Raw genomic sequence first — 55,863 nt, forward strand, 5'->3', positions numbered from 1 at the left:
TCACCTTTCTCTTCACCGACGACGACCAGGCTTACGTCGAGCGGATGGAAGCGCTGAGCAAGGAATTCGAGACGGCGCATCCCGACATCAAGGTGAATTTCGTCTCGTCGGGCTATGATGCCGTCGCCAAGCAGCTGCCGGTGCAGCTTGCCATCGGCGAAGGCCCCGACGTTGCCAAGATCACCGACTGGCAGCTGGCGCCCTATTACCTCGACATGCGCCCGCTGATGAAGGATCCGGACGGCTTCGCCAAGCTGCATGGCGACAGCCTGAACACGCTTCGCTTCCCCGGCGTCAACGATCCGAACTCGATCAACGGCTATGTCGCGTCGCAGACCTTCAACCTGCCCTTCGTCAACAAGACGCTGTTCGAACAGGCGAAGGAACCGCTTCCGAAGCCGACCGCCACGCTGAAGGACATTGTCGAAGCCTCGGCGCGCGTCGCCAAGGCGACCGGCGCCCAGATCCCCTTCACCATGGACCGCTCGGGCCATCGCTTCTCGGGCGCTGCCTTCTCCTACGGCTCGAACTACGTCAAGGACGGCAAGTTCTCGTTCCCCGACGATGCGGCCAAGCACTACATCACCGATCTCTACAACTGGACGAAAGACGGCTCTTTCCCGAAGGAAATGTGGGGCGCGGCCGGCGGAACCCAGTACAAGAACATGGGTGACGAGTTCGTCAACGGCAATGTCGTGACCTATCTCGCCGGCAACTGGATGGTCAATCCGTTCCAGAAGAAGATCGGCGACGCCTTCGACTGGACGGCGATCAGCGCACCCTGCGGCGATGCCGGTTGCTATGCGATGCCGGGCGGCACCGCCATCGTCGGCTTCAAGCGCACCAAGTACCCGCAGGCCGTCGCTTCGTTCATCGAGTTCCTCGGCTCTGAAAAGGTCCAGCGTGAAATCGCCGAAAACTACGTCATCCTGACCGGCGCCGACATCAAGGACCCGCAGTACAAGCTCGAGAGCAAGAACGCCAAGGAGGCCATGGCCGTCTTCCTCGCAAGCCGCAACAGCGCACCGAAGGCAGCACGCGACCTGGAACGTCTCAAGGGATCCTCCGCCATCTATCAGCTCATCGTCCAGAGAATGAGCCAGCTGATCGTCGGCGAGCTTTCCCTCGACGATACGTTCAAGGCGATGAGCGCTGACGTCGACAAGGTCAACGTGGCCCTCGCCGCCAACAAGTAACCGGCCGCGCCTGTCTCCCACAGATTGCGCGCTGCATCAGCCACGACCTCGCAACGGGCCGTGGCTGATCGTTTTTTGGCCCTTGCCATGCCGCCGTTTCCAACACTTCGACCGGTTTCGAATTGTCGATGGCCTGAACACGCTACGTCTCCGCCAAGGTAGCATCATGAATGTCATCGGAAACACCAGGGGCGCGTGGCCGAATGCAGAGACCTTGTGCAGTCCATCGGTCTTCCAGGCGCCATCACTTCGGCAAAAACGGTCCTGCGTTCCGATACAGGATGTAACCCGCGACCATTGAGATGAGCACTGCGAAGAGCCGGTTGAGGACGTTCTTGTACGCGCTCAGACGGGTGGCAAGGAGCATGCCGAACGTTCCTCCTATGATGCCGCCGCCGATGAACTCCGCGGCGAGCCGCCAGTCCACCAGCCCTGAACTGGCATAGTTCAAGGCCGTCGCCAGACCGAACACACCGACAGACAGAAGCGAAGTGCCGATCGCATTGATCATCGGCATGCCCGTGGCCAGCATCAGGCCGGGAACGATCAGGAACCCCCCGCCGATGCCAAAGAACCCGGATGTAGCGCCAGCGGCGAGTGCCACGGCGCCGGTGGCAAGACACATCCTCAAGTCGACCGGGCGACATTCCACCGCCACCGCCTTTTTAGGCTTCAACATCAGGATGCCGACGACCAGCATCAGAATACCGAACAGGAAGATCAGATGGTCTCCATCCATCGCCTTGCCGAGGCTGGAACCAGCGAGAGCACCGACGATGCCGAGTGAGGAGAAGACGACCGCACAGCGCCACCACACGTGCCCCTTGATTGCATGGCTGGCAAAGTTCGCAAAGGCGTTCACCGAAACCGCGAGCGCTCCGGTGCCTATGGCGACATGCGGCTGCGCCACGCCGACGACGTAAAGCAGCAATGGGGTGGCCAGAATGGATCCGCCTCCCCCCAGGAGACCGAGCATGAACCCGACGAGCCCGCCGGAACCGATTGTCGACAAACTCGAATAGCTCACGGACGCCGGTTCCATACTCTGTCATGCAAGATCATCCCGACCAGCATCGCCACGACAAAGGGGACCGTCTGGGGAAGACCGACCGAGAGGGAAGTGACTGCCGGACCGGGACAGAAGCCGCCGATCCCCCAGCCCAGGCCGAACAAGGCGGAACCTACGACCAAAGGCGCATCGATCTCACGTTTCTCCGGCACATGGAAGCTGTCGTCGAAGGCTGGATGCCTCATCCGTTTCATGGCCTGCATGCCGATGAAAGTGACGATCGCCGCACCGCCGAGAACGAATGCCAGGCTTGGATCCCAGGCGCCGAAGATATCGAGGAAGCTTTGAACGCGAACAGGATTCACCATGCCGGATAAGGATAACCCGAAGCCGAAGACGATGCCGGACGCGAGTGCTGCGGAGGATTGGCGGAGATTTCTGTTCATGATCCGAGAGCTCGCAGAACTGCGACGGCGACCACGCCTGCCGTCAGAAAGGTGGCGACCGCCACCATCGATCTCAGCGACATGCGGGCAAGCCCGAGCACACCGTGTCCGCTGGTGCAGCCCGAACCCATTCTTGAGCCGAAACCGACGAGCAATCCGGCAAGGACGATCAGCGGCCAGCCGGCGGTGATCTGCACGGTCGGCAAGTCGCCGAACATCATGAGGTAGAGTAGCGGCCCGAGAAGCAGCCCAAGGACGAAGGCAAGGTTGGTCGTCATACCAGCGCCTTGTATCAGGCGACCGATGATCCCGCTGACCCCGGCAATCCGGCCGTTAAGCAGGAGAAGGATGACCGCAGAGGTGCCGATCAGCATGCCTCCGCCCAATGACGGAAGATACGCACTCATTTTTCTTCCTTTGCGCAGAAAATGTCGTACAGCGCGCCAACCAGTTGTGCGGCCTTCTCCTCTGTCAGCCGGTAGAAGATCTGCTTGCCTTCCCGCCGGGTTTCGACGATGCCCGAACCGCGCAGAACCGTCAGATGCTGCGACAGATGCGGTTGATGGACTTCAACCTTCTCTTCCAGCTCGCCGACCGAATACTCCCCCTGCGCAAGCGTGCAGACGATCATCAGGCGCGCCGCATGAGACAATGTCTTCAGCAGGTCGGCGACCTCGCCGGCACGCGACAACAGTTCGGCGGGAGATGGCCCCGCTTTCATCATCTCTTTCGGATCGGAACTCATGCCCATGCGGCTCCCTGCAGCGCGTTCAACGGAAACTTGAGATAGCGCGTTCCGTTGGCTTCGGGTTCCGGCAGCCGCCCGCCGCGTATGTTCACCTGCAAGGCATGCAGGATCAGCTTCGGCATCGGCAACGTCTTATCGCGCTTGGTTCGCAGCGCCACGAACTCTTCTTCCGTCGCGCCGGCAAGATGCGGATTGGACTTTTTCTGATCCGCGACCGTCCTTTCCCAGCGAGGCGCGCGACCGTCGGGCTGATAATCGTGGCCCGTAAAGATCCGAGTATCGTCCGACTGCGCCAGAATGTCCTGGATCGACCTCCAGAGAATGCGGGCATCGCCGCCGGGGAAATCGGCGCGCGCCGTGCCGCTATCGGGCATGAAGAGCGTGTCGTGCACAAAGGCGGCATCGCCAATCACATAAGTGACAGAGGCAAGCGTATGCCCCGGCGAGAACAGCACCTTCGCGTCGATCGAACCGATCCTGAAGGTTTCGCCATCAGCGAACAGCCGGTCCCATTGCGAACCATCGGTCGCGAAATCCGGCCAATTATAGATGCCCTTCCATAGCTTCTGGACGTCGACGACGCGCTCGCCGATGGCTGTGCGAGCACCGGTCTTCTCCTTCAGATACTGGGCCGCCGAGAAGTGGTCGGCATGCGGATGGGTATCGAGAATCCATTCAACGATGAGGTCGTGATCACTGATATAGTCGAGAATGGCATCGGCATTGACGGTCGCCGTTGCTCCGGCCTTCTCGTCGAAATCGAGAACCGGATCGATGATGGCACATTTGCGCGTGGCCGGATCGGATACCACATACTGGACGCTCCAAGTGCGTTTGTCGAATAAGCCCTTCACCTGCGGCCTGCGCGCTGCATGCTTATCAAGCCAGGCTGCGACGGAAGCTGTGTCGAAACCGCGGCTGCGGCCGAACTCGACGACCTCACCGATAGACATGCGACCATCCAGAACCTCACCGATGAGGTAAAGGCTCAAAGAGCGTTTGCCTGTCTGGCAATGCGCAACGACGGCCCCCTCCCCCTCATTGACGGCCCGCTGGAAAGCACGCACGTCCGCTTCGGTGACCGTATCGGCCGTGACCGGAATGAACCTGTAGGACAGGCCACAGCGTTTCGCCTCCTGCGCTTGTGCGCGCGTCCCCGGCTGGACGGAGTCTTCGTGGTCCGGCCTGTTGTTGATGAGGGTCCGGAACCCGCTATCCCTCAGCAACCGGATGTCCTCGATACTCGGCTGCGGCGAGACCGAGAGTTTCTCCGAAATTGCGGTGACAGGCATGATTGGCTCCGTGGCAAAAACATTATACATTCTAATATAATATATATATTTTTAATTTTTGCGAGTCAAGCGGCAGCCGATACAGTCTCCACATCCGATGGCGAAGCCGTCGTGACACGAGCCTCGGGAGAGGCTATAGGCGTCGTGGTCAATTCAAAACGCCGGCAACGCCGGTCACGTCAGCCGTCGATCCGTCTACGATACAGAGGTGCATTTCCATGCCGATCGGTTCCGAGCATCCGCTGCGCAGGGAGTTGCATGACGAGCTGCATGCGCGGCCGTCGCTTTACTTCGATGGCGACACCGATGTCTGGCATGTCGCCATCGTCGGCGACAACGGCTCGCCTCGGCTGCCGGTTTCCCTGCCGGGATTGGAGGACGTCTCGACCACTCTCGGAGGCAACCACGGCATCGGCCGCTTCGGCGACGGCCGGCTGAAATGGGAGGCGCATACCGAGTTCCTGACCCTCACCTTCGTCACACCGGCAGCGTCTGCGCCCGGCAGCCATCCGCCCGAGGCTTTCCAGGCCTGCTGCGACAGGATCGACGGAAAGGTGATCGCAGCCGTCCGGGTGCTGGTGCGCGACGAGAAGGACGGGCTCGAAAAACCCAGGCTCGACTATGTCGCCTCCAAGGTCGGCGGCGGCGATGCCGAGGTGCATTCGAATTTCCGCCTGAGCGACGGCGGTTTCGTCGAATTTCTGTTCTTCAATCGCAACCTCAACGCCTATCGCACCGGCCGCATGGTCCGGCGCGTCCTCGAAATCGAGACATACAGGATGATGTCGATGCTGGCGATGCCGATGGCGCGCGAGACGATTTCTCAGCTCTCGGCTTTCGACCGGCGCCTCGATCTCCTGATCACGCACATGCAAAGCGCCGTCAAAGTCGACAAGGCGCTGCTTTCCGAAGTGACCAGGCTCTCCTCCGACGTCCTCAACTTCTCTGCGCTCGCGCGCCACCGCTTCGGGGCGACGAAAGCCTATGCCGAGATCGTCGCCAGCCGGGTATCGGAGCTGCGCGAGGAGCGCGTCGAGCAGCGCCAGCGGATCGGCACCTTTATCGGACGGCGCTTCCAGCCGGCCGTCCGTTCCGTGCATGCAGCAGAGCGCCGTCTCGATGAACTCGCCGAACGGGTCAGTCTCGCGGGCGATCTCTTGAGAACCACCGTGCAGGTTCAGCTCGAGGATCAGAACGCTTCGCTGCTGACCTCGATGGAAGAGAGGGCGCGCATCCAGGTGCATATCCAGCAGGCGGTCGAAGGCTTCTCGGTCATCGCCATCACCTATTACACCGTCGGCCTCGCCAAGATCTGTCTCGAAAGCATTGCCGAACTCGGCGTCGATCCGCATATGGCCAAACTCGCCGTGCTCGCCGCCATCCCGCTCGTGCTCTTCGCCGTCTGGACCGCTGTGCGCCATGTTCGCAGAAGCATTGCCGGCGCCCCGCACAGCCCGATATCCGGAAATCACTAACGCAGCGTCGGGCACTCAGCCTGCCGCGAGCCGAGCTCAGGCCTCTTCGCCAACGTCTTCGCTTCCTTCCAGCTTGTGAAGAAGCGCCTTCATGACGCGGTGCGTCGTCTCGATCTCGAGAACATCGAGGCCGTCCGCAAGACCACTCGCCCAGGGAGCCTGGAGGCGCATCGCCGCCTTCTGGGTGTCTCGTCCCTTTTCTGTCAGCACAACGAGCTGCGCCCGCCGGTGATGGGGATTGGCGGCAAAGGCGACGAGCCCCTCCTTCTCCAGATCGTTGACGATGCGCTGCACGTTCTGGCGGTTGGCTCCCATGTCGCGCGCCAGCCAGGCGACCGGTTGCGGACGCTCCGAAGCTGCGACGGTGCCGAGTACATGCCAGCGCGCACTCGTCAGCCCGAGACCGGCGACGAGCTTGTCTCCTGAGGTCAGCATCCGGTTGTTCAGCCTGAACAGATCGAGGACGAGAGCGGTCAATGCGGATCCGGCAGCGGTTCGTTCGGCTTCAGTCATTTGTCACCATGCAATTAAATTGACATTATGATGTCAATTTAATATGTTTCCTTCATGTCGAATTGACACCATGGAACCATATAGAAAGGAGCAAGTCATGTCACACCTTCGTCCGCTGGACCCCGCCTTCCCGATCGACCGGCAAATCGAGCTGGAAGCCTCCCCGGTCGTGCTCATAAACCTTTTCACTCTCGACAAGGCGGATGAGCCGAGATTCCTTGAGGTCTGGCAGGACGACGCCGCCTTCATGAAACGCCAGCCCCGCTTCATCTCCACGCAGCTGCATCGCGCATTGGGCGAAAACCCGACCTACCTCAATTACGCCGCCTGGGAATCCAATGCGCATTTCCGGGCCGCCTTTATCCATCCGGAGTTCAGGGCGAAGACCTCGGCCTATCCATCGTCGGCAATCGCGTCACCGCACCTCTTCCAGAAGGTCGCGGTCGCAGACATCTGCGTCGCCTAGCTTGGCGTTGAGGCCGCTTCACGGACATGACCTCAGGTCAGCCCGCGGTGCCGGAGTTTTAATGTTTCGATGAACGCACCTTTCCCGCCGGCTTGCTCCGGCGGGAAAGGTCAAGCTTTCGTACCAGCGGCGATTAGGACGCCATCGCGTAACGGCGATGGTCCGATGCCCGGGCGCTGCCCGTTTTGAAGCGCCTCAGCAGTTCGGCAAGGCTTTCGGTTTCCTGCGTCAGGCTCTGGGCGGCCGCCGTGGTTTCTTCGACCATTGCGGCGTTCTGCTGCGTCACCTTGTCCATCTGGTCGCCGGCGGCCGAGACCTCGCGCAGGCTTGTCGCCTGCTCGCGGGCGGCGACCGCGATCTCGGCGACGGTCGCGTTCATGGCGGTGACGTGCTCGACGATCTGCTCGAGCGAGACGCCGGATTCACCGACCAGCTCGACGCCTGTCTTAACCTGAGTCGAGGAGGTGGAGATCAGTTCCTTAATCTCCCGCGCCGCATTGGCCGAACGCTGGGCGAGTTCACGGACTTCCTGGGCGACGACGGCGAAGCCCTTGCCCGCTTCACCGGCACGCGCGGCTTCGACACCGGCATTCAGCGCAAGCAGGTTGGTCTGGAAGGCGATTTCGTCGATGACGCTGATGATGTTGCCGATCTTCGACGACGAATTCTGGATTTCCGTCATCGCCGCGATGGCGCGGGAAACGATCTCGCCGCCCTTTTCGGCATTGGTGCGGGCCGTCGCCACGACAGCCTGGGCGCGGCTTGCGCCCTCGGCCGTCCCGTTGACACCGCGGGTGACGTCGCCGAGCGCTGCAACCGTCTCCTCCAGGGAAGCCGCCTGCTGCTCGGTGCGGCGGGCAAGATCGTTGGAGGCCGTCGAGATTTCCGAAAGGCCCGACCGGATCGTGGCGACCGCCCGGATGACGGAGGCGACGGCCTCTTCAAGGCTTGCGACCGAATTGTTGAAATGATCGCGAATCCTGACATAGCGATGATCGACTTCGCCGACGCGGACGGTGAGATCGCCCTTCGAGAGTGCGTCCAGCCCGACGGAGATCTGGCGGAAGGCATGTTCCATTACCTGTGCGTCGGAGAGCCGCTCGGCCTCTTGGCGCAGCCGTTCTTCTTCGGCCGCCAGACGGGCGCGTTCGGCATTGGCTTCGGCGATCAGCTTGGCGCGTCCGGTCTCCTGGAAGACCTTCAGCGAACGGGCCATGGCGCCGAGCTCGTGCCGGTGCTCGACGCCCGTGATCACGATCGCGTCGTCGCCGCGGGCAAGCCGCTCCATGGACTGAGCCATGCCGCGAACGGCGGAGGAAATCAGCCGGCCGACGAAATAGGAGAGCACGAGCCCGATGACGATCAGCAGGCCGCTGATGACGAGCGTGGCGCTGGTCGCGGAGGCAACGGTTGCTTCCACAGAACCGTCGAGGTTCTTCTGCGCGCCGGTGACGGTCGCCTGCAGATCCTTGAACTCGCCCGATATTTTCGGCGCCAGCACGTTGAGCTGCGTCTGGCGGATATTGCCGGATGCCTGCAGCACTTCCTTCATGTCGCCGAGACGGGCCGTGTAGTTCTGCATGAGTTGACCGGCACCCATGAGGCGTTTCTTCTGCAGCTCGTTCTTGGCGGCCTTGGCGGCGGCATCGTTGAGCGCCACCGCTTCGCCGAGCGCTGCCTGCGCCGTGTCATAGGCGGCAAAATCGTCGGAATGGACGAAGCGCTCGGAGAAATAGAGGCTGCGGTTCAGGGCTTCCAGCGTTTCCGCCGTCATGTGCAGCAGGGCCACGTCGTTCTGGCGCCAGGCGCTGCGCATGACGTCATTGAGCGCGATGCTGGTCCAGGGGCCGAATTCGGTGACCTTGGAGATCAGCAGGTCTCGCCGGGCTTGAAGGATGACGATCTGTTCGAAGGCCTTGCCATAGGCGGCAATATCCTGACGGATCGCGGCAAGACCAGCCTGCAGGTCCTTGTTGTCGGCAAAACGCGGATCGTCGGCTTCGAAGGCTTTGACGCCGGCACGGAAACTGTCGACGACGGCCTGCGACGGCGTGGAGCGGAAGGCCTCGGCCGACATCTGGATCTCATGCAGCTGGTCGCTGTAATCCGAGATGGCAAGGCTCTGGCCGGCAGTGGCGCGATAGGAGGCGAAGATGGCGGCGAGCCCGTTCATGCCGGAGATCGCGCTGACGGTGAGAAGGCTCATCAGCAGGATCAGCGGCACGAAGCCCGAGGTGATCTGCGCGCGAATGCCGAATTTATTCCAGAAATGCAACATCATAGGCCTCTTATGCTCACTGGCTCTTCGGCAGGTATTGGGCAATGTTCTCAGGTGTGACGAGTTCGAAGGGAACGTTGTTTTCGCGCGGCACCTTCTCCTTTTTGATGAGCTTCATGGCGGCATCGACCGCAGCTGCGCCCTGCCCGACGGCGCTCTGGAGAACGGTGACATCGAGATCGCCCGCTACCATTGCCGCAAGCGCATCGTCGGTCGCGTCGACGCCGCCGACGACGACGTCCTTCATCGGGATATTGGCTTTCTTCATGGCGCGGATCGCACCGAGCGCCATCTCGTCATTGTTGGCGATAACAGCATCGAACTTGACACCGGCCGCCAGCCATTCCTGCATCTGCTGATCTGCATAATCGCGCGACCAATAGGCCGCTTGCTGCTCGACGATCTCAAGGCCTTTGCATTCCGGCGTCGCGATGACATCTGATATGTCCTGGGTGCGGGTGCGGGCAGCCACATGGAAGACCTCCCCCATCAGCACGACGACACGGCCCTTGCCCTTGAGGAGAGAGCACACTTGCTTCGTCTCAAGCGTACCGGAGTCTTTCTCATCGGAGGCGACAACGACCTGATTGTCCGGCAAGTCCAGAAGATTGGAGGGCGTCGTGTTGATGTAAACAAGCGGAATGCCGGCATCCGCTGCGATCTTGGTCATTTGCGGCCCGAGATCGCCATCAGACAGCATCATGATAATGGCATCGACCTTGTCGGCGACGAACTGCTGAACCTGCTTCTTCTGCAGCTCATTGTCGCCATTGGCATTCTGGGTGACGAGCTTGAGGCCTGATATCGTCTTCCCGTGCGAGACGACGCCGTTCACAAGCATCTCTCTAAACTTGTCGAGATTGGTCATCGAAACCCCGATCGTCTGCGCATTGGCAACAGAGACCGATATCGCCAGAGCGATGGATGCAAGCGTGGCCGTTTTCATGAATTCCCCTGCGCAATTCGGATATGAACGCGTTATTTCAAATCTTGGTTAAATTTTGCTTTTCGGCCGGAAGCAAAAGTTAAGCGCGAGGAATTAACGACCACCGAAGCCGGAACTGACGGTGATGCCCCTGTAGATCACCCTCTGCAGCACGATGGCCAGGATGACGCCGGGCACCATGGAAATCGTCGCACCCGCCATGATGTAGTTCCACGCAGTGCCCTGTTGTGTCTGGAACAAGGTGAGCCCGAGCGGCAACGTGGCTTTTTCGACGCCGCTGGTGGCGATCAGCGGCCAGAGGAAGCTCTTCCATTGCGCGATGAAGGTGAAGAGCGCGAGCAGGCCGATCGCCGGCATGGCGAGCGGAACGATCACCGTCACCAGGATGCGCAGGCGCGAAGCCCCGTCCATCATCGCCGCCTCGTCGAGATCCTTAGGGATGCCGAGGATGAACTGGCGCAGCAGGAAAGTGCCGAAGGACGAAAAGGCGACCGGCAGGATCATGCCGTGATAGGTGTTGATCCAACCGAGTTTGCTGACGACGAGGAAGAGGGGGATGACCAGCATCACCTGCGGGATCATCAGCGTGCTGAGATAGGTGAGCAGCAGCCCTTCCTGCCCCGGAAACCGCAGCCGGGCGAAAGCATAGGCGGAAAGGCAGGATACCACGATGACGATTGCGGTCACGCCGCAGGCGACGACGAGGGAATTCAACAGGAAGATGCCGAAGGGCAGCGAGACCAGGGCTTCGACGAAATTGCCCCACTGGTACTCCTCGGGGAAGATGCGGACCGGCACGGCCATCACCTCTGCATTGGAGCGCACCGCATTCGATACCATCCAGAAGAAGGGAAAGAGGAAGAGCAGTGCGACCAGCGAAAGCCCGGCATAGCTGGCGACGGTGCCGATGCGCCGCAACAGGCGATTCCGGTTCGCCGAGATGGAATGCGGATGCCGTGAGGCCGGGCTATTCGTCATAATGCACCCATTTGCGCTGCATGCGGAACTGCAGGATAGTGAGCGCCATGATCATGACGAACATCACCCAGGCGAGCGCCGAGGCATAACCCATCTGAAAATTGGTGAAGCCCTTCTGATAGATGGCGAAGCCGAGGGTCGCCGTCGCCGAGCCGGGACCGCCGCGCGTCATCGCAAAGATCTCGTCGAAGACCTGCAGCGAGGTGATGGCCGTCATCACGGTGGCGAAGAAGACCGTCGGCGAAATCAGTGGCAGGCGGATGCGCCAGAAGCGCCGCCAGGGACCAGCGCCGTCGATCATCGCCGCTTCGAGATAATGCTTCGGCACCAGATCGAGCGCGGCGTTGAACATCACCACGTTGTAGCCGACATTGGCCCAGAGCGTGACGATCACGACCGCCTGCATCGCCCAGCTCGAACTCAGCAAGAAATTCGGCAGGCCGAGGCCGAGCGAACGGATGACGCTGTCGGCGAGGCCGTCCGGCGTGAAGATCAGCAGCCATACCACGGAAGCCGCAATGGTCGGCGTGAAGGTCGGCAGGAAGAAGATCACCCTGAAGATCGCCTTGCCGTGCTTGAGGCTCGATATCCACACCGCGAGCGTCAGCGAGACGATGATGTTCACGGCCAGATATTCGACGGCGAAGAACAGCGTGTTTCCCAATATGGTGGAGAATGAGGGATCAACGGTGAAGAGTTTGATATAATTCTGAAAACCGACGAAGGACGGCGTCGAGATCAGCTGCCAGTTGGTGAAGGAGAGCGCGAGCGACGCCACGATCGGCAGAGCCATGAAGATCATGAAGCCGAGGAAACTCGGCAGCAAGAACACCATCGCCGTCTGCGTCTCAGGCTTCAGGAAGCGCCGTCGCTGAACGGGCTGCAAGGAAAGTTCGGCGACGGCGCTTTCCGACATGTCTTCCTCCATTCCCGGCAGGTTCCGCCGCGGCGAGAGCTGGCGCATGATCCCCGAAATCGCAGTGGATTTTCCGAGGGATCATGCGCAGATTCGAAGCGATGGCGCCCTATTGCTGCGCGAGGCTCTGGATGGCGTCCATCGTCTGCTTGGCGTCGGCGCTGCCGGCGAAGGCCGGCGGAAAATACTGGTTGAAGAGGTTTTCCACCGCCGCCCAGTTATTGGTGATCACGTAGGGCACCGAATGCGCCAGGGAATAGTCGATGGCCTCGCCGCCGTTGGTAATGTCCTTGGCCGCCACCTTGTACCAGGAGGATTGCGAGGCCGTGCGCGCCGGAAGCGCACGCCCCTGTTCGGCGAGATACTGCAAGGCCTCCGGGCTGGTCAGCACCTGGATCGCCTTCCAGGCCGCGTCCTTGTTCTTGCTCGTCGTGGCAATGCCGAAACCGGAGCCGGCCGTGACGGCCGTAAGCTCTCCTTCTCCGCGCGGCAGGGTGGTGGAACCGACCTTGAACTTGACCTTGTCCTTCATGCCGATGATCGACCATGGACCGTCGACATACATGGCGACGTTGCCCGAGTAGAACCGGCCTTGGATGACCGTGCCGGCATCGGCACTCGACGGCACCAGCGGTGCGATCTTATCCTTGGCGGCAAAGCCGATCACCGTCTCGGCAGCGGCAATGGCGCCTGGATTGGTCAGGTCGAGTTCTCGTGCATCGTTGACATATTTATCGCCCCAGGCCGATGCCAGGACCGAATAGTTTTGCGGGGTGATGCCGAAGCCGTATTTGCCGTCCTTCGTCAGCTTCTTGGCGGCATCGGTGAACTCGGCCAGCGTCCAGCCCGGCTTCGGCAAGGCAATGCCGGCGGCTTCGAAGACATCCTGGTTATAATAGACGACCCACGGACCGACGTCATAGGGCAGGCCGTACAGTTGCTTGTCGATGGACATGCCGCCGATGATCGAGGGGGTGAAGGCGCCGACGTCGAATTTATCGGCCGCGATCCGATCATTCAGAGGCTCGAGCAGCGAATAGAAATTCGGCATGCGCAGCGACTGCATGGACACGATGTCGGCGAGCTGTCCTGATGCCGCCAGCACCGGCAGCCGCGTCCAATAGTCCACCCAGCCGGTCGTCGTCAGCGTCACCTTGATATCGGGGTACTTGGCGGTCACCATGTCGGCCAGGTGTTGCCAGCCCTTGGTGTCGGCATCGGAACCGGTCCACATCTGCCAGGTCAGGTTGACCTGCTCGGCCGATGCGGCTGTGGCAAAGAGGCTGCCGCCGATCGCGGCGAGCAAAAGCGTTTTCTTCAGAACCTTCATGGGTTTCTCCTCCCTCCATGACGCAATGAACACGCGCGTGCGATCGACTACGCCTTGAGGACGATCTCGATCACCGGGACGGTGACGTCAGGTCGCCGGACCGGCAGTTCGAGCGTGATCATGCCTTCCGGCACCATCACGCCGATATTGGAATCCACATCCCTCGTGTGGCTGAGCCAACGCACTTCGCTCGCGTCATGCAGGAACTGCGCATAGGCGATCCTGTCGGCGAGGCCCTCGATATGGATGTGGCGGTAAGGCCAGTTATAGACATGCAGATAGAGGCGGTTGCCGCGCTGGGTGTAGCGGCAGCCGGCCGGCACCGGAAGCTCGGACGGGCCGGCGCCATAGATGGAGCGCCCGTTGACCTCAATCCATTTCTGATAGACCTCGAGCGCCTCGATGGCGCGGGCATCGAAGGTGCCGCGACCGGTCGGGCCGACATTCATCAACAGATTGCCGCCGAGTGCGACGGAATCGATCAAGAGCTGGATGATCTGTTCCGGGCTCTTCCAGCTATCCTCGTCGCGGTGATAGCCCCAGGAGCCGCTGAAGGTGTGGCAGGCTTCCCAGAGCACCCCTTGGCTCGCAATCGCAGGCGCCACGCGCGGCGTATATTGCTCCGGCGTCGTTATGTCGGGCAGCTTGCCCGGCGGCAGATCAAGACGGTTGTTGACGATGATTTCGGGCTGCAGATCACGCACCAGCTCCAGCAGCTTCTCACTCTCCCAGTCGGCACGCCCCTTGCCGGGCAGACCGCGATATTCGCGGCCGGGATAGCTGAAATCGAACCAGATGATGTCGATGCGGCCGAAGCCGGTCAGGAGCTCACGCACCTGTTCGCGCATATAGGCGGCGTAATTGGCGACGTTGCGGCCGGCATTCAGCGCCTCGGCTTGCGGATGGTTGCGCAGCGGGTGATGGACGTCGATCGGAAAATCCGGGTGATGCCAGTCGAGCAGCGAATAGTAAAAGCCGACTTTCAGCCCTTCGGCGCGGAAGGCTTCGACGAACGGCGTCAGCAGATCCCTGCCGCAGGGCGTGTTCGGCGCCTTGTAGTCGGTCACCTTGCTGTCCCAGAGGCAGAAGCCCTCGTGATGCTTGGTCGTCACCACGACATATTTCATGCCGGCAAGACGTGCGCGGCGCGCCCATTCCCTGGGATCGTAGAGATCGGGATCGAAATTGTCGAAATAACGCTGATAGTGATCGTCGCCCAGCTCTTCGCGGTTCTTCAACCACTCGTGCCGCGCTCCAAGCGCATAAAGGCCCCAGTGGATGAACATGCCGAGGCGATCATGGCTGAACCAGGCGTGCTTGCCCGCTCCCGATGCCGGATTTTCCAGCAGGCGTTCCGAACCCGTCACAGGTTTCTCCTCCCTGTTTTCCGGTTCCACATCATATCGAACCGGTTCGGTGACTGAACATCTTCTTTGATCCTGTATCTGTCAAGCCGAAATTCGCGAATGGCAGAACTGCGAGAGATATGCCAGACAACTGACCAATCAAGCAGGATATATTGCGCAGACGAATAAAATCTGACAAAAGAAGGCTTTAGAACCGGTTCGATAAATATGACGACCATACGCGACGTCGCGCGCCTGGCAGGGGTTTCGATCTCGACCGTCTCGCTCGCGCTCAACAGCCCGAAGCGAGTCGGCGCCGAGACGCTCGACCGCATCCAGCAGGCGATACAATCGACCGGCTATCGTATCGATCCGGTGGCCCAGACGTTGGCGCGCGGTCGCAGTTCGCTGATCGGTTTCGTCTCGGCCAATCTCGGCAACATGTTCTTCGGCGACATCCGCCGCGAGATCGAGCATCAGGCACTCGACCACGGCTACTTCGTGCTGATCGCCGACTCCTCCGGCCGGGCCGATCTCGAGCGGGCGCTGCTGGAGCGGCTGCAGGCGCAGAAGATCGCAGGCATTGCGCTGGCGGCAAACGGGCGCGGCGAGGAATACGCAGCCTTCCTGCGCGAGTTCAAGACGCCGATCGTCATGTTCGACCAGAAGGTGGAGGGCGCCGAGCGCGATTTCGTCGGCTCCGACAATCCGCTGACGACGACCATCCTGACCGAGCACCTGCTGCAGCTCGGCCACCGGCGCATCGCCTTCATCTCCGGTCCAAGCGGCCTGCACACCGCCGACGAGCGCCTGAGAGGCTTCATGGACACGATGGCCGGCGCCGGCGTCGGCGTCGACCCCTCGCTGGTTGTCGAGGGCGGCTATACCAGGACCGGCGGCCATGCGCAGGCGATGCGCCTGCTCACCCGCCGCGACCGCCCGACCGCCATCATCGGCGCCAACAACATGACGGGGCTGGCAACCCTGCAGGTGATGCAGGAAATGGGCTTCCGCTGTCCCGACGACGTGTCGCTGGCAATGGTCGACGACGTACCCTGGAGCAACGTCATCACGCCACGCATCACCATGGTCGTGCAGGATGCCCAGAAGCTCGGCGAACTGGCCGCACAGCGCCTGCTGGCAAGAATCGCAAACCCCGAGGTGGCCGCGGAGCCGCCGCAGGATTTCATCCTGACGCCGAGATTCGTGCGCGGGGAGTCAACCAGGCGGCTGTGAGGGCGTGCCTAAACTTCATCACTGGGCAGGAAATGAGGCGCATCGTCATCGAGGCTATCAGCCCAAGCTTAGATCAACCCATGATCGATAGTCTTGGCCTCATCCACGTCGGCCAGTGCTTCGAGAGTTAAAATCCGCTGCTTCTCCTGCGCAAGCAGCCGCGGAACATGGGCAGTCGGGATTCTGGTTTCCATCGAAGCTCTCTTATCGACCATCCCAATGATAGCGAATAACTCAGCTCCTATGCAACAACGCCGCCTTATCAGCAAAGCTGGCGAGCACCTGCAGCCGCTCATCCATTGAAAGGCTGCGAGATTTGTCATACATGTGTGATGAGTCGTAAATTTCGGCACGCCGCAGAATCGAACGGCGTCCGGATCAAAGCCGATGCGGGGGTCGAGGCGTGGCTATGCAAGGGAAGGATCGCAGCAGAGGTTCGGGGTCGCTGGTCTCACAGGTCGGCGAAAGCCTCCGGCAAGCGATCTTGAGCGGCCAGTATGCCGCCGGCGACAAGCTTCCGAGCGAGCATGAGCTGACCGAAACGCACAGCGTCAGCCGAACCGTGGTGCGCGAAGCCGTGGCCGCGCTTCGTTCCGACGGGCTGGTCGAAGTGCGCCAGGGCGCGGGTATTTTCGTGATCAGCCCCGATCCGGCGCTGTCGGGCCGGAAAGTCGACAAGGCCCGCGTCGCTTCCGATCTGGAAGTGCTGGAAATCCGCACACCCGTCGAAATCGAGGCGGCGGGGCTCGCCGCGCTCCGCCGTTCGCCGGCGCAGGAGGAAGCGATTTTCGAATGCCACCGGAAAATCCTCCAGTGCATCGAAGCCGATCAATCCATCCGCGAAGCCGATCTCGATCTCCATGTCGCAATCGCCGAGGCGACGAACAATCCGCTGTTCAAGCACTTCCTGGAATCTCAAGGCTCGGCGATCATCCCGCAGTCGAGGGTCGTCCCGGAAACGCGAACGGCCGAACAGACCGCCTATCGCAAGCTCATTCACCGGGAGCATGAAGCGATCATCGTCGCGATCTCCGACAGGGACGACCAGGCGGCCCGCAACGCCATGCGCGAGCATCTGGTGGGCAGCCAGGCCCGGTATCGCAACCTCCTGAAGGATCTGCGAAGCTTTACAAGCTGAGGCCGACGCAAAGCGCTGCAGCTTCTCGGACATCACCGACCCCACCCCGATCCCGGCCGCTGCAGGCAAATCTGCTGGCCCATCGCGCAGCCGTGTTTATTGTAAGGGACCGGTGCGCAGCCCGTTTGCGGCTGAAAGCTAGTTGAAAGCTTCGGCGTCTTAGGAAAGGGCAGCATCGTGGAGGAGACACGGGTTGAGGTGACGAGACGACGATGCAGGCAAACCATCAGGAGGAGATATCAATGCGTTCTTCACGCAGCCTTTTTCACACCGTCGCTTTTTCCGCGCTTCTCGCCGCAGCCACATTCACGTCAGGCGCCGCCCATGCGGCCGACAAGATCACCATCATGGTCGGCGGCTATGAGAAGCAGATTTATCTGCCCGCCAAGCTCGCCGAATCCCTCGGTTACTTCAAGGACGAGGGCCTCGATGTCGAACTCCTGAACGAAGCGGCCGGCGTCGATGCCGAAAACCAGCTTCTGGCAGGCGCCGTCCAGGGCGTCGTCGGCTTCTATGACCACTGTGTGGACCTCCAGGCCAAGGGCAAGTTCGTCGAATCCGTCGTTCAGTTCAGCCAGGCGCCGGGCGAAGTCGAGATGGTCTCGAGCAAGCATCCCGAAATCAAGTCGCCGGCCGACTTCAAGGGCAAGAACCTCGGCGTCACCGGCCTCGGCTCGTCCACAAACTTCCTGACGCTGTTCATGGCCTCGAAGGCCGGCCTGCAGCCGGGCGACGTCGTCACCATCCCGGTCGGCGCCGGTGGCACCTTCATCGCCGCCATGCAGCAGGATCAGATCCAGGCCGGCATGACGACGGAGCCGACGATCTCGCGCCTGATCAAGACGGGCGAAGCCAGCGTTCTCGTCGACATGCGCACGGTCGATTCGACCCGCAAGGCGCTCGGCGGAACCTATCCCGCCGCCTCGCTCTACATGGAAACCTCCTGGGTCGACGCGCATAAGGAAGAGGCGCAGAAGCTTGCCAACGCCTTCGTCAAGACGCTGAAGTACATCAATACGCATTCCGCCGCCGAGATCGCCGACAAGATGCCGAAGGACTTCTACGTCGGCGACAAGGACGGCTACATCAAGGCTCTCGATGAGGGCAAGGGCATGTTCACGCCCGACGGCGTGATGCCGGAAGATGGCCCGAAGACCGTGCTTGCCGTGCTCTCGGAGTTCTCCAAGAACGTCAAGGGCAAGCAGATCGACCTTTCCAAGACTTACACGACTGAGTTCGTCAAGAACGTCAAGTAAATCAGTCGCGCCGCTTCCTGCCTCAGCCGGGAGCGGCGTCCGTTCGATCATGGGCTTTGCGTGCGCGCCCTCAAGCACGCCTCGGGTATCACCATGCAACAGGACAACAAACAGATCCCGGCGATCGAGCTGATCAATGTCAGCCGGCGCTTCGTCTCGCCGACCGGCAAGTCCCTGACGGCGCTGCGCGATTTCAACATGACGGTCGCCCGCGGCGAATTCGTCGCCGTCGTCGGCCCGACAGGGTGCGGCAAGTCGACGACGCTCAATCTCGTGACGGGCCTCGCACGTCCGAGCGCCGGCGAAGTCCGCCTGATGGGCGGGCAGATCACCGGCATCGACCCGCGTGTCGGCTTCGCCTTCCAGACCGATGCGCTCTTTCCCTGGAAGAACGTCATCGAAAACGTCATGGCCGGGCCGCTGTTCCGCGGCAAGTCGCGCACTGAAGCGGAAAAGAGCGCCCGCGACTGGCTGGCGCGCGTCGGCCTGTCGAAGTTTGTGCATCATTATCCCCATCAACTCTCCGGCGGCATGCGCAAGCGCGTCTCGCTGGCGCAGACCTTCATCAACGAACCCGAAATCCTGCTGATGGACGAGCCCTTCTCGGCGCTCGACGTGCAGACCCGCACGGTCATGCACGAGGAGCTGCTGAAGCTCTGGGCCGAACGCAAGGCCTCGGTGGTGTTCGTCACCCACGATCTCGAAGAGGCCGTGGCACTTGCCGACAAGGTCTATGTGCTCACTGCCGGCCCAGCCACGGTCAAGTCGGTCTACCCGATCGATCTTCCCCGTCCGCGCGTGGTGTCGGAGATCCGCTACGAGCAGAGCTTCATCGATTACTGCAAGACGATCTGGGAGGACCTGCGCGAAGAGGTCGAAACCAGCTACCGCCGCGCAAGCGAAGCGGCCTGACGGGAGGATATCATGGCAAACACCACGTTCGAGGCCGGTTCGGCCACGCTGTTTCGTCCGGGCACGTCGGATGCTGAGATCGAAGCCTCCGCAATGAAGGCGATACGCCGGCGCAACACATTGGTGCGCTTCTGGCAGATCGCCATCCTGGTCTTCGTGATCGGCATGTGGGAGCTTTCCTCCAACATGAACTGGATCGACCCGTTCTTCTATTCGAGCCCGAGCGGCGTCCTTGCGCGGCTCTACGAATGGGCGACCGAAGGCACCACCGAAGGGTCGCTCTGGTATAATCTCTGGGTGACGATGGAAGAGGCTCTGATCGGCTTCTTCGCAGGCTCGATCACCGGCGTCTTCGTCGGCATCGGCCTCGGCCGCAACCGCTTCCTGTCGGATATTTTCTCCGTCTACATCAAGGCGATCAACTCGATCCCGCGTGTGGTTCTTGCCCCGATCTTCATCATGATCATGGGTCTCGGCCTGCCGTCCAAGGTCGCGCTCGCCTTCATCATGGTGTTTTTCGTCGTCTTCGCCAACGCCTTCCAGGGCGTGCGCGAAGCCGACCGCAACATGATCGCCAATGCCCGCATCCTTGGCGCTTCCGACTGGCAGGTGACCCGCACCGTGGTCATTCCTTCGGCGATGAGCTGGATCTTCGCCAGCCTGCACGTCTCCTTCGGCTTTGCGATCATCGGCGCCATCGTCGGCGAATTCGTCGGCGCCCGCTTCGGCATCGGCCAGTTGATCTCGATCGCCAAGGGCACGTTCGACGCGGCCGGCATGTTCGCGGCCATCCTCCTCGTCATGGTCGTCACGCTTGTTGCCGAATACATCATGACATTGATCGAGAACCGTCTGGCCAAGTGGCGTCCGCAGCAGCACCTCGATACGCAGTGATCAAATCGGCCTCCTCCCAAGGCAGATCGAAGCGAAGGCCGGGCTTATTGCCCGGCCTTCTTTCATTCAATGCACCGAGGTTTAAGCGAGCGGAAGCCGCACCGTCACGACGAGCCCACCACCTTCCGCATCATCGAGCGAGACTGAACCTCCCGCCCCTTCGACGACCTCGCGCACGATCGCAAGCCCGAGGCCGCTGCCTTCGCTTTCGGTCCCCATGATCCGGTAGAAACGCTCGAAAACCTGTTCGCGCTCACCTTCGGGAATACCCGGCCCGTTATCCCAGACGGTGACGACGGCGCTGCCGTCCAGCTGGCCGACCGAAACCGTCACCCGTCCGTCCACGCGCGTATAGCGGATCGCGTTGTCGATGAGATTGACCAGCATCTCGCGCAGCATCGTGCCGTCCCCCTCGACGATGACAACCCCGTCCGCTTCCAGCCCGAGATCGATGTTGCGCTTGAGCGCCTCTTCGGCATAGGCCTCCAGAATCTCACGGGCAGCCTTGCTGAGATCGGTCGCATCGCTGCGCGGGCGCCTGCTTCCGGGCTCGGCCCGCGACAAGGTCAACAGCTGGCTGGCGAGACGCGAAATCTGCCGGGTGCTGGTGCGCAGTGCAGCAAGCGCCTCGTCGCGGCGGGCCGCATCGTCTTCGCGGGAGGCCACGCTCGCCTGCGTCGAAATCAGCGCGAGCGGGGTCCTCAACTGATGCGCCGCATTCGATACGAACCGCCGCTGCGCCGCCATCTGGTTCTGGACGCGCTCCATGTAATCGTTCAGCGCGTGCACGAGCGGGCGCAGTTCACTCTGGACCATCTCCGGCGGCAGCGGATCGAGACGGCTGCGCCCACGCCGGCGCACGGCGTCCCGCAGCCGCAGAGCAGGCGTAAGGCCGCGCTGAAGTCCAAGGATGGTCACCAGGCTTGCGACGAAGACGAGCACGAACTGCTTGGAAAAGTCCGAAAACCATAGCTGCCGTCGCATTGCATACTGGCTGTTGTGGGTCACGGCGACGGTCACCGAGATCGTGCCGTCATCGGGAAGGCCGACGACGGGATGGTCGAGCATCATGACGCGCACGTCGGCGCCATGGAACGCACGATCCTCGCCGGACCGCTGGACGGCCGGTCGCGGCAGGTTGGGAAAGCCGCTCACCAGGCTGCCCCAGGCGGTGATGACCTGGTAGGATACGCGGTCGCCGAAACCGGTATCGAACATCTCGAGAGCAGCCGGCGGCACATCCACCTGAACATTGCCGCCCTCATCGACTCGCACCGCCTCGGCGATGACGCGGGCGGAGGCGAGAAGCGTTCGATCCGTCACCAACTTTGCCGTCGCGTCGGCCGACCAGAAACTGTCGTAAAGATTGAAGGCGATCGCACCGAGGAGCGTCAGCAGCACCCAGCAGAGCAGTTGCACCCTCAGGCTCTGGCTGAGCCGCGCGATCGTTCCGCCAGCCTTTGTCACGATGCTATTGGACATGTCTGAGGAGATAGCCGAGCCCGCGCAGCGTCGCGATCTGAACCGAACTGGTTTCGAGCTTCTTGCGCAGCCTGTGGACGTAGATTTCGATGGCGCTCGGATCGGCCTCGTCGTCAAAACCGAAGACGCTTTCGGAGAGAGCGGCTTTAGAAACCGTATTGCCGAGCTTCATGACGAGCTGTTCGAGAACGGCATATTCCCGCGGCGTCAGTTGCAACGGCTCGCCTTCGACGAAGAACTGCCGCGTGCCGCCGGAAAAGCGCAGATTGCCGACGGTGATTTCGGAGGATGCTCGGTCCTGGCCGCGGCGCACCACGGCGCGGATCCTCGCCTCGAGTTCGGCGATTTCGAAGGGCTTGGCGAGATAATCGTCGGCGCCGCTGTCAAGCCCGGCCACGCGACCGTCCAGGCTCGCATTCGCGGTCAGGATGATGACCGGCAGCTTGTTTCCCGATTGCCTCAGCCGCTTCAAAAGCGTCAGCCCATCAAGCTTGGGCAGCGAAAGGTCGAGGATCATCGCCGAATACTCCGCCACCTTGAGCATATGCTCGGCGTCCTCGCCGTCATAAGCAATGTCGATAGCGTATTGCGCCTGCCGCAGGGCTTTGCCCAGCCAGGCCGCCAGATCCTTGTTGTCCTCCACCACAAGCAGTCTCATCCGTCCCCCTTAGCACGTGCAGAGGGCTTGGCGGAAGCGTGCCTATGGCGTTGTATCTCACGTGTCGCTCCAAGTGTTGGACTGCGTCCGGAGGTCATTGGCGCGAATTGTCCGCTATTTGTCCGGCGCGTGCATTTTCCTCTGTCGTGAAGTTGCCGAATATGGCTTCATGATCAACCGCCATGGAGCAGAAAATGTCCGGCCATGAAACCATTCTTCTCGTCATAGACGCCCAGGAGTCCTTCCGGCAGCGCGATTATTGGGATGAAGGTCTCGCTTCCGCCTATATCGAACGCCAGCAGGCACTGATCGACGGCGCCGAGGCCAGCGGGATACCCGTCATCCAGATCTTCCATGTCGATGGAAGCGGACCGTTCTCGGAAGCCTCCGGCTTCGTCAGGACGCTCGCCCCGCTCAGGATCGCTCCCGAAGCGACCTTCAGGAAGGGCCGCCACAGCGCACTCGTCGGTTCCGGGCTCGACGTATGGCTGACTGAAAATGGCGTTCGCCGCATCATCGTCTCCGGCATCCGCACCGAGCAATGCTGCGAGACCACGACGCGCCACGCCTCGGATCTCGGCTATCAGGTCGACTATGCCGGCGAAGCGACCCTGACCTTCCCGATGACCGACGCGGCGGGACGGACATGGAGCGCCGGAGAAATCCGGAGCCGGACGGAACTGGTCCTGTCCGGCCGCTTCGCCCGGATCGCCACTGTCGAACAGGCGCTGGCGGGGAGCGGAGAGCAACTCGCAGCATGACCGACGCAATGCAGCCCTTCGATATTCCGGTCTTCGCAGTCGTGCCGCCGCGCGTGCTGCTGCTCGACGTCGCCGGCCCGATCGAAGTGCTGCGCAAGGCGAACCTCGAACAGGAGGCGGTGCGCTTTACCGTCACCTATATCGGTCCGTCGGCTACAGTCGGCAGCTCGATCGGTCTTGCCGTGACAGGCGTTGCCGCTTTGCCGGAGCGCCTGCCCGATGGTGCGCTTGTCGTCATTGCCGGCAGCGCCGACGCGCCGATGGACAACAATCGTCCGTGGGAGGAAGAGGAGCGTGCCGCCCAGGCCGCCATCGTAGCATGGCTAAAGCGGGCTATCCGCCCAGGAGTTCGGCTGGCCTCGATCTGCTCAGGCGCGCTGCTCGCCGCCGAGGCCGGAATGCTCGACGGCCGCGAATGCACCACCCATCACGGCTGCATGGACGACCTGGCGAGGCTTGCTCCCACCGCGCGCATCCGGGACAACCGGCTTTATGTCGAGGATGGAGAGCGCCTGACGAGCGCCGGCATCACCGCCGGCATCGACCTCATGCTGCACATCGTCGCCGAGGCGGCGGGACATGCCTGCGCGCTTGCGGTGGCGCGCTATCTCGTCGTCTATCTCAGGCGCGGCGGCTCGGATCCGCAGCTTTCGCCATGGCTCGAAGGCCGCAACCATATTCACCCGGTCATTCATCGCGCACAGGATGCCGTCGCCGCCGACCCCTCCCGCGACTGGTCGGTCGCCTCGCTCGCGCGCCTCAGCGGCGCCAGCCCGCGAAACCTCTCACGGCTTTTCAACGAACATACCGGCATGAGCGTCACCGATTTTGTCAACCGCATGCGCGTGGCGCTCGCCCGCGAGATGCTTTCCGGCTCGCGACTGGATATGGAGGCAGTGGCCATGCGCGCCGGCTTCGGTTCGGCCCGGCAGCTGCGCCGCGCCTGGAACCGGCTGCATGACAGCCCGCCAAGCGCTGCGCGGCCTAACCTGACCATCAGCTCATAGAGTGAGGGGAACGGCCGCGCACACCGCCGCCTCTTCGGCGGCAACGGCCGCAGCGCCAGCCACCTCCGTTCCCCAGATTTCGATCTGCGTCAGCGCCGGAAAGGGCGAGCTGTCCTCGGCCTTGATCAGGCCGTGCAGTTCCACCCATTCGATAATGCAGGGCTCTATCGGAAAGCTCTGCGCGGCGCCCGATTTCACCAGCGGGAATGAAAAACTTCTGCCATTCGAGAGCGTGAGACTTGCCTTTTCCCACCAGGAATCATGCGGGAAATCCGCCCGCAGATAAAAAACGATCTCGTCGATCCGCACCGGCCGGCCGAATTCCACCGTCAGCGCGGCTTGAGGATCGCGGTTGATGCCCCAACTCGTATAGGGCCAGAAGCCGTGATTGTCGTTGGCCTTCTCGCCGTCGATGGCGTTGCGCGCGGCGAAGGCCGCCTCGCCGCGGGTTTCCACATTGGCATGCGCATGCGGAAAGAGCGTGCGGTTGGCGTGATCGTCCCAAGGGTTCAGGGCAAGATTGCGCCTTTGAGCGATCTCGTCGGGCCGCGCACGTCTCGCTGAAAGCCGGTGGATATCGCCCTTGAAGGCGTTCGGCGAGTAGGACTTGCGTTTGTCGCCGAAGGGTACGGCAAGCGAATAAGCGCCTTCCCTCATGTAGACCAGGGCGGGATGGACCGCGCTGTCCAGCGCCAGGAAGACATGCCCCGGCTCCGAGGTCTCGACGATGACGCAGTCGCCCTCGCTATAATTCAGACGATAGACCAGAAACGTCTCGTCCTGCCCTGTCGAGCTTGCCAGCACGAACCCATCGGCATCCACGATCTTCAGCGTCAATTCCATGCTCGCCCTCCTACGAGCATGATGCCGAAAAGTGTGAGCGGTTTTCGGACGACATCATGCTCTAACTATTTAATTTAGAACAGGATTCAGATTTAGGCCGACCCGGCCTAAATCTGAATCCTGTTCTAGACGATCCGCAATGTCAGGCGCTTGCCGGCAAGCGGCAGGCGCAGACGGAAGAGTTTCTCGGGCCAGGCCGATCTCAGCCTGGGATCATCCACCTCGATCTCGTCGATTTCGATCATGCCGGCGCCCTCGACGACAATGCTGCCGAGATCGGCAAGATCGATTTTCTCCGATGTGACGGTCGGCGCGAGGCACGTCATCAGCGACAGGACGGCCGGTTTATCCCCATCATGAGCGTCTGTGATTTCGACGTGGCGGCCCCGCATCAGGGAAACGGTCCGCCGATAGCTGCGCAGTTCCGCTTCCGGGGGATAAGCCCCTGCTATATCAAGCGATATGCGCGCACGATCATCGCCGAATTCGACCTCGACATCCCCAGCGCCGAAGTCTTCGCCGGCGGACTGCATGACGCCTTCGAAAGTCGGCAGGTTGTGATAGGCCGACTGCATCGTCCATATTTCGTAGCGGCTCGGCGAGAAGGTCTTGGCCGTATAGGTCTCGACGCCGACATCGATCAGGAACGGGCATCCGTTCTTGTAGAGCGTGACGCTGCCGACATCGTTGTGATTATGGCCTTCGCCATTGTTGCCACCCTTGACCGCCAGGGAAAACTGGCCGTCGCGGGCGACGAAGAGGCCGATGCCGGGATAGAAGATATCGCGCGGATGGGCTGGACGCGGCTCGACTGCGGGAAGCGCTCCCACCAGCAATTCCTGCACGCGATACCAGAGGTTCCACTCCCCGGGCAGGTGCGGATGATCCGCTGTGGCCCTATCAGCTGCGGCGAACTCCGCCAGCATTTCGGAGCCGACCGCCTTGCCGAACAGATATTCCCGCGCGCTGCAGGGCTCGACCACGGCGGAGGAATCCGCGAAGTTGAAGTAGTAACGGCCAGCCACATGCATGTTGGCGATATATTCGGCCATGTTGCGGATCTTTGGGTGCCGCCAGATCTTACCGAACAGGCCGGGTGCGGCGCTATCGAGAACGGTCAGCGCGCCGTGAAGGCAGAGCGCGGCATGGCGGTAGTAGACGACACCCTCCTCGCAGGCCCCGTCCTCGGCATAATCCTTCAGGAAGGCATCGAGGCTGCCGAGCGCCTTTTCGACGACGGCGCGGCGCGTTGGCTGATCGGTTTTCACAGAGAAGGCGGTCAACAGGACGTTCTGACTGATCCAGGCCGTCCAGTTGTTCATCCGCTCGCCGCCGCGGCCCATCCACCAGAAATGCCGGCCGAGATAAGGCGAAAGAATGCGGGCCTCGATCTCGCGCTTCACACGCGCCGCAATCTCCGGGCTGAGGTCATCGATCTTGTCGCCCAACAGGGCGACGATCGTTGCCAGCAGGGCCGCCGTCTCAGCGGCGAAGAGATCGACGACCGGCTGCGAGTTGTCAGGCAACGGCAGGCGCGGGCCGCCGCGTTCATGGGCATTATGGGCCGGAAGCTGCCAGCCGCTCTCCTCAGTGATCAGGAAGATGCCGTCGACGATGCCGGGCAGGAACCGGCCGCTGCCTTCGACGAGTTCGCCGAGCACCAGATCGTTGAGCATCCGCCGCCGTGTGAAATAAAGCTCCTCGAAACGTGCGCGGTTGCCCGTCTCCGTATACGCCCGGTAATCGGAGGCCGTAATGAGCGGCCAACTGCGCGCAAGCGTGATTTCGGCATCGCGAACGACCACATCCCGCGCTGCCTGCGGCACCGCGCTCCATCTCTCGCGATCGACAGAAACTGCTCCGGGTGTGAAGTCGCCCAGCATATCGGGCAACTCCGCTGAAATCTCGCTGAACATGTTCCTCCCCGCATCGGAAAAGCATCGATAAGCGCTTGGTGCTCATGCTCACCTATCATATGTTTTCCGCGCTTTCCATAAAATTTGTATGATCTATTCATAACTTGTTTGACCAGTGCCGGATATGTGCTATGTCCTCGGAAGGAGGAACAGGGATGGCATTTGCCCGCCCGAACATCGCGGGATCGATCCCGCAGGCCGCCAGCCGCAGAATGTCCGCCCAGGAGGAAGCATCGGTGTCCATATCGAATTCGGCCATCGCAACCGATGGTGTTCCGGCAACACCCCGCCGGAAGGTCGCCGTTCTGTCCAAGCGCCAGCGCAAGCTGCGCAACGCGCTCGTCGCCTATTCCTTCATCGCGCCGAACTTTATCGGTTTCGCCGTCTTCACGCTTGGTCCGATCCTTTTCGCCTTCGCGCTCGCCTTCATGCATTGGGACGGCTCGAATGCGATCACATTCGCAGGGCTCGACAATTTCTGGCGGCTCTTCGAAGACAAGGCCTTCATCGCCGCCTTCTGGAATACGGTCATCTATACGGTCGCTTCGGTGCCGGCGACGCTGCTTTGCGCGCTCGGCCTCGCCGTTCTCCTCAACCAGAAGATCGTGGGGCGGAATTTCTTCCGCACGGCCATGTTCTTCCCCTATGTCGCCTCGCTGGTCGCCGTCGCGGTCGTCTGGAACATGATCTTCAATCCTGAGATGGGACCAGTGAACATGATCCTCTATACGCTCGGCCTCGATCCGAAGAACATGCCGGGATGGGCGGCCGACCGCCATTGGGCAATGGTTACCGTGATCCTCTTCGGCATCTGGAAGAACATGGGCTACTACATGGTCATCTATCTGGCCGGCCTGCAGGGCATCAATGCCGAGCTCTATGAGGCAGCCGATCTCGACGGCGCCAATTCCTGGCAGAAATTCATCCACGTCACCGTGCCGCAGCTCGGGCCGACGACCTTCTTCGTCACCGTCATGCTGACCATCCAGTCCTTCAAAGTGTTCGACCAGATCTTCATGATCACCCAGGGCGGACCCGGTACCTCGACGCTGGTCCTCGTCTACCACATCTACAACGAGGCCTTCATCTCCTGGGATCTCGGCTATTCCAGCATGGTTTCGCTGGTGCTGTTCTTCCTCGTGCTCGCCGTCACCGTCTTCCAGTTCCGGCGCCAGAGGGAGGACGAGGCATGAGGATCGCCGGACGCAAAGTCACCCTCAAGACGGTCCTGCTCTATGCCATCGTGATCACGGTGACGCTGGTGATGCTGATGCCCTTTGCCTGGATGCTCTCGGCATCGCTGAAGCTCAGCCGCGACGTCTTCGCCTTCCCGATCGAGTGGATACCGTCTGAGCCGCAATGGCAGAATTACGTGGAGATCTGGACGAAGATCCCGCTTGCGCTTTTCATCTACAACACCTCGAAGCTGACGATCATCGTCACGCTGCTGCAGCTCTTGACCTCCAGTTTTGCGGCCTATGCCTTCGCCAAGCTGAATTTCCCCTACAAGAACACACTGTTCCTCGGCTATATCGCCACGATCGCCATGCCCTGGCAGGTCTATATGGTGCCGCAGTTCCTGCTGATGCGCGAGTTCGGCCTCAACAACACGCATCTGGCGCTAATTTGCCTGCAGGCCTTCACCGCCTTCGGCGTCTTTCTGATGCGGCAGTTCTATATGTCGATCCCGACAGAGCTTTGCGAAGCGGCCCGCATCGACGGCATGAACGAATACCAGATCTGGGCGCGCATCATGCTGCCGCTATCGAAGCCCGCGCTGTCGACGCTGACGATCTTCACTTTCGTCACCACCTGGAACGATTTCCTCGGGCCGATGATCTATCTCACCAAGACCGAGCTGAAGACCGTGCAGATCGGCCTGCGCATGTTCATCTCGCAATATTCGGCCGAATACGGGCTGATCATGGCGGCCTCCGTCGTCGCCCTCGTTCCGGTTCTCGTCGTCTTCCTCTCTCTCCAGCGCTTCTTCGTCGAAGGCATCGCCTCGACGGGACTGAAGGGTTAAATCCATGAACGCCGTTTCCTCCGTCGCCCCGCAGCCGATCACCGACGAAGAGGTCAAAGCTGCGCTCGATCTTGCCGTCGTGCAGATCCGGCGCAATCTTCCCGAGTTCACCTACGCCGCGCAGAACCATTCCAGCGTCGGCAATTTCTATCCGGCCGTGGCGAACACCCAATGGACTGCCGGCTTTTGGCCGGGCGAGCTGTGGCTCGCCTTCGAGCATAGCGGCGACCCGGTTTTCCGCCATGCCGCGCAGATCCAGGTCCAGTCCTTCCTGCACCGGATCGTCAATCGCATCGAGACCGACCATCATGATATGGGCTTTCTCTATTCGCCCTCCTGCATTGCCGCCTGGAAGCTCGTCGGCGACGAGGACGGCCGCAGGGCGGCGATCCTCGCCGCCGACCAGCTGATCGAACGCTTCCAGCCGATCGGCCAGTTCATCCAGGCCTGGGGCCAGAAGGGCAAGGCGGAGGAATATCGCTATATCATCGACTGCCTGTTGAACCTGCCGCTGCTCTACTGGGCAAGCCGCGAGACCGGCGATCCGAAATATCGTGAGATCGCGCTCACGCACGCCCGCACCACGCTCGCTAATTCGGTGCGGCCTGACGATTCCACCTACCACACCTTCTACATGGACCCGGTCACCGGAGCGCCGGTGCGCGGCGCCACCAAGCAGGGCTACCGGGACGACAGCGCCTGGGCGCGCGGCCAGGCCTGGAGTATCGCAGGCATGGCGCTTTCCTATCGCTACGAGCGGATCGACGAATATCGCCAAACCTTCGACCGGCTGCTCGCCTTCTATCTCAACCGGCTGCCGGCCGACATGGTGCCCTATTGGGATCTCGTCTTTTCAGACGGCGACGGCGAGCCCCGCGACAGCTCTTCGGCCTCGATCACCGCCTGCGGCCTGCTCGAAATGGCCGATCTCGTCGACGCCGAAGCCGCCGAGCGCTACCGGACGTTGGCGCGACGGATGATGAAGAGCCTTGCCGACCACTATGCGGTCAAGGACCCCACGATCTCGAACGGGCTGGTGCTGCACGCCACCTATTCGAAGAAATCGCCCTTCAACACCTGCCGTGGCGAGGGCGTCGATGAATGCGTCTCCTGGGGAGATTATTATTACATGGAAGCTTTGACGCGGCTGTCGCGCCGCTGGTCTTCCTATTGGTGACGTCAGGAGGACCCGATGGCCAGCATTTCTCTTAAAGAGCTGAACAAATCCTACGGTGCGCTCACCGTCGTTCACGACATCGATCTCGAAATTGCGGATAAGGAATTCATCATCCTGGTCGGCCCCTCCGGCTGCGGTAAATCGACGACGCTCCGGATGATCGCCGGCCTCGAGGAAATCTCCGGCGGCGAACTCCGGATCGGCGGCGACGTGATGAACGACGTCCCCTCCAAGGACCGGGATATTGCCATGGTGTTCCAGAACTATGCGCTCTATCCGCATATGACCGTCTACAAGAACATGGCCTTCGGGCTGCAGCTCCGAAAGGTGTCGCGCGATTTCATCGATGCTCAGGTGCAGGACGCGGCGAAGATCCTCGACATCACCCATCTCCTCAACCGCAAGCCGAAGGCGCTTTCGGGCGGGCAGCGCCAGCGCGTGGCACTCGGCCGCGCCATGGTGCGCAATCCGGCCGTGTTCCTGCTCGACGAGCCGCTTTCCAACCTCGACGCCAAGCTGCGCGGCACGATGCGCTCTGAGATCACCAAGCTGCATAAGCGGCTCAACGCCACCTTCATCTATGTCACCCACGACCAGGTGGAGGCCATGACCATGGCCGACCGCATCGTCGTCATGAAGGACGGTCACATCCAGCAGGTCGATACGCCGCAGAAGCTCTACGACCATCCCGTCAACATGTTCGTCGCCGGCTTCATCGGGGCACCGCAGATGAACATGCTGCCCTCGACCATCCTGCGCCGGGGCGACGGCTATGTCGCGGTCTTCGACGGAAGGGAATTGCCGCTGCCAGCCCATTTCGACAAGAGCCGGATCGCGCCCTATGAGGGCCGCGAACTGGTGCTCGGCATCCGGCCGGAGAATTTCCACGAACTGCCGCCGGCCGACATCCCGGCCGAAAATCTGGCGCCGCTCAAGGCGGTGGTGGAGCTTGCCGAGCCCATGGGCTCGGAAGTGCACCTGAACATGGTGGCGGGCGGCCGCAATCTCATCGCCCGCGTGTCGCCGCGCTTCCGGCCCGATATCGGCGAAGAGGCGACGCTGGTCGCCGACATGAGCAATGCGCAGTTGTTCGACAAGGAAACGGAACGCTCGATTCTTTACTGAGGCGCCTCTGGGAGACGGCCATGCAGTGGTTGCGGGATATGTGGACGAAAGAGGGGCCGGGCATTCAGAAGGATGCACCTGCAAAGACCGGCCTTGCCCTCTTCGCCGACATCCTCGTCCGCGAATGGTGGGAGACGGTCAAGCTGAACGTCCTGTTCCTGCTGGCATCGCTCCTCGTTGTGACGCTGCCGGCAGCACTCGCCGCCATGGCGCGCGTCTCGGTCGCCTTCGTCGAAGATCGCAACACCTATCTCCTCAGGGACTTCACGGAAGCATTCCGGCGCTACTTCTGGCGCGCCACCGCCTGGGGCCTCGCCTTGGCAGGCGCGCTTGCCATCGGCGTCCATGCGATCATCACCTATGCCGCCGGCGCGCGCGACAATCTGATGCTTGCCGCACCGCTGGCGATCGCGCTTGTCGCGACCACTTTCCTCACTGTGCTCGCCGGCCATCTCATCGTGCTGATGGTGATGCGCGACCTGCCGGCGCTACGGCTCTTGCGCCTCGCCGCGCTCGCCTCCGTCGTCCGCCCCCTCCCGGCGCTTGCAGCGCTTGCCTTCAACGCCGCCCTTTGGCTGGCGCATATCCTCTTCTATCCGGTTTCCGTGTTCATGCCGGCGACCTTCAATTTTTCACTCGGAATGTTCGCCGTCGCATTCGGCGTCCATCGGGCGGCAGTGATGGTTCTGGCCTTGCCGGAGGTCGCGCAGCCGCACCGTAAACGGCATGCACCAAACGCATCACGAAACAACTGATCCAGAGACGATCCAGGGAAGGAGAACAGGAATGGTTTTGGAGAAATTCGGGAGGACGATGAAACTTGCCGTGGCGGGTTTCACCTTGGCCGCGGCCACCGCCGGCGCAGGACTTGCTGAGGATGCCGTGACGCTCAAATGGGCTTTGTGGGACTGGGACAAAACAGCCTATTACAAGCCGCTGATCGAGGCTTATCAGGCCAAGCATCCCAACGTGAAGTTCGAACCGATGGATCTCGGCTCGCAGGACTATCAGCAGATGATCTCGACGCAGCTGACCGGCGGCTCGAAGGACATCGACATCGTCACCGTCAAGGACGTGCCGGGCTATACCAACCTGGTACGCGCCGGCAACATCGCCGACCTCAGCGGCTTCGTGAAGGATCAGAAGATCGATCCGGCTCCCTATGGCGGCCTGATCGAAGAACTGACCATCGACGGCAAGATCTATTCGATACCCTTCCGCTCCGATTTCTGGGTCGTCTATTACAACAAGGATATTTTCGACAAGGCGGGCGTGCCCTATCCGGCGAATGACATGACCTGGGCGCAGTTCGATGCCACCGCCGAGAAGCTTGCCGGCGGCATGGGCACCAATAAGACCTATGGCGCGCTGCTGCACACCTGGCGATCGACCGTCCAGCTGCCCGGCATCCTCGACGGAAAACACACGCTCGTCGACGGCGACTATGCCTTCCTCAAGCCCTGGTACGAGAGAGCGCTCACCCTGCAGAAGGACGGCGCCATCCCCTCCTACGCCTTCCTGAAAACATCGAACACGCATTATTCGGCGCTGTTCTTCAACGGCACGATCGGCATGCTGCCGATGGGAACCTGGTTCGTCGGCACCCAGATCGCCAAGGTGAAGTCGGGTGAATCGAAGAGCAAGAACTGGGGCATCGTGAAGTTCCCGCATCCTGAGGGCGTTGCGGCCGGCACGACGGCGGCGCAGATTTCGGGACTGGCGGTCAACGCCAACTCCGAACACAAGGAAGCCGCACTCGATTTCATCAAGTTCGTCACCGGTCCCGAGGGCGCGGCCGTCATCGCGTCGACGGGCACCTTCCCCGCGCTCAAGACCGCTGACGTCAGCGCCAAGATCGCGGCAACGCCCGGCTTCCCGGAAGACGCGGCCAGCAAGGACGCACTGATACCGTCGAAGGCCTATCTGGAAATGGCGGTCAACCCGAACGCCGCCAAGATCGAGGTGGTGCTCAACCGTGCGCATGACGCGATCATGACCGACAACACCTCCATCGACGACGGGCTGAAGGAAATGACCGAGGGCGTGAAGGCCATCAAGTAGGCCCTGCGAGATACTGACGGCCGCGGCCTGTTACCTGTCCGCGGCCGGTTCTGTTCCTATGAATTTCGAGCCTGATAATGATATATGATCCCACCCGGGCCAATCCGCTTTTCGGCAATCCATTGACGACCCGCGACGACCTCGCCAAGGCCGTCATCGACCTGTTCACGCCGCTCCTGCCGTATTTTTCCGAAGGCGGCGCCCGCGTGCGCCTGGGTGCAGCCGGAGCGATCTTCGATCGGGCGGCCGCGGATCTGGAGGGGTTTGCCCGGCCGCTCTGGGGCATCGTTCCCCTTGCTGCCGGCGGCGGCCATTTTCCGCACTGGGATCTTTATCGGCGCGGCTTGGCAAACGGGACCAATCGCGCCCATCCCGAATATTGGGGCGATCTTGCCGACCGCAACCAGCGGCTGGTCGAGCTCGCCGCCGTCGGCTTTGCCCTGGCGCTCGTCCCCGAGTACATTTGGGATCCGCTCGACGACAGTGAGAAGAAGACGGTCGCCGCCTATCTGCTTGCGGCGCGTGAACTGGAATTCATCGACAACAATTGGAAATTCTTCCGCGTCCTGATCGATCTCGGGCTGGAGCGCGTCGGTGTGGCATTCGACCACGGCAAAACCGTCGCCTATCTCGGCGAACTGGAAGCCTTCGACCTCGGCGAAGGCTGGTATCGCGACGGGCCGGTGCGGCGGGTCGATCATTACATCCCCTTCGCCATGCATTTCTACGGCCTGATCTACACCGTGCTGGCGCGCGGCGACGAAGAGCGCAAGGAGCGGTTCCGCGATCGTGCCCGGATCTTCGCCGGGGATATCCGCCATTGGTTCGGCCCGGATGGCGCAGCCCTCGCCTTCGGCCGGAGCCAGACCTACCGCTTCGCGGCCGGCGGCTTCTGGGGCGCGCTGGCCTTCGCAGGGCTCGAAGCGCTGCCCTGGGCTGAGGTCAAAGGTTACTACATGCGCCATATCCGTTGGTGGTCGGCGATGCCGATTGCGGACCGCGACGGTGTTCTCTCCGTCGGCTATGGCTATCCGAACCTTTTCATGAGCGAGAGCTACAACTCGCCCGGTTCTCCCTATTGGGCGCTGAAATTCTTCCTGCCGCTCGCCCTTCCCCACGACCATCCCTTCTGGACCGCCGCGGAGGCGCCGCAGCCGGAATTTCCGAAGCCGGTGGCGTTGAAGCCGGCGGGCATGGTCGCCATGCACACGCCGGGAAACGTCGTCGTGCTCTCCTCCGGCCAGCAGCACGACAAGATGCTCGGCGCAAACGAGAAATATTCGAAATTCGTCTACTCCACCCGCTATGCCTTCAACATCGAGGCCGACGACCGGAATTTTGCGGCCGCCAGCTTCGACGGCATGCTCGGCCTTTCCGATGACGGCGTCCATTTTCGCATGCGCGAAACCATGGAAGAGGCGCTGATCGCAGGCGACCGGCTCTATTCGCGCTGGCGCCCCTGGAGCGATGTCGTCATCGAGACCTGGCTGCTTCCGGCTAACCCCTGGCACATCCGCATCCACCGCATCGCCACGCCGCGTGCGCTGAGCACCATCGAGGGCGGCTTTGCGATCGAACGCGCCGACTTCAATGCCGATCGATCCGATGTGAGAGAAGGCCGCGCCGTCTGGTACGGACAAACCGATGTCAGCGCGATCGTGGATCTGTCGCCCGATCCGAGGGCCGGCCATGCGATGAGCCCGATCCCGAACACCAACCTCATCCACGCCAAGACCCTGCTGCCGCAACTGCGCGGTAACATCGCCCCCGGAACCACAATAATCGTGACCGCGGCAATGGCGCTGCCCAGCCGAGAGAACTGGGCAGAGGCGCTCGACTACCCGCCGGCCTGCCCTCGCCTCGATGAGGTGGAGCGGCTCTTTCGAGAGAACGGCAGCCGGGTGCCGGCCTTCGCTCTCCGGCAATGACTTGCGATCGGGTTTTGAGCATGAGCTCGAGACCCACTGAAACACAGCCAGCCGTCCCTGCCTGAGGTTTTGCGCATCCATCAAATGCTTGCGGAAGAATGCCAGCACGTCAGCATTGAATTGCCTGTGGAGCGCGGTGCGGTCGACGTCTGGTCAACGCCATCAACCGCATTCAATTTAGCTGCGCATAATATTTTTGAATTACTCGATAGTTACATTTACATCTTCAGCTAATGAATAAGAAAAACCCGTTCTTCGCAACATTGCTGTAATGAAATCCGTCAAAACGCAGCAGCTACTCGGCTTTCAGTTGGAGATCTTGAGAGGAGGACGCAATGCCTACCATAATGGTCTGTCACGATGTCAAAGACACGAAACACTGGCTCACTTCACCCATCCGCAAACAAGTATTGGAACCCGTCGGCGTCACCAACATTCGCACGTTTACAGATCCTCAAGCGTCCAACCACGTTGGTCTGGTCATGGATGTTACAGACATGGAAAAGTTGATGGCCTTCATGCAGACCCAGGCTGCGGCCGATGCCATGGCAAGTGACGGCGTCTTGCCCGAGACCATGATGTTCCTGGTTCAATCGTAACGCACATCGCCACGAGAGTTGGAAATGCAACGCGGGAGGATGATATGACAACGTTATTCGTGAGGCACGAAGTCTCCGACTATGTCGCCTGGCGCAAAGTGTATGATGCATTTCACCAGGTGCAGAAGGCCAATGGGGTGACGGCGCAAGCCGTTTATCGCGCCGTCGACAATCCGAACGACATTACCGTCACCCACGAGTTTGCCACGCTTGAAGCGGCTCAGGCCTTCAGCAAGCTGGACGAGTTGAAGTCGGCAATACGCACCGGCGGCGTGCTCGGCGCCCCGACGGTATGGTTTACCAACAAAACATAAAATCGGCCAAAACGACCTCCGCCGCTGCGCTGCGGCGAGTGGATCGCGATCGCTCCACGCTCCTATTGCCCGCTCCTGATATCGCGCAGGAGGTTCAGGCCGTGCTGGTATTTTTCCGTTTTCTGACCGGTTTGTTCGGCTTGCCGGAGATTGTCTTCGAGATCGGCCTGTTTGACCGGCAGGGCCAGCGGATTTGATGCAGCACGTCTGACGAAGTCGTCGTCCGACTCGTCCTGTCGCCGTGTCAAAGCATCCACCGCTGAGATAATCGCCGACGGAAAGCCTTCCTCCCTCAGCCTGTCGAGTGTCCACCCGCTTCCCTTCTCGACGACGTCATGAAGGTAGGCGACCGTTCGGCTCTCGTCGCCGGAAACGAGAAGCGCCACCCGCTGGCAATGCTCGAAGAACGGCCGGCCGGTTTTATCAGCCTGCCCTTCATGCGCTTCGAGAGCGATTTGGATGGCGTGGTCGAGATGCTGCATGGGATTACGGCCCCTCGGTCTTCCTGATCCTCCGCTGGGACGGTTTTTCGCCCGTCGTCATCTCCATATCAGGCACGCGGGTCCCGGCGAGCCGGCGGAACCTTGCCGGTCGCCGATCGAGATCGCCGCTCTCACCGGCGCGTTGAAGCAGCGCTGCATCATCCCTGTCGTCCTCATCGAGCATGTCCTGCAGCGTCTCATGCTCGTCCTCGCCGGCCAGTTCGTCGCAGGCTTGCAGCCAATGACGCTGGTCCGCGCCCTCCGGGCGGCCCTCGGCCTCCCAGATTTCGTAGGCACGGCGACGTATCTGCTCGTGCTTGTCTATAGCCATGATCTCCTCCAGGCACATTGGAATGAGCCGGTCAGGGCGTATTGATGGTTGGAAGAAAATCCTTCACCTGTTTGCGCTTATCCTTAGAAAGCGTCTCCACCCGTTCCTGCCAGAACCTCTCGGCCTCCGGCGGATCTTCCTCCCATTGCCGGACACTGGTGATGTTGTCGTCAATTTTGGACCGGCGGCGGCCGCCGAGGCTCAGATATTCCTTCGCAAGCTTCAGGCTTGGGGTTTCGGTGTCGCTTCCGCTCTCGGGCGGTATGTTGGATTGGGACATCGCCATGGATCACCTTCGCTGTTGTGATCCGATAACCCCTGCGGACGGCGAGAGTTCCGCGTGGGCCACCTGGGATTTGAGTGCGAGCGAGCCGGGGCCGTCCGGCGGACGATCAATGAACGGCCATGCTCACCATGCGATAGGGGTGGACGGCTTCGAATTGCGAGATCATCGCCGTTGCCTGCTGCAAGACGAGTTCGGCATTCTCGGGATCATCGCGGGCGAGTTCATCGGCGTTGATACGGATCGCTTCGGCCATGTCGTTGGAAATTGCCGCGAAATGCGTATTGCCCTCGACCAGCGCCTCACGCGCCGTACCCTCCAGCATACGCGCGATATCGATGAAGATTTCCTCGCGCTCCTCGACGCTGAGGTCTCTGATGAGACTGGTGATTTCTTCCATTTCCGTCACTCACTCCAAGAGATGTGGGACGGCGACCGAGTTCATCGAGCTTCGATCACCAACGCGCTACTATTGCGAACGCAGGAGTCGATCTTCTGTTCCCTGGAGGGGCTGACTGGTGTTGAGGCGGCGCGCGGACTCTCCGGAACGGCGAGCGGCCGCGCAATCCCGTGCCTGCGGTCAGAGCTGCAAAGTGACCCCAGCAAGCCGTCATAAGTAGGGATGGCATCAGCGAAGGTGCGGCCCGGAGGTTTTCCCTCGAAAAACGGTCATCTGTTCCTGTTGTACTTCATTGTCTTCGTTCAGAACGGCGCGCCAAAGCCTGTTGCCGAGCCGAAGCGACACCCGCTTGGTACCCTCGTGTTCACCAGTGCCGATTTCCACGGTGCTGACGACGGAGCCATGCCGCATGTGACGGCGCAGATCGGCCAGCGACAGCCCGAACCGTTCCGCGAGTTCGGATGAGTCGAGGATAAAATCACCATTCGGGTCGCGCTCGATCAACACCGGCTCACTCTCCCTTCTGCTTGGAAATCTACATCAATCGCTCAGGCCACGGCCGAGATCGAGGCGCTGTCGTTCGGCAGCAGCCGCGCCACCGCGCTCAGGAGATCGGTCTGCGAGATCAGGCCGAGGATCCGATAATCATCATCGACGATGATGACGGCATGCGTGCACCCGTCCGTCAGAACGGGCAGCAGCGACAGCGCCGGATCCGAAGGCCTTGCCACCGCCGGTTTTGAAATTGCACCTGCGATCGTATCGCTGCTGGTCGACAATTCCAGCAAGCCGACGCTGCCGATCAGGCGGCCCTCCGGGTCCTTCACCGGCAGCGTACGGATATTGTGCTTCAGGAGAAGGTGCCGTGCGGCATCCGGTTCTGCAGCTTCGCCGATGGCGATCACGTCCCGCGACATGATATCGGCACAGTTGATCTTGCCGTTCGACCGGATCGCCGCTTGCAACTCGACCTGCTGCAGCAGGCGGCCGAGATCGGCGCGATCGATATCGAAGGTTTCGTCGAGCGCCGCAAGGGCGGCATCGACATCCTCTTCGCGAAAACCCACCCGCACGGCGGACGGCAGGTCGATCGTGCGATGGGTGTTTTCCGCAGGTTTCGGCACCACATGCGGATAGTTTCGCCGGGAAAGCTTGTGGAACAGCAGACCAAGACCGACGAGGATGCAGGAGTTCAGGGCGACGGGCACGAAGGGAAAGAGAAATCCCCAGCCGGCAACGACAGGGCCGCCGAGGACGGCGGTAAGGGCTGCGGCTCCTCCCGGCGGATGCAGGCACCGCGTGAAGGACATCGCGCCGATGGCAAGCGATACCCCGACGCCGGTCGCAATGATCGGGTCGCGGATGAAATAGGCGGCGATGATTCCCATCAGCGCGGAGATAGTGTTGCCGCCGATGATCGACCAAGGCTGCGCAAGCGGGCTGGCCGGCACCGCGAAAAGAAGCACCGCAGAGGCGCCCATCGGCGCAACGATCAAGGGAAGATGCGGCCCCTGCCCGAACAGATAGCCGCTGATGACGCCGGTGAGGCCAATGGCCACCAAAGCGCCGAGACATGCGATCAACCGCTCCCGCAAGGTCGCGCCGGCCAAGATCGGTGAAAACAGGCGGAAGCGGCTCGGTCTCACCTTCGGGGAAACGGGATACTGCATGACAAGACCAATTTGGAGCGAGGATTATCCGGCGGATGGGGGAAAGCGGTCAGGCTAGTTTGTCGCCAGCCTGATATCTCTGCCTTTCCCAGCGCCGAGAACTTCGTGAAATGCATGGAACGCGCTGGGACGGTCATTTTTGCGGTAGACGAGCAGCGTCTCGATGGGCCCCAGCTGATGAGTCTGGACAGGGGTCGGCAATGGCATGAGGTCGAGCACTGATCTCGGCATGACGCCGGCGGCGTTGCCGGTCGCAACGCTTGCCAGAATCGCATGGTAGGAGCCGAGTTCGCTGGTCGGCAGGGCGCTCGATTTGCGTGCCCAGTTTTCGGCGATCCTGCGATAGGTGCAGCCGGGTTCCAAAGCGGCAATCGCGCCGACGCGGAGGTCGGCAGCGGATTTGATCGCCGGATGCCCGGGCGGCAGCACGATCAACAGCTCTTCGACAAAGACGGGCTCAATCTCCAGCCCTCTGAGTTCGGCATCGAAACCCTCGTCTTCCCCGCGCATCGCCTTCGGCAGTCGGGCAATCAGCGCGCAATCCAGCGCATCGGCCACGACGGCACGGGCGAGATCGCGGGATGCGCCCATCGTCAAATGAAGCGACACATCCGGCCACATCCGATTGAATTGCGTCAGCGCCGCCGGCAGCCGGCTCGCCGCCGTGCTTTCCATGGTGCCGACGCGCAATGTTCCCGACGGGGCGACAGGCCGTACGGCCTGGCGCGCTTCGAGCGCAAGCGCCATCAGACGGTTGGCATAGGCAAGAAACGTCTCGCCCTCCCGCGTCAGCGTCATCTTCTTGCCGTCACGGCTGAAGAGGGAAACGCCGAGGTCCTCCTCCAACTGCTGGATGCGCGTCGTCACATTCGACGGCACCCGCCCGACGGCCTTGGCCGCCTTGGTGACGCTGCGATCGCTGGCAACGGCGAGGAAGATTTCGATCGACGAAAGGTCCAATGAAAGGATCTCGTTTCCGGAATTAAACAGAAAGATAATTCTCTATATAAAAATCATCTGCATAGCTCAAGCCGGTTTCATCGCGAAGCGGTTGCCGAAAAAAGGATCGCGACGCCGAGGAAATAGCCAGGCAGGCCGCGACATTGTCTCTGCCGCATGACGATTCGAGCGTTTGAGGCTGGCACGGGGTTTGCATCCGCAATTCCATCTGCAGATCGATCGGCGCCGACCTCATGTTGCATCTTGTCCTGACCTGTCTTCTTCTCAGCATCGCCTCCGGCTTGAGCATGCGGCGCTTTCTTCTGCCCTATTTCCCGGGCGGCGATCTCGCCGAAAAGTCTGCACCCGTGACGATCGTCGCAAGCGCCGTCTTTCTGGCGACACTGGCCTTCACCGTCTCCGATCAGGACCTTTGGGCCAAATCCGTCATCCTGATGATCGGCCTGGCGCTGGCCGCCATGTTCGACGACGGGCGGCCCAAACTGACGATCGCGCTTTCCGCGCTCAGCCTGGCGACCTATCTGGGCTTGCGTTCGATCAACTGAGCCACGCGCTTTCCGGGCGACGGCGCCACGGATGACGAAGAGCGATGGGCATCCGGAAACGTCTCGATCCAGGCTAGTCCAGATCGTTCGATACAATTCACCGGCGATGCCTGCGCAAAAACAACGATCCACCAAATCCCGGCCGCTTTCGGCAAATAAAGCCTGAGCCTCGCTCTACAGTGAGTGCCGCGGCGCAACGCTGACCGCCTGCATCGACGGGCACCGGCCGCAGAGCTCATCTCCCGAACGCATCAGCAAGAGCCTGCCCATCAGCCTGTGAGGACCTGCCATGAAGACCTACAAGATCGCCCTTCTGCCAGGAGACGGCATCGGCCGCGACGTGACTGCGGCAGCCAAGGCAGTGCTCGAAAAGGTGGCGGCACGAAACGGATTTTCGTTCGCTGTATCAAGCTATCCCTGGTCCTGCGACTACTATCTGGAGCACGGCAGCATGATGCCCGCCAACGGCATCGAAACGCTGCGTTCCTTCGACGCCATTCTGCTCGGTGCCGTCGGATGGCCGCGTAAAGTGCCCGATTCCGTGTCGCTGCACGGACTTCTGCTGCCGATCCGCAAGGCTTTCGTGCAATATGCCAATATCCGTCCGCACCGGCTGCTGCCGGGTGTGCAGGGACCGTTGCGGTCGGAGAATTTCGACATCCTCTGTATTCGCGAAAATACCGAAGGCGAATATTCCGGCGCCGGCGGCCGCGTCCACCAGGGGACCGACAGCGAGGTGGCTGTGGAGACCTCGGTCTTCACCCGCAAGGGGGTCGAGCGCATCCTGCGGTTCGGCTTCGAGCAAGCGCGTGCGCGACGCGGCAAGCTGGCCTCGGTGACAAAGTCCAACGCGCAGAAATACTCGATGGTTTTCTGGGACGAGATCACCCAGAGGCTATCGGCGGAATATTCCGATGTCGAGGTGACAAGCTACCATATCGACGCCATGGCCGCCCGTATGGTCATGGCGCCTGACAGTCTCGACGTCGTCGTCGCGTCCAATCTGTTCGGCGACATCCTGACCGATCTCGGCGCCGCCATCCAGGGCGGGCTCGGCTTTGCGGCTTCCGCCAACATCAATCCCAATCGCTCGGCGCCGTCGATGTTCGAGCCCGTCCACGGCTCGGCGCCTGACATCGCCCATCTCGGCATCGCCAACCCGATCGCCGCCATCTGGTCGGGCGCCATGATGCTGGAGCACCTGGGAGAAACGGCTGCAGCCGGAAAGGTGATGGCGGCAATCGAGGCGACGACGGCACGCGGCATCGGCTCAATTCCGGGCAAGGACAAGACGGACGCAATCACGTCGTCGGTGCTTTCGGCGCTCGACTAGAATATTGCCGCATCAGTGAGCAGCGGATTCTGCGATCAAACGCCTGGAAGCCAAGCGACAGCTTCAATCATCGTCGTGATGGTGATGCGATGGAAGCTCGAGGCCGAACGTATCGACGAGATCGGCCACCTGCGCCGGAGTGAGAAAACGCGGATTAAGGTTGCGCAACAGCAGATAGAGCTTCGCGGTTTCCTCCAGTTCCTCGGTGGCAAAGACGGCCGCTTCCAGGCTGTCGCCGGCAACGACCGGTCCGTGATTGGCCAGAAGCACGGACGAATATTTGCCCGCCAGCCCGCGAATGGCGTCGGCCACCGCAGGGTCGCCGGGACGATAATAGGGCACCAGCGCGGTTTCGCCGGCGCGCATGAGATAATATGGCGTCATCGGCGGCAGGACGGCACGCGGATCGATCTCCGGCAGCATGGTCAGCGCCACCGCGTGGGTGGAGTGAAGATGGACGATGGCGCGGGCGCTGCCGCGCGTATCGTAAAGGGCCGTGTGCAGCGGAATTTCCTTGGTCGGCTTGTCGCCGGACAGGAGCCGGCCTTCACTATCGAGCCTGGAGATCCGTGCCGGATCGAGAAAACCGAGCGAGGCGTTGGTCGGCGTCACCAGCCAGCCGCCATCCTCCAGCCGCAACGATATGTTGCCCGACGAACCGGGCGTCAGCCCGCGCTCGAACAACGAGCGGCCGTATCGGCAGATTTCTTCACGCTGGCGCGCGTCGGACATCACACTTCCTCCAATATCAAGCAGTTGCCCCTTCGATCAGTTCAAAACCGAGATCGACGGTCTGAGGCGGCGCGTTGGCGACGACCAGTTGTGCGGCTATCTTTCCCGTCGCCACGCGCGGCGTCCGGATGGTCGACAACGGCTGCGGCATCGCCCGGCCGATATCGAGGCCGTTATAGCCGAAAATAGCGAGCTTCGAGGGAACGGCGATCCCTTCTGCCAGACAGTGAAAATAGCCGCCGAGCGCCATATCGTCGTTGGAGAAATAAACCGCATCGAGATCGCTTATCCGGGCAAGCAGCCGCTGCAGCCCCAACCTGCCGTTTTCGACGGACGAAGCGCCGGCGACAATTTCACGGCCGACGAGGGGGGCGTCACGGGCCGCAAGCGTCGCGCAAAAGCTTGAAAACCGCTTGCCGGCGCGGGTATCGCGGTTGAGATCGTGACCGACATAGCCGATCCGGCGATAGCCCCGTTCGAGCAGGAAGGTAGCGCTCTCCCGCCCGGCCGCGCGGTTCGAGAAGCCGACGGCGATATCGAGCGCATCTCCGTCCAGGTCAAGCAGTTCCACGACCCGGCAGCCGCTGGCGCGCAACATCTTCACGGTTCCCTCGGTATGTTCGTATCCCGCCAGCATGACCGCCGCCGGCCGCCAGGCGAGCATCGCAGCGGCGAGCGCTTCCTCCTGGCCCGGATCATAATCGGTGACGGAGAACACCGCCTGGTACCGGTTTTCCTCCAGAACGGCGCTAGCGCCGCGCAGCACATCGGGGAAGACGATATTGGAGAGCGAGGGAATGACGAAGGCGACCAGGCGCGAACCGGTGGAGGCCAGCGTCCCGGCAATCCGGTTCGGCACATAGCCCAGCCGCTCGACGGCAGCCATCACCCGTTCCCGCGTCCTGCCGGAAAACGAACCGTGATTGCGCAGCACGCGCGACACCGTGCTTTCGCCGACGCCGGCCGCTTCCGCGACCTCGGCCAGCGTGACCGTCGCCTGATGTTTGAATTCCATCGTTACATCGAACCCAGCTTATCCCTCACCATTTTTCATTGCTCGCGCCAAGAAGCAAGATTTTTTTGGCAGCGCTACCAATTTGCTGTTGGCAGCGCTGCCAAAATGAATTATTGGGGATTGGCAGCGCTGCCAAAATATGGCGCTGCGTGCCGCGAGAGGATCGACAAGGGACCGCGGCAACAACAGGAGGAGAAAATCATGACACTGCAGACGCAGGCGCCAATCGCTGGCGCATATACCGCCGAGGAGGCGGAGGACCGTGCCTATGGCAAGGTATTCTGGCGCATCGTACCCTTTTTGATGCTGTGCTACGTGGTCGCCTATCTCGACCGCGTCAATGTCGGCTTCGCCAAGCTGCAGATGTCGAGCGAACTCGGCCTCTCCGAGGCCGCCTACGGCATCGGCGCCGGCATTTTCTTCATCGGCTATTTTCTGTTTGAAGTGCCGAGCAACGTCATCATGAACAAGGTGGGCGCGCGGGTGTGGATCGCCCGCATCATGGTCACCTGGGGCATCATATCCGCCGCCTTCATGTTCACCTCGTCGGAAACCGTCTTCTATATCCTGCGTTTCCTGCTGGGCGTTGCCGAAGCCGGATTTTTCCCCGGCATCATTCTCTATCTCACAGCGTGGTATCCGGCCCATCGCCGCGCCAGGATCATCACCACCTTCATGTCGGCAATCCCGATATCGGCCATTTTCGGCAATCCGCTTTCAGGCTTCCTGATGGACAGTTTCCATGGCACGCACGGGCTCTCCGGCTGGCAGTGGATGTTCCTGATCGAAGCCATTCCCGCCCTTCTTTTCGGCGTCGCGACCTTCTTCTATCTTGATGATACGATCCAGGGCGCCAAATGGCTGAACGATGAGGAAAAGCGTGTGCTGACGGCCAATATCGAGGCGGAAAACCGGGCGAAGACCGCAAGTCCGCACAGCATCGGCGCAACACTGGCCGACCGCCGCGTCTGGCTGATGTGCCTGATCTATTTCTGCTTCGTGCTCGGGCAATATGGCCTGAATTTCTGGATGCCGACCATCGTCAAGGCCTCGGGCGTCAGCGGAAACCTGAATATCGGCCTGATTTCAGCGATCCCCTATATCTGCACATTCGTCGCCATGCTGGCGCTCGGACGTTCCGCCGACAGGCTGCGCGAACGCCGCTGGCACCTCATCGTGCCGGCTCTCATCGCCGCAGGCGGTTTTGTCGCGGCGACCATGGCGACGAGCACGACGGTCTCGATCATCTGCCTGTCACTGGCGGCGGCGGGTGCGATCAGCTGCGCGCCGCTCTTCTGGTCGCTTCCGACGGCCTTTCTGGCCGGCACAGGCGCTGCGGCCGGCATCGCCTGGATCAATTCGGTCGGCAACCTCGCCGGGTTTCTCGGGCCGTTTCTGGTCGGTTATCTCAAGGACTTCACCGGCACCAACAGCGCCGGCATGTATCTGCTGGCGGCTGCGCTGGTTATTGGTTCTGTGGCCGTGTTGACGGTTCCGGCGAAAAGCGTCAATCGCTGAATTATAGCCCCTCCGGGAGGATTCCCGGAGGGACACAGATCTTTCCTCATGAGACTGGAGAATCTCCTGATGTCACCGCTTGCTGAAAACCCGGGCTCCGTCGTCGCGGCCGTCATTGGTCTTGGTTCCATGGGGCTCGGAATGGCCCGGTCGATGAAGCGCGCCGGTCTCGACGTCGTCGGATATGACATCACGCCGGCGGCGGTGGACCGCTTTATCGCCGAGGGCGGGCGTGGCGCACCAACCCCCGCCGATGCGGCAAAGGGCGCCGACATAGTCGTCTCCGTGGTCGTCAACGGCGCGCAGACCGAGGCCGTGCTGTTCGGGCCCGAAGGCGTCGCGCATGCGATGAAGCCCGGCGCGGTCTTCATCTCGTCGGCCACCATGGATCCCGCCGTCGCGCGCGATCTGGCGCAACGGGTGGAGGCTCTCGGCCTGCATTATCTCGACGCGCCGATTTCGGGCGGTGCGGCCAAGGCGGCACAGGGCGCGCTGACGATCATGGCGTCCGGCTCCAGGCAGGCCTTCGACACGGCGCGCCCGGGACTCGATGCCATGGCCGCCAAGGTCTACGAGCTTGGCGACGCAGCCGGCAAAGGTGCGGCCTTCAAGATGATCAACCAGCTTCTCGCCGGCGTGCACATCGCCGCCGCCTGCGAGGCGATCAGCTTTGCCGCCAAACAGGGCCTCGATCTCGACAAAGTCTATGAGGTGATCACGGCTTCGGCCGGCAATTCGTGGATGTTCGAAAACCGCGTGCCGCATGTGCTGGCCGGCGATTATACGCCGCTCAGCAGCATCGAGATTTTCGTCAAGGATCTCGGCATCGTCCAGGATATGGCCCGCTCCGAGCGCTACCCGGTGCCGCTCGCGGCAGCCGCCTTGCAGATGTACCTGGCCGCCGCGGGCGCCGGCATGGGCCGTGACGACGATTCCTCGCTCGCCCGGCTCTATGCCCAGCTTTCCGGCGCAGAATTGCCGGGCTCCGCCAAAGAGCCGCAGAGCCTGTAGAGGGAGCGCTAGACATGCCGGTTTTCGCCGCCAACCTGACGATGATGTTCAACGAATGGGCATTCCTCGACCGTTTCGACGCCGCAGCCGATGCCGGCTTTGCCGCCGTCGAATACCTCTTTCCCTATGAAGCCACGCCGGAGGCAATCGCCGAGCGGCTTGCCCGCAACAATCTGCAGCAGGCCCTGTTCAACCTGCCGCCGGGCGACTGGGCAGCCGGCGAGCGTGGCATCGCCGCCCTTCCCGGACGCTTCGATGCTGTTAAAGCCGATGTCGAGCGGGCGCTGGATTATGCGGCGGCGACGGGTGTCGGGCGGCTGCATTTGATGGCAGGCATCGCCGACCCTCATGACCAGGACGCCTCCGCCTGTTATCAGCGCTCCGTCACCTACGCGGCCGAGCGGCTTGCGGAAAAGGGCATCGATCTCCTGCTCGAACCGATCAACGGCCGAAACATGCCGGGCTACTTCCTCAACGACTTCGGCGCCGCCGAGCGGCTGATTGCCAAAAGCGGCCTGGCGAACCTGAAACTCCAGTTCGACATCTATCACCGTCAGATCATCCACGGCGACGTCGTCATGACGCTGCGGCGCCTGCTGCCGATCACCGGCCATATCCAGATCGCCAGCGTGCCGTCGCGCAACGAGCCGGACGGGGAGGAACTGAACTATCCCTATCTGTTCGGCGAAATCGACCGCCTGGGATATGCCGGCTTCATCGGCTGCGAATATATCCCCCGCGCCCATACGCTGGACGGGCTTGGCTGGTTCAAACCTTTTGCACGGAGCTAGACGATGGCTATTTTGCTCGGATCAATCGCCGACGACTATACCGGCGCCTCCGATCTCGCCAACACGCTGACGAAAAACGGCCTTCGTACGGTGCAGACGGTCGGCATCCCCGATCCGTCGCTGGCACTGCCGGATGTCGACGCGGTGGTGGTTTCCCTGAAGATCCGCTCCGTCCCGGCCCCGGAGGCCGTGACTGCGGCGAGCAGCGCCGAGCGATGGCTGCGCCAGCGGGGTGCTGGCCATGTGCTTTATAAAATCTGCTCGACCTTCGATTCCACCGATGCCGGCAATATCGGTCCGGTCACCGAGGCATTGAGCGAGGCGGCCGGCGGCGGCATCGTACTGGTGACACCCGCCTTTCCGGAAACCGGACGCACTGTCTATCTCGGCCATCTCTTCGTCGGCGGCCAGCCGTTGAACGAAAGCCCGCTCAAGGACCACCCCCTCAATCCGATGCATGACGCCAATCTCGTGCGAGTGCTCACCCGGCAATCGCATGGCGCTGTCGGACTGATCGATCTCACAGCCATCGCGGCCGGACCTGATGCCGTCAGGGCAAGGCTCGATGCCTTGCGCACGGCAGGCGTCACGCTTGCCATCGCCGATGCGATTTTCGAACGCGATCTTGAAACACTCGGCGAGATCGCATTGGAAACACCGATGTCGACAGGTGCCTCCGGCCTCGGCCTCGGCCTTGCCCGCGCGATCGTCCGCTCCGGCCGGATATCGGCCGGCGGCGCAACAACGGCGGACGCCATGCGCCCCGTCGGCGGGCTTTCCGCGATCGTTGCCGGCAGTTGTTCCAAGGCGACGCTGCGCCAGCTCGACGTCGCCGAACGGTCGATGCCCGTGCTGCGCCTCGATCCGGAGCGGCTGCTTGCCGGCCCGGACGAGATCGCCGCGGCGATTTCCTGGGCCGGAGACCGCATTGCCACCGGCCCCGTCGTGGTTGCCGCGAGCGCCGCACCGGAAACCGTGTCCCGGCTGCAATCGCTCTATGGACGCGAGGCCTCCGGCCACGCGATCGAGACCGCGACGTCGATCATCGCAGCCGAACTGGTGGAGAGAGGTGTAAAGCGCCTTGTGGTCGCAGGCGGCGAAACCTCGGGCGCCGCCGTCGACAGGCTCGCCATTCCGGCATTTCTGATCGGGCCGGAGATTGCGCCCGGCGTGCCGGTGCTGCGCACGGTCGGCAATGCCCAGGGCGACATGCTGCTGGCGTTGAAGTCAGGAAACTTCGGAGGCGAAGATTTCTTTGCGGCAGCGCTGGCGATGATGCACTGACGCGAAGGACTCGACCATTCCGGAATAACCAGGGATAAGCTGAGCACGATCAATTCATCTCGATCAACCATTGCGCTCATCGGTGACTGGCGCGGGGCTTGAACCCGCGCCCTACCGTCCATGCTGCTTCGGCGCCCCCGGCAGTAAAAGCCTCTGCGCCCCAATCGGCCCCGAAACCCCGAAGCTCTGCGAAAACGGCGTCAGGGCGTGCGCGGCGTTTTCGATTGGGCGGCCTCAAAACAACCTCGTTATCCCCGGCGCTCATGGGCGCGCAGCCGCCCGCCGTATCGAAACGCTAGCCTCGTCCGGCGCAAGCGCTCGACGCCGGACGAGGTGCCGGCAGACCCGGATGCGTGTGCGCGACGCAGGCCTGAGAATATCGCGAAACCGTCAGATTCGGTATTTTGTGCCGCCATATGCCGCCTTTCAGGAGAATACGGCGCAGTGCAGGTGACACACTACCATCAGTGAAGGGCGCGGATCCCGGCGGATGCGGGGCCTTCCATGCAAGAGCGGGACAAAGATCTCGCCTACGGGAACAGAATATTCTTCTTCGAGAACCGTGCTCCCGCCAGAGCCGAACACTGGGGAATTCACGTGAGCAAGAGCCTTCCGGAATTCAAATATATGACCTTCGACGTCGTCGGCACGCTCATCGACTTCGAGGGCGGCCTCAAGGCCTGCCTCGCCGAGATCGCCGCCGAGGCAGGGCGCACGGTCGACGGCGAGCAGGCGCTCAGCCTCTACCGCGCCGCCCGCTACTCCAGGGATGCCGACCTCTTTCCCGACGACCTCGTGCGCGTCTATCTCGCGATCGCGCCGAAGCTCGGCCTGCCCGCCGAGCAAAAATACGGCGAACGGCTGCGGGACTCGGCAAAGAGCTGGAGGGGCTTTGCAGACAGCGCCGCCGCACTCGCCAGTCTTGCGAAGAATTACCGCCTCGTTGCGATGACCAACGCCCGCCGCTGGGCATTCGATTTCTTCGACAAGGAACTCGGTAATCCCTTTCATGCCGCCTTCACCGCCGACGATACCGGCACCGAAAAACCCGATCCGGCGTTCTTCGAAAAGGTGTTCGATTACATCGGCTCGGAAGGGCATTCAAAGGACGATATCCTGCATGTCGCCCAAAGCCAGTACCACGATATCGGGATTTCCAGGAAACTCGGGCTGACCAATTGCTGGGTCGAGCGGCGCCATGCCCAGAAGGGCTACGGCGGCACGATCGAGCCGGCCGAATTCACCAAACCCGATTACCACTTCACCTCCATGGCAGGCTTGGCCGATGCCGTGGCTGCCGCGCGCGCCTGACTTTAAAACCGGATCGGGCCCGCCCCGGAACGGGCAGCCCGCCACAGAAGAAAAGGGGAATGAGATGAACGACAAGATCACCAATTGGACCGCATCCGACGACGCCATGATCGAAACCGCCATCCGCCGCGGCGCGACCCGTCGCGAGCTGCTGCATATGATGCTTGCGGGCGGTGTCGCCATGTCGGCCGGCGGGCTCGTGCTCGGCCGCGCCGGCAAGGCGCTTGCCGCGACACCCGTTTCCGGTGGCGCCCTCAAGGCGGCCGGCTGGTCGTCCTCCACAGCCGATACGCTCGACCCCGCCAAGGCGTCGCTCTCCACCGACTATGTCCGGTGCTGCTCCTTCTATAACCGCCTCACCTTCCTCGACAAATCAGGCACACCGCAGATGGAGCTTGCCGAAGCGATCGAATCCAAGGATGCGAAGACCTGGACGGTCAAGCTGAAGAAGGGCGTCACCTTCCACGACGGCAAGCCGCTGACCGCCGACGACGTGGTCTTCTCGCTGAAGCGCCATCTCGACCCGTCCGTCGGCTCGAAGGTCGCCAAGATCGCCGCTCAGATGACCGGTTTCAAGGCCGTCGACAAGCAGACCGTCGAGATCACCCTTGCCGATCCGAATGCCGACCTGCCGACCATCCTGTCGATGCATCACTTCATGATCGTCTCCGACGGCACGACCGATTTCACCAAGGCCAACGGCACCGGCGCTTTCGTCAAGGAAGTGTTCGAGCCGGGCGTTCGCTCGGTCGGGATCAAGAACAAGAACTACTGGAAATCCGGCCCGAACGTCGATTCCTTCGAATATTTCGCAATCAGCGACGACAATGCCCGCGTCAATGCGCTGCTGTCGGGCGACATCCATCTGGCAGCCTCGATCAATCCGCGCTCCATGCGCCTCGTCGAGGCCCAGGGTGACGGCTTCTTCCTGTCGAAGACCACATCGGGCAACTACACCAACCTCAACATGCGGCTGGACATGGATCCCGGCAGCAAGCACGACTTCGTCGAGGGCATGAAGTACCTCGTCAACCGCGAGCAGATCGTCAAGTCGGTCCTGCGCGGCCTCGGTGAAGTCGGCAACGACCAGCCGGTTTCCCCTGTCAATTTCTACCGCAATGCGGATTTGAAGCCGCGGGCCTTCGATCCCGACAAGGCGAAGTTCCATTTCGACAAGGCCGGCGTCCTCGGCCAATCCATTCCGGTGATCGCCTCCGAGGCGGCGAACTCCTCGATCGACATGGCGATGATCATCCAGGCTTCCGGCGCCGAAATCGGACTGAAGCTCGATGTCCAGCGCGTTCCCTCCGACGGCTACTGGGACAATTACTGGCTCAAGGCGCCGATCCACTTCGGCAATATCAACCCCCGTCCGACGCCGGATATCCTGTTCTCGCTGCTCTACTCCTCCCAGGCTCCCTGGAACGAGAGCCAGTACAAGTCGGAGAAATTCGACAAGATGCTGATCGAAGCGCGAGGCTCGCTCGACCAGGAAAAGCGCCGGGCGATCTACGACGAGATGCAGGTGATGATCGCCAACGAAGCCGGCACCATTATCCCGGCCTATCTCTCGAACGTCGATGCCACCACCGCCAAGCTCAAGGGCCTGGAGCCCAGCCCGCTCGGCGGCCAGATGGGCTACGCCTTCGCGGAATACGTCTGGCTCGAAGCCTGATAGATTGAAGGGGACCGGGGACTGCAGCAGCAGACCCCGGTTCTTGCGGAACTGAACTCGAACCAAAAGGGAGACGCCCGTGAACCACCAGGTCTTGTCCCTGGTGTTGAGCAGATTGCTCATCGCCCTGATCACCCTGGTGATCGTCTCCTTCGCCGTCTTCTTCGCGACAACGCTATTGCCCGGAGATACGGCGACCATCCTGCTCGGTCAGGCCGCTACGCCGGAGGCCGTCGAAGGCCTGCGCAAGGCCATGCATCTCGACGAGCCGGCCCTCTTCCGTTTCCTGCGCTGGGTCGTCGGGCTGCTGCAGGGCGACCTCGGCACCTCCTATGCCAACGACATGCCGATCGCCGATCTCATTGCCGGCCGCTTCGTCAATACGCTGAAACTTGCCGGCGTCACCGCGCTCTTCTCCGTGCCGGTCGCGCTGACGCTCGGGATTACGTCAGCGATGCTGCGCGGTACGCTTTACGACCGGATCGTCACGGTGATCACCATCGGCGTGATCTCTGTGCCGGAGTTCATGGTCGCCACCTCCGCCGCACTCCTCTTCGCTGTCTATCTGAAATGGCTGCCGGCACTCTCTTTGGCCAATGAGGTCCATAGTCTGAGCGACATCCTGCGCGTCTACGCCATGCCGGTGATCACGCTGACCTTCGTCGTCTCTGCCCAGATGATCCGCATGACGCGCGCGGCCGTGATCGAGACGCTCAACACGCCCTATGTCGAGATGGCGCTGCTCAAGGGCGCGTCGCGGCCGCGCATCGTCTTTCGCCATGCACTGCCCAATGCGCTGGGCCCGATCGTCAATGCCGTCGCCCTTTCCCTGTCCTATCTGCTGGGAGGCGTCATCATCGTCGAGACCATTTTCAACTATCCCGGCATCGCCAAGCTGATGCTGGATGGCGTCGCCACCCGCGACCTGCCGCTGATCCAGAGCTGCGCGATGATCTTCTGCCTGGGCTATCTGCTCTTGATCACCATCGCCGACATCATCGCCATCCTTTCCAATCCGAGGCTCCGATGACCATGATCCGTTCCGTCACCGCTTCCGGCCGGCCGTCCGGAACCCGGTTTGGCTATCGTTTCAACATCGTCGGAGCGATCGGCCTTGCCGTCATTCTCGCCTGGGCGCTCATCGCGATTTTCGCGCCCTTGCTCATCCCCTACCCCGTCGGCGACATCGTCGATCTCGACTATTTCGGCCCGATGAGCAAGCAGCTCTGGCTCGGCTCGGATTATCTCGGCCGCGACATGCTCTCGCGGATCCTGATGGGCGCGCGCTATACCGTCGGCATCTCGCTGGCGGCGGTGGCGATCGCCTGCTTCAGCGGCGTGGTGCTCGGCATGATCGCAGCCGTCGCCGGCGGCTGGCTGGACACGATCCTCAGCCGCTTTCTCGACGCCATGAATTCCATCCCGAGCAAGCTGTTCGGCCTAGTGGTCGTCGCCGCCGTCGGCTCTTCGGTGCCGGTTCTGATCCTGACGCTGTCGGTGATCTACATCCCCGGCGCCTACCGCTTCGCCCGGGCGCTCGCCGTCAATATCAATGCGATGGATTTCATCACGGTCGCGCGCATCCGTGGCGAAAGCACCCTCTATCTCATTCGCTCGGAAATCCTGCCCAATATTGTCGGGCCGGTGCTTGCCGATCTCGGCATCCGCTTTGTCTTCATCGTTCTGCTGCTCTCCGGGCTTTCCTTCCTCGGCCTCGGCGTTCAGCCGCCCTATGCGGATTGGGGGGCGCTCGTGCGCGAGAACATCGGCGGCCTGCCGTTCGGCGCGCCGGCGGTGATGTTTCCGTCGCTTGCCATCGCCAGCCTCACGATTAGCGTCAATCTGCTGATAGACAACCTGCCGCAGAAAGTCCGCGACAGGAGCGTCTCATGAGCAATTTCATCGAAATCCGTGACCTGAAAGTCGAGGCCACCACCGATTCCGGCCGGCGCGTCGAGATCATCAAGGGCGTCAGCCTCGACGTTGCCGAGGGCGAGATCGTCGCGCTGATCGGCGAGAGCGGCTCGGGCAAAACAACCATTGCGCTCACCCTCATGGGCCATACCCGGGCGGGCTGCCGCATCTCCGGCGGCAGCGTTTCGGTCGGCGGCAAGGATATGGTCACGCTCAGCGCGAAACAGCGGGCGAAGGTGCGTGGCAGCGAAGTCGCCTATGTCCCACAATCGGCCGCCGCCGCCTTCAACCCGGCCACATCGATCATGGATCAGGTGATCGAAGTCACCCGTATTCATCAGCTGATGTCGCCGGAGGAGGCGCGCGCCCGGGCCGTCGAGCTCTTCCGGGCGCTGTCCCTGCCGGAGCCGGAGACGATCGGCAGCCGTTATCCGCACCAGGTTTCCGGCGGCCAGCTGCAGCGTCTGGCCGCCGCCATGGCGCTGATCGGCGACCCCAGCCTCGTCATCTTCGACGAGCCGACGACCGCACTCGACGTGACGACCCAGATCGAAGTGCTGCGCGCTTTCAAGTCGGTCATGAAGAAGGGCGGCATATCGGGCGTCTATGTCTCGCACGACATTGCCGTCGTCGCGCAGATCGCCGACCGCATCGTGGTCTTGAAAGGCGGGGAGACCCAGGAAACCGGCACGACCAAAGAGATCCTCAACAACGCCAAGCACCCCTATACCAGGGAGCTGCTCGCAGCCTTCGAGCCGAAATCGCGCGGCATAGAAGGCGCAGTCGCGCGCGAGACGGCGCCGCTTCTGAAGATCGAAGATCTCGTTGCGGGCTATGGACAGCCCCAGGCCGACGGCCTCCCCCTCGTGCGCGCGGTCGAGCATGTGAGCCTGAAGGTGGAGAAAGGGCGCAATCTCGGCATCATCGGAGAGTCCGGGTGCGGCAAGTCGACGCTCGCCCGCACCATCGCCGGCATCCTGCCGGCCGCGGTCGGTAAGATCGTCTTCGATGGCACGGAACTCAACCGCAGCGCCCGCGAGCGCTCGCGCGACCAGTTGCGCGAGATGCAGATCGTCTTTCAATATGCCGATACTGCTCTCAACCCGGCAAAATCGGTCGAGGACATCCTCGCCAGGCCGCTGGTTTTTTACCACCGCATGGATCGGCAGGCCCAAAACACCCGGATCGATCAACTGCTCGACATGGTGCGCCTGCCCCGCAACCTGCGCCATCGCCGGCCAGGAGAGCTCTCCGGCGGACAGAAGCAGCGCGTCAATTTCGCCCGGGCGCTTGCCGCCGATCCGAAGCTGATCCTCTGCGACGAGATCACCTCGGCGCTCGACACGGTGGTTGCCGCCGCGGTGATCGACCTGCTCAAGGAATTGCAACGCGAACTCGGTCTCTCCTACATCTTCATCAGCCACGACCTCTCGGTGGTGGAGGCGATCTGCGATGAGATCGTCGTGATGTATGGCGGCCGGAAGGTCGAGGAAATCACGCCCTCGACGGTGAAGGCGCCGACGCATCCCTATTCGCAACTGCTCTTCTCCTCGGTGCCGACGCTCGATCCGGCCTGGCTCGACGGGCTCCAGCAGGATCCTGAGCTAGTCCGGGCCTATTGCCGGCAATGAGGGGTGGCGCGGTGATCACTCGTTCGTGACCCGGCCATTCCTCTGCGATACGTGAAGGATCTTTCCGTCGATCCGAACGAGTCTCATTGCACACAATCTCCGTTTGCGATCGCTTATGACGCTGCGACACAGGCGGAAGCACAAATGGCTGTCGCCCTCCAAGCAACACGGAATCTTCTGCTGCCGCCGGCTGATCTGCGGTAAAGGCGTGGCGCCAGATCCGCTAGACTACATCCTGGAAACGGAGACCCTGCCATGCCCGCACCGCTCGATCGCGTCGACACCACGCCGGAGCTGCCGACTGCCGCCGATGCGGTGGTGATCGGCGGCGGCATCGTCGGTGTTTTCGCGGCCTATTATCTCACCCGGCGCGGATTGAAGGTCGCACTCCTCGAGAAAGGTTTGATCGGCGCCGAACAATCGAGCCGCAACTGGGGCTGGTGCCGCCAGCAGAACCGCGACGCCCGTGAACTGCCGATGTCGACGAAGAGCCTCGATCTGTGGGAGCGTTTCGCCGCAGAGACCGGGGAGGATACGGGCTTCCGTCGCTGCGGCCTTTTCTATCTCAGCAATAGCGACGAGGAACTGTCCGGCTGGGCTCGCTGGCGCGATTTCGCCCGATCGGTCGGCGTCACAACGCATATGCTGAGCGGTGCAGAGGCAACCGAACGCGGGCGCGCCACCGGCGCCTCGTGGAAAGGCGGG

Annotated in this window: 56 protein-coding genes and 1 pseudogene (2 of these 57 only partly in view); 31 read left to right on the forward strand and 26 right to left on the reverse strand. The window is 61.9% G+C overall.

Annotated elements, in window-relative coordinates; genetic code table 11:
- Positions 1-1,196: the 3' portion of an ABC transporter substrate-binding protein gene (locus tag CO666_RS18310; protein WP_097613623.1), read on the forward strand. It extends 91 nt beyond the left edge of the window; only the last 1,196 of its 1,287 coding nucleotides appear in the window; its start codon lies beyond the left edge, outside the window; the stop codon is at positions 1,194-1,196.
- A gap of 244 nt (positions 1,197-1,440) precedes the next feature.
- Here CO666_RS18310 and CO666_RS18315 read toward each other — a convergent pair whose 3' ends face one another.
- From CO666_RS18315 to blh, 5 genes are read right to left on the reverse strand one after another with little or no spacing between them, the layout of a single operon-like run.
- Positions 1,441-2,238, reverse strand: a complete 798-nt coding sequence (locus CO666_RS18315; protein ID WP_097613624.1) for a sulfite exporter TauE/SafE family protein — start codon at positions 2,236-2,238, stop codon at positions 1,441-1,443.
- Positions 2,220-2,651, reverse strand: a complete 432-nt coding sequence (locus tag CO666_RS18320; RefSeq protein ID WP_097613625.1) for a YeeE/YedE family protein — start codon at positions 2,649-2,651, stop codon at positions 2,220-2,222. The genes CO666_RS18315 and CO666_RS18320 overlap by 19 nt, the downstream gene beginning before the upstream one ends.
- Entirely contained in the window at positions 2,648-3,058 is a 411-nt protein-coding gene (locus CO666_RS18325) for a YeeE/YedE family protein (RefSeq protein WP_097613626.1), read from the reverse strand. Before CO666_RS18325 ends, CO666_RS18320 begins: the two co-directional genes overlap by 4 nt.
- On the reverse strand, positions 3,055-3,402 hold the full coding sequence (gene bigR / locus CO666_RS18330; protein WP_097613627.1) for a sulfite-sensing transcriptional repressor BigR: 348 nt from the start codon (positions 3,400-3,402) through the stop codon (positions 3,055-3,057). Before bigR ends, CO666_RS18325 begins: the two co-directional genes overlap by 4 nt.
- Positions 3,393-4,691 (reverse strand): bifunctional sulfur transferase/dioxygenase Blh, encoded by a 1,299-nt coding sequence (gene blh / locus CO666_RS18335; protein WP_097613685.1) that lies wholly within the window; start codon positions 4,689-4,691, stop codon positions 3,393-3,395. Before blh ends, bigR begins: the two co-directional genes overlap by 10 nt.
- Positions 4,692-4,909: 218 nt before the next feature.
- Here blh and CO666_RS18340 point away from each other — a divergent pair, with 218 nt between their 5' ends.
- Positions 4,910-6,166, forward strand: a complete 1,257-nt coding sequence (locus CO666_RS18340; protein WP_097613628.1) for a DUF3422 domain-containing protein — start codon at positions 4,910-4,912, stop codon at positions 6,164-6,166.
- 36 nt (positions 6,167-6,202) lie between these two features.
- On the opposite strand, the gene CO666_RS18345 is transcribed toward CO666_RS18340, so the two are convergent.
- Entirely contained in the window at positions 6,203-6,679 is a 477-nt protein-coding gene (locus CO666_RS18345; protein ID WP_097613629.1) for a MarR family winged helix-turn-helix transcriptional regulator, read from the reverse strand.
- A gap of 97 nt (positions 6,680-6,776) precedes the next feature.
- Between CO666_RS18345 and CO666_RS18350 the strand changes: the two genes are divergently transcribed.
- Positions 6,777-7,145, forward strand: a complete 369-nt coding sequence (locus CO666_RS18350; protein ID WP_097613630.1) for an antibiotic biosynthesis monooxygenase family protein — start codon at positions 6,777-6,779, stop codon at positions 7,143-7,145.
- Between the two features lie 133 nt (positions 7,146-7,278).
- Here CO666_RS18350 and CO666_RS18355 read toward each other — a convergent pair whose 3' ends face one another.
- From CO666_RS18355 to CO666_RS18380, 6 genes are all read right to left on the reverse strand, one after another.
- Positions 7,279-9,423 (reverse strand): methyl-accepting chemotaxis protein, encoded by a 2,145-nt coding sequence (locus CO666_RS18355; protein WP_097613686.1) that lies wholly within the window; start codon positions 9,421-9,423, stop codon positions 7,279-7,281.
- 16 nt (positions 9,424-9,439) lie between these two features.
- The gene (locus CO666_RS18360; RefSeq protein ID WP_097613631.1) at positions 9,440-10,369 is read right to left on the reverse strand and encodes a substrate-binding domain-containing protein; all 930 of its coding nucleotides are present in this window, start codon (positions 10,367-10,369) and stop codon (positions 9,440-9,442) included.
- Between the two features lie 93 nt (positions 10,370-10,462).
- The gene (locus CO666_RS18365) at positions 10,463-11,347 is read right to left on the reverse strand and encodes a carbohydrate ABC transporter permease (protein ID WP_097613632.1); all 885 of its coding nucleotides are present in this window, start codon (positions 11,345-11,347) and stop codon (positions 10,463-10,465) included.
- The gene (locus tag CO666_RS18370; protein WP_179869712.1) at positions 11,337-12,311 is read right to left on the reverse strand and encodes a carbohydrate ABC transporter permease; all 975 of its coding nucleotides are present in this window, start codon (positions 12,309-12,311) and stop codon (positions 11,337-11,339) included. The genes CO666_RS18365 and CO666_RS18370 overlap by 11 nt, the downstream gene beginning before the upstream one ends.
- Before the next feature lie 61 nt (positions 12,312-12,372).
- A complete protein-coding gene (locus tag CO666_RS18375) occupies positions 12,373-13,593 on the reverse strand; it encodes an ABC transporter substrate-binding protein (protein WP_097613633.1) in 1,221 nt (406 codons plus the stop codon).
- 47 nt (positions 13,594-13,640) lie between these two features.
- Entirely contained in the window at positions 13,641-14,960 is a 1,320-nt protein-coding gene (locus CO666_RS18380) for an alpha-L-fucosidase (RefSeq protein ID WP_097613634.1), read from the reverse strand.
- 207 nt (positions 14,961-15,167) lie between these two features.
- Here CO666_RS18380 and CO666_RS18385 point away from each other — a divergent pair, with 207 nt between their 5' ends.
- Positions 15,168-16,175 (forward strand): LacI family DNA-binding transcriptional regulator, encoded by a 1,008-nt coding sequence (locus tag CO666_RS18385; protein ID WP_097613635.1) that lies wholly within the window; start codon positions 15,168-15,170, stop codon positions 16,173-16,175.
- A gap of 68 nt (positions 16,176-16,243) precedes the next feature.
- Here CO666_RS18385 and CO666_RS34900 read toward each other — a convergent pair whose 3' ends face one another.
- On the reverse strand, positions 16,244-16,369 hold the full coding sequence (locus CO666_RS34900) for a hypothetical protein (RefSeq protein WP_280951808.1): 126 nt from the start codon (positions 16,367-16,369) through the stop codon (positions 16,244-16,246).
- Between the two features lie 215 nt (positions 16,370-16,584).
- Here CO666_RS34900 and CO666_RS18395 point away from each other — a divergent pair, with 215 nt between their 5' ends.
- From CO666_RS18395 to CO666_RS18410, 4 genes are all read left to right on the forward strand, one after another.
- The gene (locus tag CO666_RS18395) at positions 16,585-17,313 is read left to right on the forward strand and encodes a FadR/GntR family transcriptional regulator (RefSeq protein ID WP_097613637.1); all 729 of its coding nucleotides are present in this window, start codon (positions 16,585-16,587) and stop codon (positions 17,311-17,313) included.
- 242 nt (positions 17,314-17,555) lie between these two features.
- On the forward strand, positions 17,556-18,569 hold the full coding sequence (locus tag CO666_RS18400) for an ABC transporter substrate-binding protein (protein ID WP_097613638.1): 1,014 nt from the start codon (positions 17,556-17,558) through the stop codon (positions 18,567-18,569).
- A gap of 93 nt (positions 18,570-18,662) precedes the next feature.
- Positions 18,663-19,481, forward strand: coding sequence for an ABC transporter ATP-binding protein (locus CO666_RS18405; protein ID WP_097613688.1), 819 nt, complete (start codon positions 18,663-18,665; stop codon positions 19,479-19,481).
- A gap of 12 nt (positions 19,482-19,493) precedes the next feature.
- Positions 19,494-20,375, forward strand: a complete 882-nt coding sequence (locus CO666_RS18410; RefSeq protein WP_097613639.1) for an ABC transporter permease — start codon at positions 19,494-19,496, stop codon at positions 20,373-20,375.
- 81 nt (positions 20,376-20,456) lie between these two features.
- On the opposite strand, the gene CO666_RS18415 is transcribed toward CO666_RS18410, so the two are convergent.
- Positions 20,457-21,857, reverse strand: coding sequence for a sensor histidine kinase (locus CO666_RS18415; RefSeq protein ID WP_097613640.1), 1,401 nt, complete (start codon positions 21,855-21,857; stop codon positions 20,457-20,459).
- On the reverse strand, positions 21,847-22,515 hold the full coding sequence (locus CO666_RS18420; RefSeq protein ID WP_097613641.1) for a response regulator: 669 nt from the start codon (positions 22,513-22,515) through the stop codon (positions 21,847-21,849). Before CO666_RS18420 ends, CO666_RS18415 begins: the two co-directional genes overlap by 11 nt.
- A gap of 182 nt (positions 22,516-22,697) precedes the next feature.
- Between CO666_RS18420 and CO666_RS18425 the strand changes: the two genes are divergently transcribed.
- Both CO666_RS18425 and CO666_RS18430 read left to right on the forward strand, forming a co-directional pair.
- Positions 22,698-23,276: an isochorismatase family protein gene (locus CO666_RS18425; RefSeq protein ID WP_179869713.1), complete on the forward strand. Its 579-nt coding sequence runs from the start codon at positions 22,698-22,700 to the stop codon at positions 23,274-23,276.
- Positions 23,273-24,283 carry a GlxA family transcriptional regulator gene (locus CO666_RS18430; protein WP_097613643.1) on the forward strand — a complete coding sequence of 337 codons (1,011 nt, stop codon included), beginning with the start codon at positions 23,273-23,275 and terminating at the stop codon, positions 24,281-24,283. The genes CO666_RS18425 and CO666_RS18430 overlap by 4 nt, the downstream gene beginning before the upstream one ends.
- On the opposite strand, the gene CO666_RS18435 is transcribed toward CO666_RS18430, so the two are convergent.
- A complete protein-coding gene (locus tag CO666_RS18435) occupies positions 24,278-25,126 on the reverse strand; it encodes a carbohydrate-binding protein (protein WP_097613644.1) in 849 nt (282 codons plus the stop codon). The two genes, CO666_RS18430 and CO666_RS18435, sit on opposite strands and share 6 nt — an antisense overlap.
- Positions 25,127-25,251: 125 nt before the next feature.
- A complete protein-coding gene (locus CO666_RS18440) occupies positions 25,252-27,042 on the reverse strand; it encodes a heparinase II/III domain-containing protein (RefSeq protein WP_097613645.1) in 1,791 nt (596 codons plus the stop codon).
- Between the two features lie 212 nt (positions 27,043-27,254).
- Here CO666_RS18440 and CO666_RS18445 point away from each other — a divergent pair, with 212 nt between their 5' ends.
- The 9 genes from CO666_RS18445 (at position 27,255) to CO666_RS18485 (ending at position 36,272) form a co-directional block, all read left to right on the forward strand.
- Positions 27,255-28,235 (forward strand): carbohydrate ABC transporter permease, encoded by a 981-nt coding sequence (locus tag CO666_RS18445; protein WP_245436812.1) that lies wholly within the window; start codon positions 27,255-27,257, stop codon positions 28,233-28,235.
- Positions 28,232-29,068 carry a carbohydrate ABC transporter permease gene (locus CO666_RS18450; RefSeq protein ID WP_097613646.1) on the forward strand — a complete coding sequence of 279 codons (837 nt, stop codon included), beginning with the start codon at positions 28,232-28,234 and terminating at the stop codon, positions 29,066-29,068. Before CO666_RS18445 ends, CO666_RS18450 begins: the two co-directional genes overlap by 4 nt.
- 4 nt (positions 29,069-29,072) lie before the next feature.
- Positions 29,073-30,245: a glycoside hydrolase family 88 protein gene (locus CO666_RS18455; RefSeq protein WP_097613647.1), complete on the forward strand. Its 1,173-nt coding sequence runs from the start codon at positions 29,073-29,075 to the stop codon at positions 30,243-30,245.
- A 15-nt stretch (positions 30,246-30,260) separates the two neighbouring features.
- On the forward strand, positions 30,261-31,370 hold the full coding sequence (locus tag CO666_RS18460) for an ABC transporter ATP-binding protein (protein WP_097613648.1): 1,110 nt from the start codon (positions 30,261-30,263) through the stop codon (positions 31,368-31,370).
- 20 nt (positions 31,371-31,390) lie between these two features.
- The gene (locus CO666_RS18465; RefSeq protein ID WP_097613649.1) at positions 31,391-32,125 is read left to right on the forward strand and encodes a DUF624 domain-containing protein; all 735 of its coding nucleotides are present in this window, start codon (positions 31,391-31,393) and stop codon (positions 32,123-32,125) included.
- Positions 32,126-32,156: 31 nt separating this feature from the next.
- Positions 32,157-33,431, forward strand: a complete 1,275-nt coding sequence (locus CO666_RS18470; protein WP_097613650.1) for an ABC transporter substrate-binding protein — start codon at positions 32,157-32,159, stop codon at positions 33,429-33,431.
- 77 nt (positions 33,432-33,508) lie between these two features.
- Positions 33,509-35,359 (forward strand): DUF2264 domain-containing protein, encoded by a 1,851-nt coding sequence (locus CO666_RS18475; RefSeq protein WP_097613651.1) that lies wholly within the window; start codon positions 33,509-33,511, stop codon positions 35,357-35,359.
- 335 nt (positions 35,360-35,694) lie between these two features.
- Positions 35,695-35,958 carry a hypothetical protein gene (locus tag CO666_RS18480; RefSeq protein WP_097613652.1) on the forward strand — a complete coding sequence of 88 codons (264 nt, stop codon included), beginning with the start codon at positions 35,695-35,697 and terminating at the stop codon, positions 35,956-35,958.
- A 44-nt stretch (positions 35,959-36,002) separates the two neighbouring features.
- Positions 36,003-36,272 carry a cyclase gene (locus tag CO666_RS18485; protein WP_097613653.1) on the forward strand — a complete coding sequence of 90 codons (270 nt, stop codon included), beginning with the start codon at positions 36,003-36,005 and terminating at the stop codon, positions 36,270-36,272.
- A 62-nt stretch (positions 36,273-36,334) separates the two neighbouring features.
- Here CO666_RS18485 and CO666_RS18490 read toward each other — a convergent pair whose 3' ends face one another.
- The 7 genes and pseudogenes from CO666_RS18490 to CO666_RS18520 all read right to left on the reverse strand — a co-directional run bounded on the left by CO666_RS18490 (position 36,335) and on the right by CO666_RS18520 (position 40,398).
- Positions 36,335-36,754, reverse strand: coding sequence for an HD domain-containing protein (locus CO666_RS18490; RefSeq protein WP_097613654.1), 420 nt, complete (start codon positions 36,752-36,754; stop codon positions 36,335-36,337).
- 4 nt (positions 36,755-36,758) lie between these two features.
- Positions 36,759-37,085, reverse strand: a complete 327-nt coding sequence (locus CO666_RS18495) for a DUF2934 domain-containing protein (protein WP_097613655.1) — start codon at positions 37,083-37,085, stop codon at positions 36,759-36,761.
- A gap of 31 nt (positions 37,086-37,116) precedes the next feature.
- Positions 37,117-37,332, reverse strand: a pseudogene (locus tag CO666_RS18500) (hypothetical protein); the annotation flags it as partial.
- 145 nt (positions 37,333-37,477) lie between these two features.
- Complete coding sequence (locus tag CO666_RS18505; RefSeq protein ID WP_097613657.1) at positions 37,478-37,768, reverse strand: hypothetical protein; 291 nt, start codon at positions 37,766-37,768, stop codon at positions 37,478-37,480.
- 228 nt (positions 37,769-37,996) lie between these two features.
- Positions 37,997-38,275 carry a DUF6522 family protein gene (locus tag CO666_RS18510; protein WP_097613658.1) on the reverse strand — a complete coding sequence of 93 codons (279 nt, stop codon included), beginning with the start codon at positions 38,273-38,275 and terminating at the stop codon, positions 37,997-37,999.
- 41 nt (positions 38,276-38,316) lie between these two features.
- Complete coding sequence (locus CO666_RS18515) at positions 38,317-39,438, reverse strand: HPP family protein (RefSeq protein WP_097613659.1); 1,122 nt, start codon at positions 39,436-39,438, stop codon at positions 38,317-38,319.
- A 54-nt stretch (positions 39,439-39,492) separates the two neighbouring features.
- Positions 39,493-40,398, reverse strand: a complete 906-nt coding sequence (locus tag CO666_RS18520) for a LysR substrate-binding domain-containing protein (RefSeq protein WP_097613660.1) — start codon at positions 40,396-40,398, stop codon at positions 39,493-39,495.
- A 233-nt stretch (positions 40,399-40,631) separates the two neighbouring features.
- Here CO666_RS18520 and CO666_RS18530 point away from each other — a divergent pair, with 233 nt between their 5' ends.
- Positions 40,632-40,943 carry a hypothetical protein gene (locus tag CO666_RS18530; protein WP_097613662.1) on the forward strand — a complete coding sequence of 104 codons (312 nt, stop codon included), beginning with the start codon at positions 40,632-40,634 and terminating at the stop codon, positions 40,941-40,943.
- A gap of 289 nt (positions 40,944-41,232) precedes the next feature.
- The gene (locus CO666_RS18535) at positions 41,233-42,276 is read left to right on the forward strand and encodes a tartrate dehydrogenase (protein WP_097613663.1); all 1,044 of its coding nucleotides are present in this window, start codon (positions 41,233-41,235) and stop codon (positions 42,274-42,276) included.
- Positions 42,277-42,339: 63 nt separating this feature from the next.
- On the opposite strand, the gene otnC is transcribed toward CO666_RS18535, so the two are convergent.
- Positions 42,340-43,008: a 3-oxo-tetronate 4-phosphate decarboxylase gene (gene otnC / locus CO666_RS18540; RefSeq protein WP_097613664.1), complete on the reverse strand. Its 669-nt coding sequence runs from the start codon at positions 43,006-43,008 to the stop codon at positions 42,340-42,342.
- Positions 43,009-43,024: 16 nt separating this feature from the next.
- Positions 43,025-44,023 (reverse strand): LacI family DNA-binding transcriptional regulator, encoded by a 999-nt coding sequence (locus CO666_RS18545; protein WP_097613665.1) that lies wholly within the window; start codon positions 44,021-44,023, stop codon positions 43,025-43,027.
- Between the two features lie 201 nt (positions 44,024-44,224).
- Here CO666_RS18545 and CO666_RS18550 point away from each other — a divergent pair, with 201 nt between their 5' ends.
- The 10 genes from CO666_RS18550 to CO666_RS18595 form a co-directional block, all read left to right on the forward strand.
- Complete coding sequence (locus CO666_RS18550) at positions 44,225-45,541, forward strand: MFS transporter (protein WP_097613666.1); 1,317 nt, start codon at positions 44,225-44,227, stop codon at positions 45,539-45,541.
- Between the two features lie 69 nt (positions 45,542-45,610).
- Complete coding sequence (ltnD, locus tag CO666_RS18555) at positions 45,611-46,552, forward strand: L-threonate dehydrogenase (protein WP_097613667.1); 942 nt, start codon at positions 45,611-45,613, stop codon at positions 46,550-46,552.
- Between the two features lie 14 nt (positions 46,553-46,566).
- A complete protein-coding gene (gene otnI, locus CO666_RS18560) occupies positions 46,567-47,343 on the forward strand; it encodes a 2-oxo-tetronate isomerase (RefSeq protein WP_097613668.1) in 777 nt (258 codons plus the stop codon).
- A 3-nt stretch (positions 47,344-47,346) separates the two neighbouring features.
- Positions 47,347-48,627, forward strand: a complete 1,281-nt coding sequence (otnK, locus tag CO666_RS18565) for a 3-oxo-tetronate kinase (protein ID WP_097613669.1) — start codon at positions 47,347-47,349, stop codon at positions 48,625-48,627.
- A 597-nt stretch (positions 48,628-49,224) separates the two neighbouring features.
- Entirely contained in the window at positions 49,225-49,938 is a 714-nt protein-coding gene (locus CO666_RS18570; RefSeq protein ID WP_097613690.1) for an HAD-IA family hydrolase, read from the forward strand.
- A gap of 64 nt (positions 49,939-50,002) precedes the next feature.
- The gene (locus CO666_RS18575; protein WP_097613670.1) at positions 50,003-51,613 is read left to right on the forward strand and encodes an ABC transporter substrate-binding protein; all 1,611 of its coding nucleotides are present in this window, start codon (positions 50,003-50,005) and stop codon (positions 51,611-51,613) included.
- Positions 51,614-51,692: 79 nt separating this feature from the next.
- Positions 51,693-52,643, forward strand: a complete 951-nt coding sequence (locus CO666_RS18580) for an ABC transporter permease (RefSeq protein WP_097613671.1) — start codon at positions 51,693-51,695, stop codon at positions 52,641-52,643.
- On the forward strand, positions 52,640-53,506 hold the full coding sequence (locus tag CO666_RS18585) for an ABC transporter permease (RefSeq protein WP_097613672.1): 867 nt from the start codon (positions 52,640-52,642) through the stop codon (positions 53,504-53,506). Before CO666_RS18580 ends, CO666_RS18585 begins: the two co-directional genes overlap by 4 nt.
- A complete protein-coding gene (locus tag CO666_RS18590) occupies positions 53,503-55,158 on the forward strand; it encodes an ABC transporter ATP-binding protein (RefSeq protein ID WP_097613673.1) in 1,656 nt (551 codons plus the stop codon). The genes CO666_RS18585 and CO666_RS18590 overlap by 4 nt, the downstream gene beginning before the upstream one ends.
- Before the next feature lie 255 nt (positions 55,159-55,413).
- Positions 55,414-55,863, forward strand: partial view of an NAD(P)/FAD-dependent oxidoreductase gene (locus CO666_RS18595; RefSeq protein WP_097613674.1) — the 5' end (the start) only. The gene runs 876 nt beyond the window's last position; only the first 450 of its 1,326 coding nucleotides appear in the window; its start codon is at positions 55,414-55,416; the stop codon falls past the right edge of the window.

This window comes from Rhizobium chutanense, from assembly GCF_002531935.1.
GTDB lineage: Bacteria > Pseudomonadota > Alphaproteobacteria > Rhizobiales > Rhizobiaceae > Rhizobium > Rhizobium chutanense.

What these genes read in the sequence shown, in the direction of transcription:
- CO666_RS18315 (WP_097613624.1), bottom strand. Translation starts at nt 2,238, where the DNA reads ATGGAACCGGCGTCCGTGAGCTATTCGAGTTTGTCGACAATCGGTTCC.
- CO666_RS18320 (WP_097613625.1), bottom strand. Translation starts at nt 2,651, where the DNA reads ATGAACAGAAATCTCCGCCAATCCTCCGCAGCACTCGCGTCCGGCATC.
- CO666_RS18325 (WP_097613626.1), bottom strand. Translation starts at nt 3,058, where the DNA reads ATGAGTGCGTATCTTCCGTCATTGGGCGGAGGCATGCTGATCGGCACC.
- bigR (WP_097613627.1), bottom strand. Translation starts at nt 3,402, where the DNA reads ATGGGCATGAGTTCCGATCCGAAAGAGATGATGAAAGCGGGGCCATCT.
- blh (WP_097613685.1), bottom strand. Translation starts at nt 4,691, where the DNA reads ATGCCTGTCACCGCAATTTCGGAGAAACTCTCGGTCTCGCCGCAGCCG.
- CO666_RS18340 (WP_097613628.1), top strand. Translation starts at nt 4,910, where the DNA reads ATGCCGATCGGTTCCGAGCATCCGCTGCGCAGGGAGTTGCATGACGAG.
- CO666_RS18345 (WP_097613629.1), bottom strand. Translation starts at nt 6,679, where the DNA reads ATGACTGAAGCCGAACGAACCGCTGCCGGATCCGCATTGACCGCTCTC.
- CO666_RS18350 (WP_097613630.1), top strand. Translation starts at nt 6,777, where the DNA reads ATGTCACACCTTCGTCCGCTGGACCCCGCCTTCCCGATCGACCGGCAA.
- CO666_RS18355 (WP_097613686.1), bottom strand. Translation starts at nt 9,423, where the DNA reads ATGTTGCATTTCTGGAATAAATTCGGCATTCGCGCGCAGATCACCTCG.
- CO666_RS18360 (WP_097613631.1), bottom strand. Translation starts at nt 10,369, where the DNA reads ATGAAAACGGCCACGCTTGCATCCATCGCTCTGGCGATATCGGTCTCT.
- CO666_RS18365 (WP_097613632.1), bottom strand. Translation starts at nt 11,347, where the DNA reads ATGACGAATAGCCCGGCCTCACGGCATCCGCATTCCATCTCGGCGAAC.
- CO666_RS18370 (WP_179869712.1), bottom strand. Translation starts at nt 12,311, where the DNA reads ATGCGCCAGCTCTCGCCGCGGCGGAACCTGCCGGGAATGGAGGAAGAC.
- CO666_RS18375 (WP_097613633.1), bottom strand. Translation starts at nt 13,593, where the DNA reads ATGAAGGTTCTGAAGAAAACGCTTTTGCTCGCCGCGATCGGCGGCAGC.
- CO666_RS18385 (WP_097613635.1), top strand. Translation starts at nt 15,168, where the DNA reads ATGACGACCATACGCGACGTCGCGCGCCTGGCAGGGGTTTCGATCTCG.
- CO666_RS34900 (WP_280951808.1), bottom strand. Translation starts at nt 16,369, where the DNA reads ATGGAAACCAGAATCCCGACTGCCCATGTTCCGCGGCTGCTTGCGCAG.
- CO666_RS18395 (WP_097613637.1), top strand. Translation starts at nt 16,585, where the DNA reads ATGCAAGGGAAGGATCGCAGCAGAGGTTCGGGGTCGCTGGTCTCACAG.
- CO666_RS18400 (WP_097613638.1), top strand. Translation starts at nt 17,556, where the DNA reads ATGCGTTCTTCACGCAGCCTTTTTCACACCGTCGCTTTTTCCGCGCTT.
- CO666_RS18405 (WP_097613688.1), top strand. Translation starts at nt 18,663, where the DNA reads ATGCAACAGGACAACAAACAGATCCCGGCGATCGAGCTGATCAATGTC.
- CO666_RS18410 (WP_097613639.1), top strand. Translation starts at nt 19,494, where the DNA reads ATGGCAAACACCACGTTCGAGGCCGGTTCGGCCACGCTGTTTCGTCCG.
- CO666_RS18415 (WP_097613640.1), bottom strand. Translation starts at nt 21,857, where the DNA reads ATGTCCAATAGCATCGTGACAAAGGCTGGCGGAACGATCGCGCGGCTC.
- CO666_RS18420 (WP_097613641.1), bottom strand. Translation starts at nt 22,515, where the DNA reads ATGAGACTGCTTGTGGTGGAGGACAACAAGGATCTGGCGGCCTGGCTG.
- CO666_RS18425 (WP_179869713.1), top strand. Translation starts at nt 22,698, where the DNA reads ATGGAGCAGAAAATGTCCGGCCATGAAACCATTCTTCTCGTCATAGAC.
- CO666_RS18430 (WP_097613643.1), top strand. Translation starts at nt 23,273, where the DNA reads ATGACCGACGCAATGCAGCCCTTCGATATTCCGGTCTTCGCAGTCGTG.
- CO666_RS18435 (WP_097613644.1), bottom strand. Translation starts at nt 25,126, where the DNA reads ATGGAATTGACGCTGAAGATCGTGGATGCCGATGGGTTCGTGCTGGCA.
- CO666_RS18440 (WP_097613645.1), bottom strand. Translation starts at nt 27,042, where the DNA reads ATGTTCAGCGAGATTTCAGCGGAGTTGCCCGATATGCTGGGCGACTTC.
- CO666_RS18445 (WP_245436812.1), top strand. Translation starts at nt 27,255, where the DNA reads ATGTCCGCCCAGGAGGAAGCATCGGTGTCCATATCGAATTCGGCCATC.
- CO666_RS18450 (WP_097613646.1), top strand. Translation starts at nt 28,232, where the DNA reads ATGAGGATCGCCGGACGCAAAGTCACCCTCAAGACGGTCCTGCTCTAT.
- CO666_RS18455 (WP_097613647.1), top strand. Translation starts at nt 29,073, where the DNA reads ATGAACGCCGTTTCCTCCGTCGCCCCGCAGCCGATCACCGACGAAGAG.
- CO666_RS18460 (WP_097613648.1), top strand. Translation starts at nt 30,261, where the DNA reads ATGGCCAGCATTTCTCTTAAAGAGCTGAACAAATCCTACGGTGCGCTC.
- CO666_RS18465 (WP_097613649.1), top strand. Translation starts at nt 31,391, where the DNA reads ATGCAGTGGTTGCGGGATATGTGGACGAAAGAGGGGCCGGGCATTCAG.
- CO666_RS18470 (WP_097613650.1), top strand. Translation starts at nt 32,157, where the DNA reads ATGGTTTTGGAGAAATTCGGGAGGACGATGAAACTTGCCGTGGCGGGT.
- CO666_RS18475 (WP_097613651.1), top strand. Translation starts at nt 33,509, where the DNA reads ATGATATATGATCCCACCCGGGCCAATCCGCTTTTCGGCAATCCATTG.
- CO666_RS18480 (WP_097613652.1), top strand. Translation starts at nt 35,695, where the DNA reads ATGCCTACCATAATGGTCTGTCACGATGTCAAAGACACGAAACACTGG.
- CO666_RS18485 (WP_097613653.1), top strand. Translation starts at nt 36,003, where the DNA reads ATGACAACGTTATTCGTGAGGCACGAAGTCTCCGACTATGTCGCCTGG.
- CO666_RS18490 (WP_097613654.1), bottom strand. Translation starts at nt 36,754, where the DNA reads ATGCAGCATCTCGACCACGCCATCCAAATCGCTCTCGAAGCGCATGAA.
- CO666_RS18495 (WP_097613655.1), bottom strand. Translation starts at nt 37,085, where the DNA reads ATGGCTATAGACAAGCACGAGCAGATACGTCGCCGTGCCTACGAAATC.
- CO666_RS18505 (WP_097613657.1), bottom strand. Translation starts at nt 37,768, where the DNA reads ATGGAAGAAATCACCAGTCTCATCAGAGACCTCAGCGTCGAGGAGCGC.
- CO666_RS18515 (WP_097613659.1), bottom strand. Translation starts at nt 39,438, where the DNA reads ATGCAGTATCCCGTTTCCCCGAAGGTGAGACCGAGCCGCTTCCGCCTG.
- CO666_RS18530 (WP_097613662.1), top strand. Translation starts at nt 40,632, where the DNA reads ATGTTGCATCTTGTCCTGACCTGTCTTCTTCTCAGCATCGCCTCCGGC.
- CO666_RS18535 (WP_097613663.1), top strand. Translation starts at nt 41,233, where the DNA reads ATGAAGACCTACAAGATCGCCCTTCTGCCAGGAGACGGCATCGGCCGC.
- otnC (WP_097613664.1), bottom strand. Translation starts at nt 43,008, where the DNA reads ATGTCCGACGCGCGCCAGCGTGAAGAAATCTGCCGATACGGCCGCTCG.
- CO666_RS18545 (WP_097613665.1), bottom strand. Translation starts at nt 44,023, where the DNA reads ATGGAATTCAAACATCAGGCGACGGTCACGCTGGCCGAGGTCGCGGAA.
- CO666_RS18550 (WP_097613666.1), top strand. Translation starts at nt 44,225, where the DNA reads ATGACACTGCAGACGCAGGCGCCAATCGCTGGCGCATATACCGCCGAG.
- ltnD (WP_097613667.1), top strand. Translation starts at nt 45,611, where the DNA reads ATGTCACCGCTTGCTGAAAACCCGGGCTCCGTCGTCGCGGCCGTCATT.
- otnI (WP_097613668.1), top strand. Translation starts at nt 46,567, where the DNA reads ATGCCGGTTTTCGCCGCCAACCTGACGATGATGTTCAACGAATGGGCA.
- otnK (WP_097613669.1), top strand. Translation starts at nt 47,347, where the DNA reads ATGGCTATTTTGCTCGGATCAATCGCCGACGACTATACCGGCGCCTCC.
- CO666_RS18575 (WP_097613670.1), top strand. Translation starts at nt 50,003, where the DNA reads ATGAACGACAAGATCACCAATTGGACCGCATCCGACGACGCCATGATC.
- CO666_RS18585 (WP_097613672.1), top strand. Translation starts at nt 52,640, where the DNA reads ATGACCATGATCCGTTCCGTCACCGCTTCCGGCCGGCCGTCCGGAACC.
- CO666_RS18590 (WP_097613673.1), top strand. Translation starts at nt 53,503, where the DNA reads ATGAGCAATTTCATCGAAATCCGTGACCTGAAAGTCGAGGCCACCACC.